The 41119-nt window shown below is 47.7% G+C and carries 42 protein-coding genes; 33 read left to right on the top strand and 9 right to left on the bottom strand.

Annotated features, from left to right (window positions below; translation table 11 throughout):
* The 13 genes from KDD36_05570 to KDD36_05510 all read left to right on the top strand — a co-directional run.
* Positions 1-443 (top strand): transposase (locus tag KDD36_05570; GenBank protein ID MCB0396098.1); only part of this gene is annotated, 443 nt, incomplete at its 5' end.
* 71 nt (positions 444-514) lie between these two features.
* The gene (locus KDD36_05565; GenBank protein MCB0396097.1) at positions 515-2707 is read left to right on the top strand and encodes a bifunctional (p)ppGpp synthetase/guanosine-3',5'-bis(diphosphate) 3'-pyrophosphohydrolase; all 2193 of its coding nucleotides are present in this window, start codon (positions 515-517) and stop codon (positions 2705-2707) included.
* A gap of 81 nt (positions 2708-2788) precedes the next feature.
* Positions 2789-3253: a transcriptional repressor gene (locus tag KDD36_05560; GenBank protein MCB0396096.1), complete on the top strand. Its 465-nt coding sequence runs from the start codon at positions 2789-2791 to the stop codon at positions 3251-3253.
* A gap of 17 nt (positions 3254-3270) precedes the next feature.
* The gene (locus tag KDD36_05555; protein ID MCB0396095.1) at positions 3271-3633 is read left to right on the top strand and encodes an STAS domain-containing protein; all 363 of its coding nucleotides are present in this window, start codon (positions 3271-3273) and stop codon (positions 3631-3633) included.
* Between the two features lie 6 nt (positions 3634-3639).
* Positions 3640-4920: an adenylosuccinate synthase gene (locus KDD36_05550; protein ID MCB0396094.1), complete on the top strand. Its 1281-nt coding sequence runs from the start codon at positions 3640-3642 to the stop codon at positions 4918-4920.
* Positions 4921-4931: 11 nt separating this feature from the next.
* Positions 4932-5303, top strand: a complete 372-nt coding sequence (locus tag KDD36_05545; GenBank protein MCB0396093.1) for a VOC family protein — start codon at positions 4932-4934, stop codon at positions 5301-5303.
* A 22-nt stretch (positions 5304-5325) separates the two neighbouring features.
* On the top strand, positions 5326-6111 hold the full coding sequence (locus KDD36_05540; GenBank protein ID MCB0396092.1) for an alpha/beta fold hydrolase: 786 nt from the start codon (positions 5326-5328) through the stop codon (positions 6109-6111).
* A gap of 105 nt (positions 6112-6216) precedes the next feature.
* Positions 6217-6453 (top strand): hypothetical protein, encoded by a 237-nt coding sequence (locus tag KDD36_05535; protein ID MCB0396091.1) that lies wholly within the window; start codon positions 6217-6219, stop codon positions 6451-6453.
* Positions 6446-6751 (top strand): type II toxin-antitoxin system RelE/ParE family toxin, encoded by a 306-nt coding sequence (locus tag KDD36_05530; protein ID MCB0396090.1) that lies wholly within the window; start codon positions 6446-6448, stop codon positions 6749-6751. Before KDD36_05535 ends, KDD36_05530 begins: the two co-directional genes overlap by 8 nt.
* An 82-nt stretch (positions 6752-6833) precedes the next feature.
* Positions 6834-8375, top strand: coding sequence for a hypothetical protein (locus tag KDD36_05525; protein ID MCB0396089.1), 1542 nt, complete (start codon positions 6834-6836; stop codon positions 8373-8375).
* The gene (locus KDD36_05520) at positions 8357-8884 is read left to right on the top strand and encodes a DUF1572 family protein (GenBank protein MCB0396088.1); all 528 of its coding nucleotides are present in this window, start codon (positions 8357-8359) and stop codon (positions 8882-8884) included. Before KDD36_05525 ends, KDD36_05520 begins: the two co-directional genes overlap by 19 nt.
* A complete protein-coding gene (locus KDD36_05515) occupies positions 8877-9128 on the top strand; it encodes a hypothetical protein (GenBank protein ID MCB0396087.1) in 252 nt (83 codons plus the stop codon). Before KDD36_05520 ends, KDD36_05515 begins: the two co-directional genes overlap by 8 nt.
* 68 nt (positions 9129-9196) lie before the next feature.
* Positions 9197-10717, top strand: a complete 1521-nt coding sequence (locus KDD36_05510) for a serine hydrolase (protein MCB0396086.1) — start codon at positions 9197-9199, stop codon at positions 10715-10717.
* A gap of 24 nt (positions 10718-10741) precedes the next feature.
* On the opposite strand, the gene KDD36_05505 is transcribed toward KDD36_05510, so the two are convergent.
* From KDD36_05505 to KDD36_05480, 6 genes are all read right to left on the bottom strand, one after another.
* Positions 10742-12250 (bottom strand): NAD(P)H-hydrate dehydratase, encoded by a 1509-nt coding sequence (locus tag KDD36_05505; protein MCB0396085.1) that lies wholly within the window; start codon positions 12248-12250, stop codon positions 10742-10744.
* Entirely contained in the window at positions 12213-12815 is a 603-nt protein-coding gene (gene coaE / locus KDD36_05500) for a dephospho-CoA kinase (protein MCB0396084.1), read from the bottom strand. Before coaE ends, KDD36_05505 begins: the two co-directional genes overlap by 38 nt.
* A complete protein-coding gene (locus KDD36_05495) occupies positions 12815-13813 on the bottom strand; it encodes a hypothetical protein (GenBank protein ID MCB0396083.1) in 999 nt (332 codons plus the stop codon). Before KDD36_05495 ends, coaE begins: the two co-directional genes overlap by 1 nt.
* A 12-nt stretch (positions 13814-13825) precedes the next feature.
* Positions 13826-14152 (bottom strand): preprotein translocase subunit YajC, encoded by a 327-nt coding sequence (yajC, locus tag KDD36_05490; GenBank protein MCB0396082.1) that lies wholly within the window; start codon positions 14150-14152, stop codon positions 13826-13828.
* Positions 14153-14218: 66 nt separating this feature from the next.
* Positions 14219-14683 carry a DUF1573 domain-containing protein gene (locus tag KDD36_05485; GenBank protein ID MCB0396081.1) on the bottom strand — a complete coding sequence of 155 codons (465 nt, stop codon included), beginning with the start codon at positions 14681-14683 and terminating at the stop codon, positions 14219-14221.
* Between the two features lie 44 nt (positions 14684-14727).
* The gene (locus tag KDD36_05480) at positions 14728-15672 is read right to left on the bottom strand and encodes a transcription antitermination protein NusB (GenBank protein MCB0396080.1); all 945 of its coding nucleotides are present in this window, start codon (positions 15670-15672) and stop codon (positions 14728-14730) included.
* Positions 15673-15825: 153 nt separating this feature from the next.
* Between KDD36_05480 and KDD36_05475 the strand changes: the two genes are divergently transcribed.
* The 14 genes from KDD36_05475 (at position 15826) to KDD36_05410 (ending at position 28959) form a co-directional block, all read left to right on the top strand.
* A complete protein-coding gene (locus KDD36_05475; GenBank protein ID MCB0396079.1) occupies positions 15826-17625 on the top strand; it encodes an ABC transporter ATP-binding protein in 1800 nt (599 codons plus the stop codon).
* A 385-nt stretch (positions 17626-18010) separates the two neighbouring features.
* Positions 18011-18409 carry a DUF3276 family protein gene (locus KDD36_05470; GenBank protein ID MCB0396078.1) on the top strand — a complete coding sequence of 133 codons (399 nt, stop codon included), beginning with the start codon at positions 18011-18013 and terminating at the stop codon, positions 18407-18409.
* A 228-nt stretch (positions 18410-18637) separates the two neighbouring features.
* Positions 18638-19318, top strand: coding sequence for a metal-dependent hydrolase (locus tag KDD36_05465; protein MCB0396077.1), 681 nt, complete (start codon positions 18638-18640; stop codon positions 19316-19318).
* 11 nt (positions 19319-19329) lie between these two features.
* Positions 19330-20148: a ParA family protein gene (locus KDD36_05460; GenBank protein ID MCB0396076.1), complete on the top strand. Its 819-nt coding sequence runs from the start codon at positions 19330-19332 to the stop codon at positions 20146-20148.
* Positions 20135-21022 (top strand): ParB/RepB/Spo0J family partition protein, encoded by an 888-nt coding sequence (locus KDD36_05455; GenBank protein MCB0396075.1) that lies wholly within the window; start codon positions 20135-20137, stop codon positions 21020-21022. Before KDD36_05460 ends, KDD36_05455 begins: the two co-directional genes overlap by 14 nt.
* Positions 21023-21029: 7 nt before the next feature.
* Positions 21030-21599: a hypothetical protein gene (locus KDD36_05450; GenBank protein MCB0396074.1), complete on the top strand. Its 570-nt coding sequence runs from the start codon at positions 21030-21032 to the stop codon at positions 21597-21599.
* 62 nt (positions 21600-21661) lie between these two features.
* Positions 21662-22384, top strand: a complete 723-nt coding sequence (gene dapB, locus KDD36_05445; GenBank protein ID MCB0396073.1) for a 4-hydroxy-tetrahydrodipicolinate reductase — start codon at positions 21662-21664, stop codon at positions 22382-22384.
* The gene (gene lepB / locus KDD36_05440) at positions 22384-23934 is read left to right on the top strand and encodes a signal peptidase I (protein MCB0396072.1); all 1551 of its coding nucleotides are present in this window, start codon (positions 22384-22386) and stop codon (positions 23932-23934) included. The genes dapB and lepB overlap by 1 nt, the downstream gene beginning before the upstream one ends.
* Before the next feature lie 3 nt (positions 23935-23937).
* Complete coding sequence (locus tag KDD36_05435) at positions 23938-24567, top strand: WbqC family protein (protein ID MCB0396071.1); 630 nt, start codon at positions 23938-23940, stop codon at positions 24565-24567.
* Positions 24568-24615: 48 nt separating this feature from the next.
* A complete protein-coding gene (locus tag KDD36_05430; GenBank protein ID MCB0396070.1) occupies positions 24616-24969 on the top strand; it encodes a TfoX/Sxy family protein in 354 nt (117 codons plus the stop codon).
* A gap of 89 nt (positions 24970-25058) precedes the next feature.
* A complete protein-coding gene (locus KDD36_05425) occupies positions 25059-26687 on the top strand; it encodes an acyl-CoA carboxylase subunit beta (protein MCB0396069.1) in 1629 nt (542 codons plus the stop codon).
* 33 nt (positions 26688-26720) lie between these two features.
* Positions 26721-27185 carry a DinB family protein gene (locus KDD36_05420; protein MCB0396068.1) on the top strand — a complete coding sequence of 155 codons (465 nt, stop codon included), beginning with the start codon at positions 26721-26723 and terminating at the stop codon, positions 27183-27185.
* A gap of 59 nt (positions 27186-27244) precedes the next feature.
* On the top strand, positions 27245-28333 hold the full coding sequence (locus tag KDD36_05415; GenBank protein ID MCB0396067.1) for a ketoacyl-ACP synthase III: 1089 nt from the start codon (positions 27245-27247) through the stop codon (positions 28331-28333).
* Positions 28334-28338: 5 nt separating this feature from the next.
* Complete coding sequence (locus KDD36_05410) at positions 28339-28959, top strand: hypothetical protein (GenBank protein ID MCB0396066.1); 621 nt, start codon at positions 28339-28341, stop codon at positions 28957-28959.
* Here KDD36_05410 and KDD36_05405 read toward each other — a convergent pair.
* From KDD36_05405 to bcp, 3 genes are read right to left on the bottom strand one after another with little or no spacing between them, the layout of a single operon-like run.
* On the bottom strand, positions 28956-29966 hold the full coding sequence (locus KDD36_05405; protein ID MCB0396065.1) for a tetratricopeptide repeat protein: 1011 nt from the start codon (positions 29964-29966) through the stop codon (positions 28956-28958). The genes KDD36_05410 and KDD36_05405 overlap by 4 nt on opposite strands.
* Positions 29967-30010: 44 nt before the next feature.
* Positions 30011-31024 carry a recombinase RecA gene (gene recA / locus KDD36_05400; GenBank protein MCB0396064.1) on the bottom strand — a complete coding sequence of 338 codons (1014 nt, stop codon included), beginning with the start codon at positions 31022-31024 and terminating at the stop codon, positions 30011-30013.
* Between the two features lie 59 nt (positions 31025-31083).
* Complete coding sequence (gene bcp / locus KDD36_05395; GenBank protein ID MCB0396063.1) at positions 31084-31539, bottom strand: thioredoxin-dependent thiol peroxidase; 456 nt, start codon at positions 31537-31539, stop codon at positions 31084-31086.
* A 403-nt stretch (positions 31540-31942) separates the two neighbouring features.
* On the opposite strand from bcp, the gene KDD36_05390 reads away from it, so the two are divergent.
* The 6 genes from KDD36_05390 to KDD36_05365 all read left to right on the top strand — a co-directional run.
* Positions 31943-33385: an aminotransferase class V-fold PLP-dependent enzyme gene (locus tag KDD36_05390; GenBank protein ID MCB0396062.1), complete on the top strand. Its 1443-nt coding sequence runs from the start codon at positions 31943-31945 to the stop codon at positions 33383-33385.
* Positions 33386-33424: 39 nt separating this feature from the next.
* Positions 33425-34051, top strand: coding sequence for a recombination protein RecR (gene recR / locus KDD36_05385; protein ID MCB0396061.1), 627 nt, complete (start codon positions 33425-33427; stop codon positions 34049-34051).
* Positions 34052-34059: 8 nt separating this feature from the next.
* Positions 34060-36018, top strand: coding sequence for a glycosyltransferase (locus KDD36_05380; GenBank protein MCB0396060.1), 1959 nt, complete (start codon positions 34060-34062; stop codon positions 36016-36018).
* Positions 36019-36700: 682 nt separating this feature from the next.
* Entirely contained in the window at positions 36701-38056 is a 1356-nt protein-coding gene (locus KDD36_05375; GenBank protein ID MCB0396059.1) for a 2-oxo acid dehydrogenase subunit E2, read from the top strand.
* Between the two features lie 49 nt (positions 38057-38105).
* Positions 38106-40160 carry a PD40 domain-containing protein gene (locus KDD36_05370; GenBank protein MCB0396058.1) on the top strand — a complete coding sequence of 685 codons (2055 nt, stop codon included), beginning with the start codon at positions 38106-38108 and terminating at the stop codon, positions 40158-40160.
* A 50-nt stretch (positions 40161-40210) separates the two neighbouring features.
* A partial coding sequence (locus KDD36_05365) for a PD40 domain-containing protein (GenBank protein ID MCB0396057.1) occupies positions 40211-41119 on the top strand: 909 nt, incomplete at its 3' end.

The raw sequence follows: 41119 nt of genomic DNA, 5'->3' as shown, positions 1-41119 counted from the left end.
TCCAGTTGGTTACTTCCATCGATGGAGTGTACAAGTCAATGGAATTGACCAAGGCGAGCATACATGATGTGCATTACCTGGAGGAATTCAAATATATGGAAGACATGGAAGGCAGTACTGTTCTGGCTGACAGGGGGTATCTCTCAGCACCTAAACAACTGGAATTGTTTGAAGAAAACAAGATATTGATGGCCACACCCATGCGAAGGGGGCAACGTAATTATACCACCTATCCCAAAATCTTTAAAAGCAAGCGCAAACGAATTGAAACACTATTCTCACAACTTTGTGATCAGATGATGTTGAAAAGAAATTACGCTAAATCATTTAACGGTATAAGAGCCAGAATAATCTCTAAGATAGCTGCCGTAGCAGCACTACAAATGATCAATTGCCAGAATAATAGACCTGTCAATCACTTAAAACATGCTTTGGCTGACTAAGTGGTCAACGCGTTAACTACTAACTACTATCGACTATCGACTATCGACTAACTTCTTACCTTTGGTAGACTATGCAAGTGATAGACAGGGAACAGGAAAAGAAGGAAATCCTTAACAAGTACCGGGCACTGCTCAGGGACTGTCGCCGCAGTGTGACACGCCACGACAAGCAGCAGATCAGAAAAGCCTTCAACACGGCGATGGAAGCGCATATGGACATGCGCCGAAAATCGGGAGAGCCATACATCTTCCATCCACTTGCCGTTGCACGGATTGCCGCAGGTGAGATCGGCCTGGGTACAACGTCTGTTGTAGCAGCATTGCTTCATGACGTTGTAGAGGATACAGAGATCACGCTGGATGACATCCGGCGTTTGTTCAGCGGAAAGGTGGCCAGGATCATCGATGGACTCACAAAAATATCCGGCGTTACCGGCAACAGCTCTTCCATGCAGGCGGAGAATTTCCGGAAGATGTTGCTTACCCTGTCCGACGACGTTCGGGTCATCCTTATAAAACTTGCAGACCGGCTGCACAATATGCGTACGCTGGAATCTCTGGACAGAAAAAAGCAACTCAAGATCGCCTCAGAAACGCTTTACCTTTATGCTCCACTGGCACACCGCCTGGGACTGAATGCGATCAAAACCGAGCTTGAGGACCTCGGCCTCAAATACACCGAACCCGAAGTCTACAACTCCATCGAACAAAAGCTCATCGAGACACAAAAGGAACGGAACCGTTTCATCAATCGCTTCATTACCAAACTCAAGAAGCCACTCGACGAGCAACAACTGAAGTACAGCATCAAGGGAAGACCCAAATCCGTATTCTCTATCTGGAGTAAGATGAAGAAGAAGGGGATCCCGTTCGAAGAAGTATATGATATTTTCGCCATCCGAATCATCCTGGATTCGCAGGAAGATCAGGAAAAGGCCGACTGCTGGCGTGCTTATTCAGTGGTTACGGACTACTATCACCCTAACCCGGACAGGCTGCGTGACTGGATATCCACACCAAAGGCCAACGGGTATGAGTCACTCCATACAACCGTGATGGGTCCCGAAGGAAAATGGGTTGAGGTACAGATACGGACCGTACGAATGGATGAGATTGCGGAGAAAGGTTATGCCGCCCATTGGAAATACAAGGATAGCGTTTCGGAACATGCCCTGGAAGAATGGATCAGAAAAATCAGGGAGATGCTCGAAAATCCGGAACCCAATGCACTGGACTTCATCGACGACTTCAAACTTAACCTGTTTGCCGACGAAATATTCGTTTTCACACCGCGCGGAGAACTCAAAACGTTGCCATCCGGAGCCACCGCCCTGGACTTTGCCTTTGATATCCACACCGATGTGGGCTCTGCCTGCCTGGGCGCCAAGGTTAACCATAAACTTGTCCCGTTAAGCCATACACTGCGCAGTGGGGATCAGGTAGAGATCATCACCTCATCCAAACAAAAGCCCAAGGATGAATGGCTCAATTATGTGGTCACCGCCAAAGCCAAGTCCAAGATCAAAAACGTTCTCAAGGAAGAAAAGAGAAAGGTCGCAGAGGAAGGAAAGACACAGCTAAGAAAGAAGCTGGAAAGTATGGGACTGGAACCCAGCACCGGAAACATCAGCGAACTGCAACACCACTTCCGGGTCACCAGCAGTCTGGAGCTGTATTACCGCATCGCCATGAATGCGATCAACCTGAAAGACCTGAAGAAGTTCAAGGTGATGAATGGTCAGCTGCATTCACCAAGCAAATCTGGAAAAGGAACAAAAACGCTTGAAGAGATCGTAGCAGAAGCACGCGGCAAATCAGGGATGCTGGTGATTGGCGATCAGATGGACAAGATCGAATACAAATTGTCTCCATGCTGTAACCCGATCCCGGGTGACGACGTGTTTGGTTTTGTGACCATCAACGAAGGAATAAAAATACACCGGACCAATTGCCCCAACGCCATCGAGCTCATGTCGAACTATGCGTACCGCATTGTAAAGGCACGATGGATGGGTCAGGAATCCATTGCCTTCCTGGCAGGCATACGGATCACCGGAATTGACGAGGTGGGATTGGTGAACAACCTCACCCGGGTCATCTCCGATCAACATAACGTAAACATGCGTTCCATCAGTTTTGATACCATGGATGGCACTTTTGAGGGCACGGTGATGGTGTATGTGCACGATACGGACCATCTTACAAGTCTTATCAACCAGCTAAAGAAAGTACATGGCGTGCATTCCGTGGATCGGATCAGCTGAAGATGACAACACCATTACATTACCATTGAACACCCATTTTTTCGTACCTTCATGGCATTGATACAGCAATTTCCGAACGCGATGGGTTCAGAGGAAAAACAGATTCAGGAAACCGTTAAAAGTATATTTTCTGCTTTCCTGGAAAAGCATAGCCACAGAAAAACACCGGAGCGGTTTGCCATCCTGCACGAAATTTACACCCGGGAAGGCCACTTCGACATCGAATCGCTGTATGTTAAAATGAAGAATAAGAATTACCGGGTAAGCCGGGCCACACTCTACAATACCATCGAGTTACTGCTGGCCTGCAACCTGGTCAGGAAACACTTGTTTAAAAAGAACATTGCACAGTTTGAAAGCGCTTACAAATCAAAGCAACACGACCATCTGGTGTGTACCGAGTGCCATCAGGTCATCGAATTCTGTGACCCACGCATTCAAAACATCATGAACACCGTTGAAAAGATCACCGGCTTTCAGGTATTGCATCATGCACTGAACATGTACGGACTTTGTAAATCATGCGCCCAAACCAAGAATAATTAAACACCCCTTCACTTCCCATGACATTAAATTACAATATGACAGATGAAGGCGCTTTCGGCCTCATCACCATTCACGGAAAATTACTGGAACCACACGATGGAAAGGATCTCCTGGATGAACTGGCTGCCCAGATTGAAGAAGGCAAGACCCGTTTCATTGTGGACATGTCCGATGTTCCTCAGATGAACAGCTCGGGACTGAACCTCATGATACGCATGCTTACTAAAACACGGAACAACGGTGGTGAACTGATCGTTGTACACCTGTCTGACAAAGTGAAGGAACTTTACCTGACCACCAAGCTGAACGCCATATTCACGATCTGTGACACCCTTGAGGAGGCCAAAGACCTGTTCCAAAAACAAACTGAAAATATTTGAATGAAGATGAAAGCAGATGTATTACTCGGACTGCAGTGGGGAGATGAAGGCAAAGGAAAGATCGTAGATGTTCTGACCCCACATTACAACGTAGTAGCACGTTTCCAGGGCGGTCCCAACGCAGGCCACACCCTCGAATTCGATGCCTTCAAGCATGTACTACACACGATTCCTTCCGGCATATTTCATCCCGACGCAGTGAATATCGTTGGCAATGGTGTGGTCATTGATCCCGTCATTCTGTTAAAGGAAATCGAAAAGATCAGCGAACACGGTCACCCGGTATATGAACGTCTTTGCATCTCCCGTAAAGCACATCTCATCCTGCCCACACATAAGTTGCTGGATGCCGCTTCCGAAAAAGCCAAAGGGAAGGATAAGATCGGCTCCACATTGAAAGGCATCGGCCCAACCTATATGGACAAGACGGGTCGTAATGGTATCCGCGTGGGTGATCTGGCCAGTCCTTCTTTCAGGAAACGGTATGATGACCTGGTGGAAAAACACAGACAACTGCTGGCCTTCTTCGGCATAGATGACGACCTGGACAAGTTGGAAAAAGAGTGGTTCGAGGCCATTAAAATCTTTGATAAACTTAAACTTGTAGACAGTGAGCATGTCGTGAATGATCACCTGGACCGCGGCAAGAAAGTGCTGGCAGAAGGCGCCCAGGGCTCACTGCTTGACATTGAATTCGGCTCGTACCCGTTCGTAACCTCAAGCAATACGCTGGCTGCAGGTGCATGCACCGGTCTGGGTATCCCCCCATCACGTATCGGTGATGTTTACGGAATATTCAAGGCCTACTGTACCCGTGTGGGCAGTGGCCCCTTCCCCACCGAGCTGCTTGATGAAACCGGCGAGGAACTTCGGCAGACCGGTCACGAATTCGGTGCCACCACCGGCAGACCCAGACGTTGCGGCTGGCTGGATCTGGTGGCCCTGAAGTATACCATTATGCTGAATGGTGTCACCCATCTCATCATGACCAAAGCAGATGTACTGAGCAACTTCGACACGATCAAGGTATGCACGCAATACAAAGTCAACGGTGAACTGACCGACCGCTTCCCATACGACATCTGCAATGCGGAAATAGAACCTGTTTACCAGGATCTGCCCGGTTGGAAAACAGACCTCACCAAACTGACAGACCCCGGACAGTTACCCGGTGCCCTTCAGGGTTATGTGGAGTATCTGGAAGAGGCGCTTCAACTCCCGATCTCTATTGTATCGGTAGGCCCGGATAGAAGTCAGACGTTGATAAGACAGAGAATTCCGGCATAAAACATAAGGACATGAATCCAGGCGTATTTTCGCTCAGTCTTACCGTCAAGGACCTTCAGGCATCCAGGACTTTTTACGAAAACCTCGGATTCACAGTCTTTGCCGGTGATATGGAGAAGAACTACCTCATCATGAAGCATGGCCATGCCATCATCGGATTGTTCCAGGGTATGTTCGAAAAAAACATCCTGACCTTCAATCCGGGATGGGATGAAAATGCCAATAAGGTGGAGCCTTTCGATGATGTCCGGGACATCCAGAAGCAATTAAAAGCCAAAGGGATCAAACTGGAATCGGAGGTTGATGAGAGCACCACAGGTCCTGCGAGTTTTATTGTGCTGGATCCGGATGGGAACCCGGTGTTGGTGGACCAGCATGTTTAAGTGAACTTCGTTGAAGAAAGTTCTGTTCATAGTAACAACCGTCATCTTAGTCATCTGCTTCTCGCTGTTTTTAGCGATCTACTCCTTTCAGGAGAAACTTATCTTTTTTCCTCAGAAGTTAACGGAAGATCACCAGTTTCAATTTGAACAGCCGTTCGAAGAGTTAAGCATAAAAACAACCGATGGCACCGTACTAAACGGACTTCTGTTCAAGGCGAACACACCCAAAGGACTTATCATATACCTGCACGGAAACGCAGGTGCATTGGACACCTGGGGTAACGTTGCACAAACCTATACCGATCTTGGCTATGACCTTTTTATATTTGACTACCGGGGATATGGTAAGAGTCAGGGTCATATCACCAGCCAGGATCAGTTGTTTGAAGACAACCGAACGGTTTACAATGAACTGAAAAAGCGGTATCACGAAAAGGACATCATCGTGCTCGGATACTCCATTGGAACAGGAATGGCTGCCAAATTAGCTTCTGATAACAACCCACGGTTGTTAATCCTCCAGGCACCTTACTACAGCTTGACCGACCTGATGAATCACATGTTCCCGGTCATTCCAGCATTCATCCTGAAATATAAGCTTGAGACCAACAAATACCTCAAAGGTTGTGAGATGCCCGTCGTTGTTTTTCATGGGAACCAGGATGAGGTCATATACTACGGGGCTTCGTTAAAACTTCAGGAAGAGTTTAAGGCGCAGGATACACTTATCACTTTATATGGAATGGGGCACAACGGAATGACAGATAATAAATCATATCAGCATACCTTAAAAACCTTGCTGGATTAACCTGATACATCAAAGCACCGATAAATAATTCTTAAGTTTATCATTGGCACCTTGAATTTTTATGCACATATTAATTCCTTATATTTGATTCTCACCTGCCAACGCATGTCTACAAGCGAAATAAACCAATTGAAGCTTAATCTGATCGCTTGGATTAACCAACTTTCCGATGTCCGTATGCTTGCTTTTCTGGAAGGATTGAAAACTTCAAGATCAAAGGACGATTGGTGGGATCAGTTATCCACTGAACAACAGAACATAGTTCTGAGAGGAATAAAAGATGCAGATGAGAAAAATACCATTTCATCAGAGCAATTTTGGAAGCATTTGAAGGATGACTGAAAACACCAGAAGTACAGTTATCTGGACCAAAGCTTCCATGAACCATGCAATAAACATCAGAAGATATCTTAAAGAAAACTTCTCCGACACAGAAGTGAACAGCTTCTTCGAACTTCTTAACGCTTTTGAAGAAGCCATTTCCTACTTCCCTAAATTATACCCTACCTCCAGACAAAAGACAAGAATTCGGCGCGCAGTTATAAGTCGTGAGCTATCCGCCTTTTACCGGATTCGAAAGAATCAAATTGAAGTATTGGCTCTCATCGACAATCGCTGTGATCTTGCAAAGTGGTTGTGACACAATTATAAACCACGCGTCAGAATTCGAACACAACAAAAATTTGGTATAATTTTAGCACACGGTTCATCGAAATCGGGCTATGAATAAAACAAACCCTCATCGCAGTCTTTTCTTAAAAGGCATTGTCCTGATCATCATGGTATGCGTCTCACTGGTTGGTTTTGCACAAAAGCCAAAGGAGGTGCGCATCAAGCAGGCCGATGATCTACTCTTCGACCGCCAGCAAATAGGAAATGTACAACGGCTTGTGGGCAACGTAATCCTGGAACATGAAGGCGCCCTGCTCTCCTGTGATAGCGCCTGGCTGTATAGCGGCGCCAACCGGTTTCAGGCTTTCGGCCATGTGGTCATCAACCATAATGATACCCTTACGATCTCAGGAGATTCTCTGCTCTATGAAGGAAATACGCGCACAGCAAATCTTTATCACAACATCCGCCTGCAAACCCCCTCCTCCAGTCTTACCACCAACCGCATGATCTATCATACAGACAGCAAGCAGGCACTATATACCGGCGGTGGTGAGATCATTGATAAAGACAACCGCCTAAGGAGCCGCAGTGGTACCTATGACGCTAATTCCTCTACGTATTTCTTCAAAGACAGCGTAAAACTTTTCAGCAAACAATACGAGATCTCAACCGACACTTTGAAATACAACACCATCACCCACCGGTCCACCTTTCTGGGACCTACCTACATCGAAGGTGAAGGCAACACGGTGTACTGTGAGAACGGCTGGTACAATACACGCACCGATCAGCTTGAATACAACACCAATGTTTCCATCGCATCAGGAAATCAGCGCCTGAAAGGTGACAGCATCGTTTTCGACAAGAATACGGGGATAGGGAAAATATTCCGTCAGGTGGAGATCCTGGATACCGCACAGCATACACTGGTCAGAGGCGACTATGCAGAATACATGCAAAAGATGGACAGCAGTTTTGTGACCGGCCATGTTCTCCTGATCATGGTGATGGACAGCGATTCGTTATACCTGCATGCGGATACACTCCGAACCCGGGAAGACTCCGTCTCTCACAACAAAACCTTGTATGCCTATAACAAGGTCAGGTTCTACAAAAGCGACATGCAGGGCCAATGCGACTCCCTCATATACCGGGAAGCGGATTCAACCATTACGATGTATGGGAAGCCGGTCCTGTGGTCTGAAGAAAACCAGATGACCTCCGGCATTATCCGGCTTCGGCTTTGGGATGGAAAAGTTCAAAAGCTGTTAATGAATGAAGAAGCCATGATCATATCCCAGGAAGACAGCAGCCGGTTCAACCAGATCAAAGGCCGTGACATGACCGGCTTTTTTAATAAGAATCGCTTACACAAGATCAACGTGGTAGGCAATGGCCAAACCATTTACTTCGCCAAAAACGACAAGGAGGAGATGATCGGCGTGAACAAAGCCGAATGCAGCGACATGATGATCTTCATGAAGGAGAACAAGGTGAAGTCCATTACGTTTATCACACAACCTGATGCGACCCTGTTTCCCATCAACGATATCCCCCCGTCCGAACTTCGTCTGAAGAAATTCCGCTGGATGGAAAATGTCCGTCCTGCCAATCAAAATGATATCTTTCAATGGCCGGCGACCCTTTAAACAAAGCGCTGTCGGAATTCCGGGACCAATGCATTTTCAGGATAAATGAAAACCCCGGGAGACTGGAAAACTGTCTGGCACGGATTTCCGAAGACCAGCTTTGGCAGCGTCTCAACAACGTTACAAACTCCATAGGCAACCTGGTTCTACACCTTTGCGGCAATGCCCGTCAATACATCATCTCAGCCCTGGGAAACCAACCGGACATGCGTGAACGGGATAGCGAATTCAATACTGAAGCCGGTCCGCAAAAGAAGGTGCTGGTTGCCACATTCAACAAAACACTGGAAGAGGTGGTCGATGTCATCCAAAGTGCCTCAGAAAAAGACCTGTTAAAAACATACTCCGTGCAAGGCTTCACCATGAGTGGCATGGCCATGGTCATTCATGTCACCGAACATTTGTCATACCACATGGGGCAGATTGCGCTGCTTACGAAACTACTCACGGGAGAGGATCTGGGCTTTTATGCCAACATTGATCTCAACCAAAAGAACAAGCATGACTGACCCCCTCACCATCTTTCCGGTGTACAGATGTTATTCCAATCACAAACATTGGTTCCGGATCAGGTCGGAAACACAGTTTGATGAGATCACCATTACGGGAGACAAGCATACCCTATCCACCTTTACTGCAAGGACCTACCCGGACAGGGTTTTGATACAAGACCTGATTCATAATACCCACCACAATTGCCTGGAGGTTTCAGAAGCATCTTTCAATGAGCTGATGTCAAAGATCAAAAACTAAACATGTCCGATAATTGAAAGCAGGCATCCTGCCAGGATATGTATATTTGCCCGCAAACCATTCGTCCCATGAAAAAGATTCTGCTTCTCCTTTGCCTGACATTATCCACAATTTTACACGGTCAGGACCTCAAAGCCCTTGATAAATATATCGAACAGGTCCGCAAGGACTGGAACGTCCCGGGACTTTCCGTGGCCATCGTCAAAGATGGTAAAGTGGTGCTCGCCAAAGGATATGGCGTAAGAGAAGCAGGCAAACCCGAACCGGCAGACGAGCATACCTTATATGCCATTGCTTCGAATTCCAAGGCATTCACATCTGCTTGTATCGCGAAACTTGTTGATGAAGGCAAACTAAAATGGGACGATAAAGTAACAGACCACCTGCCCTGGTTCAAATTACACGATCCCTGGATCACAGCACACATCACCATACGTGACCTGCTCTGTCACAGGGTAGGCTTCAGAACATTTTCCGGAGACTTGCTCTGGAACTCAACCACCTATTCCAGAAAAGAGATCGTACAACGCGCCAGGTACCTGAAACCCACCTATGATTTCCGTGCCGGTTATGGCTACTCCAACATTATGTTCATCACCGCCGGAGAAGTGATCGAAGCGGTTACCGGTAAAAGCTGGGAAGCCTATGTCAGAGAAAATTTCTTCGGGCCGCTGAACATGAACGAGAGCGTCATGTCCACCAATGACCTGAAAGACAGGAAAGATGTAGCTGCCCCGCATGTAAACGAGAAAGGCGTACAAAAACCCATTGCATGGGAGAACTGGGACAATATGGGACCTGCGGGAGGGATCATCGCCAGCGTCAATGATCTTTCATCCTGGCTGAAAATGCAACTGAACCACGGCACCCTTAACGACCATAAGTTTTTCAGCGAAGAAACGCAGCAAACCATGTGGGAAGCACATAATGCTTTGCCTGTTTCAGGACGAAGCAAGGCGATGTATCCCAGCATTCATTTCCGCGCTGCTGCCCTGGGTTGGTTCACATTCGACTACAAAGGCGCCAAGGTGGTAAACCATGGCGGAGGATACATCGGCATGCTCTCACAAGTGGTCATGGTACCGGAAAAAAATCTTGGTTTTGTGATCCTTACCAATGCCATGGAAGGAGCACTCCAACCCATCATCTACAAAATTCTTGATAGCTATCTGGGCGGCGAGCAAACCGACTGGAATGCAAAAGCCCTGGAGCGTAAGAAGGAATACGAGGAAAGACTGGCTGACCAGGAAGAAGCCGAGCCCATCGAAACGCTACACAGTCTTCCCTTGCAGGCATATACCGGTACATACACAGGCGACCTTTACGGTGACGCCACCGTTACGTTAAAGGACGGGAAATTACACCTTCAAATGGAACCAACACCGGCCTTCCATGCACCGCTTACCCACAAACACTACGACACTTTCAATGTGTATTTTGCTGACTTCCCCTATTTACCCGAAGGTACGGTAACCTTCATCCTGAATGCCGATGGGCTGGTTGAAGAAATGAAGATATTCGTTCCCAACAACGACTTCTGGTTTGAAGAACTTGAGTTCAAAAAGAAACCGGCGGAAAAGTCCAAATAGATTGCTGCAAGGGGAAAATATGAATCAGGCCAACGTTTGAAAGGCCTGTCCAAACCAGTCACACAGATCCCCGGACAACAGTGATTCCTGGCTTTGACGCTGCAGAGCCAGGTCACCAGCCAGGCCATGTATGTAAACGCCCAGGAGGCAAGCCTCAAATTCAGAATAGCCCTGGGCAAGCAAACCCAGCAATACCCCGGTCAGGACATCACCGCTGCCCGCGGTGGCCATTCCCGGATTACCTGTAGAGTTAAAGAAGCAACGACCATCCGGACCAGCAGTGGCTGTTATACCTCCTTTGAGAATGACGAAAATCTGGTATTTGGCGGCAAATGATTTCAGACGTTGATAACGATCATGGTCACCGGATGAAACACCTGCCAATCGCTCAAATTCTCCCGGATGGGGCGTGAGGATCGTACCCGGCGGCAGGAACGACAGCCAGGTAGGATGCTCGGCCAGAATATTCAGTGCATCCGCATCCAGCACCAGCGGCACTTTGCATTCCTGGATCAGTACTTTCAGCACATTAGCCGTTTGGGTTTCCGTACCTATACCCGGTCCCATTGCGATGGCGCGATAGTGTGCCAGTGGCGGACATTGGGTCAGGAAATGCTCGTCTTCATCCGTTATTACCATGGCTTCCGGAACAACGGATTGCAAAATATCATATCCACACCGGGGAATGGCAGAAGTAAGCAATCCCGTTCCACTCCTCAACGCGGCCCTGGATGCAAGGACGGCCGCCCCGATCTTACCGTAGCTTCCGGCCAGTAAAAGGCTATGTCCATAGGTACCTTTATGTCCGAATCGCGCTCTCTGCCTGTAAAAGCCCCTCACTTCTCCTGCTTCAATGAAATGATCCTTCACAGCCACATCAGCCAGAAACGTGCGATCCAGGCCAATGTCCAGCACATGCCAGTCACCTGTGAAGTGCACACTGGATGAAAACATAAAAGCCAGTTTAGGCTGTTGAAAAGTAAGGGTATGACTTGCCCTGATGATATGCGCATCCTTCCGTTCGTCATTGTCATCACAGTACAAACCCGAAGGCAGGTCAATGGAAATAACCATCGCATCGAGGCTATTTATTTTATTGATCACCTCACCGGATACTCCGGAAATATCCCTATTGATGCCGGATCCAAATAACGCATCAACAATAACAGTACCGGGCTCAAGTGCAGGAAAATCATCGATACTCCGAATCTCTGCCAGGCCTATCTGTTTCATCGCCTCCACCCTGCCTTTGTTGACCACAAATTCCTCTGAACCGTTTTCAGAATGGCACAACACGAAAATGTCGATGTCCATATGCTCATCAGCCAGGATACGTCCCAGGGCCAGTCCATCGCCACCGTTGTTACCCATACCGCAAAAGATGGCGAATCTGGTTTTTTTAGGAAAATGACCTGTCACCCACTCAGCACACACATTGGCAGCGCGCTCCATCAGGTCGATGGAGGCGATGGGTTCATGTGAGATCGTATAGGCGTCAGCCTCTCTGATCTGCTGTGGACTTAATATTTTCATGAATTTGTAATACCTGCGGGATCACCAATTGGTGATCATTGTTACGAATAACATACTGGCTGCGTTGTTCCCGTTCCTCATCGGTCAGCTGATTTGCCAATCGGGAGCGAACCTCTTTTTCCATTGTTCCATCACGCTTCATCACGCGCTGAATCCTCAGAGACTCTGGTGCAGAAACGGTAATCATCACATCCATTTCCTTATGCGCACCGCTTTCAAAATGGATGGCAGCTTCCCGTATAACGTAAGATACATCATGGCGGGCTTCCAACCATTGCTTAAAATCAACGGCGACAGCAGGGTGCACCAGCATATTTAATTTCTGCAGCAATGCTGGATCTTTGAACACTTTCCCAGCCACCCATTTCCGGTTCATCAAACCATCGGGACCATAGGATTGTTCACCCAGAAGGGCTATGATCGATTGCTTCAGATCAGGATCGGTATCTGTCAATTTTCTGGCGGCATCATCAGAAAAATACACGGGCACACCCAGGGTCAGGAATATTTTTGACACCAGGCTTTTGCCGCTCCCTATCCCTCCGGTAAGACCTACTTTCAGCATTACTTACGAATCAGGAATTCAACCCTTGCCGGTTGAATGCGCACCGATCGGATAAAATCAGGGCTCTTCTCAAGGGTTACTTTCAGGGTTTTGTTTTCAGTCAACGCCTGTGTACCGAGGTCCACAATCGCCTCAAAATCTTCAGAACGAATCTCATCCATGTGACTGAGTCCTACAAGGTAGGTTACCCTAATTGAATCAGGGAATAACCTCAGGTTCACCGAATCCGCTTTTTGCTGCGACCTCACAGCCACCATACGACTGTCTTCTGTGAATGACTCAACGGGAATCTCTACCTTGACCTGACGCTGAGACACTTCATATGTTCCATTTACACTATCCACGTGAACGGATAGGACATGGCTATACGTTTCATGGACGTCATCAAGCATCAGTTTCTCCGTGAGCATTTCCGTAATACCTGCAATCACCACATTGGGTCCTGAAATGACTATGCTATCCGGTTGGATAATCAATTCATCTTTCAATTGAAACTGCTTTCTAAAGCGGATGTTTCCGTTGAACCGGATCGGAACTTTTTTTGAAATCCTGACATCATATCTTAGCCTGAGGGAATCGGGCTTCACATCTGAGACCCTTACCTGATCTCCCAGCAAATAGGAGAAATATGTAAGGTTTGCATTTGTAAGTATGTACATGTGGCCACGCTCATCTCTTCCGGCACGCATCCTCCCCAGATCAATATTCATCTTCAACAGGGAACCGCGCATCACCATGCCCAGCAGGTCAAAACCATTACCGTATACCTCCATCTCTGCACGATCCGGAAGTTTGTTCACCAACACCTTGTCTTCAGGCAACCCTTCATAGGTCAAACCCACCGTTAGCCGGGTAGTGAAATTATTGGAAAGTGTGATAAGGAGCCAGAAAAGCGCCGACAAAAGCAGGCAGGAAACAAACACATACATCTGCCGGTTCAGACGTCCTTTCTTCGCCGGTGGTTTATTTGACTTTCCCTTATTATCCCTGGCATTCATCTGACAACGGGCTTATCCGCCCTGCTTCATGCGTTCCGCGTCTTTTGCAAAATCAGCAGAGATGGCGCTACGTTCGATTTTCAGCCTGTTACCGCCTTCAACCTCAATCACCACTACCGTTTCTTTGATATCATTGATTTTTCCATGGATACCTCCGATGGTGATCACCTTGTCACCCACCTTCAGCGATTCACGGAACTTCTTTTGTTCTTTTGCCTTCTTCATCTGAGGCCGGATCATGAAAAAATAAAATACGACAAAGATCAATCCGAACATCAGAAGCATTTGAGAACCGCCACCCTCAGGCTTAGGAGCTTCCTGGAGAAAAAATACAAGCATTGAGTTATTCATAGTAACAAGTCTTATTTAAGAAGGTGCCCATTCATTAGATCACCCAAAAGGTTTTTACTGTTGTTCAGGCGCATTCACCTCGCCATAGATTTTGATAGTAGACCGGTTCGGCTGGGTATTGGCCATGACGGTCACGGTTTTTTCCTGGTGACCACTTTTGCCTTCACTGTTGAACACCACTTCAATTACACCGGTTTCTCCTGGCTTAATCGGAGCTGAAGGCCAGGTGGGAACCGTACAACCACAACTGCCTGTTGCATTTGAAATAATAAGGTCCGACTTACCAGTGTTTTTGAATGTAAATGATTTTTCTACTTTTTCTCCCTGGGAGATCGTTCCGAAATCATATTCCGGTTCATCCAGGGTCAGTGTTGGCAAAGAGGTCGGATCGCTTTCTTCTCCGGAGAGAGGGTTATTGACCAGGTCTGTAGACAGGTCCTGACTTTGATCACCACTTTCACCTGAATTGCAAGCGTAAACCATTCCGATAGCAAGGAATGCCAAAACGATTCTTTTCATAGTAATAGTAAATGAGGGTTAGTTAATTTCAAAGATACATTTCATTATTCTACCAATCCACGTCCGGTCTTCACGATCAGTTTCTGCATGCGTAACTCCCCGAGGATCTTATCCAGCACGCCGTTGACAAAGACCTTGCTCTTGGGCGTACTGTAGTACTTTGAGATGTCGATATATTCATTGAGGGATACCTTGACGGGTATGGTAGGAAACTTAGTGAATTCACATAAGGCCATTTTCATCAGCAACATATCCATCATGGCGATGCGATCTGCATCCCAGTTGCTGGTTTTATCACCGATCAGTTTTGAGAAATAGGCATTCCCTTCGATCGTTTCCCTGAAAAGGGACAGTACAAACTCCTTCTCCTCTTTGTCCAGCTCAAACCATCCTTCGTGGGGCAATTTATCTTCCGACGATTCCAGATCCTGGATTACTTTGATCACCTGAGCACAGGCAAAATCAAAATCATCCACCCAGAAAATACTGTCATCCTCAAACTGCTGCATAACACTTTCGGAAGGAGCGATCACCCCATTAATTAAGAAAACCGCCATGCGTTGGTCATCGGCATAGGTTACCTCACTGGCAGTCATATACTCTTTGAATCGGGAACTTTCCTTGAGGGTACTATACAGGCGTTTCACCACATTTTCATCTGCATTCCATCGTATGCGCCTTGTTGCCGGAAGTTCGGTGACTTCTTTCGCATTGCGGATCTGATTGATCACACGGTTTTGAACAAAACGCAAATTGGGATTTAGATCTTCGGCTGTAGGCAGGTATTTCAGGTGGGCATCGGTGAGTTGCTTTTCAGCATAATCGGCGATATCCAACATGAGGCGAAGTAGATTCAGATACAGATCCCAGGTCTTCTCTATGTTGGTCATCAGTTCCTTTTCACCAGCACGGGAATCCCGGCCGTCCGATTGCAAAAATGCATACAGGGATTGCATGACTTTCACCCTGAGATGTCTACGGTTTAACATACCTGCAAAGAACAAATCATTTTCGAATACTCAGATAATAGCTAATTTTGGCAATGCTGATCAGATATTTATCTTCTCAGGAAGCAACAAAAGTAAGGTATTTTTTAACACAAGCGGAGGGAGATTTCACAGGCGCTTCGGCAATCCGGTAACATGCGGTCATTACGCTATCTCAATAAGTATCTGGTAAAGTACAAAGTGCGCTTGCTGTTTGGCGCCTTCTTCGTTGCCATATCCAACGCCTTTGCCATTTTTCCGGCACAGATCATCCGTCATGCATTTGACCTGGTGGCCGAAACGATCCATACCTATCGCTTGTTTTCCGGTTTTGACCTGGCACAGGACCTTTATGGACATCTGGCTGCAGTCCTTCTTTTGTTTGGCGGGCTCATTGTAGGCATGGCCTTATCAAAGGGACTATTTATGTTTTTTATGAGACAAACGCTCATTGTTATGTCCAGGCTTATTGAGTTTGATCTGAAGAATGAGATTTTTGCTCACTACCAGAAACTCGACCTCGCTTTTTACAAACTCAACAATACGGGCGACCTCATGAACAGGATCAGTGAGGACGTTTCCCGGGTGCGCATGTACATTGGTCCGGCCATCATGTATACCATTAATCTCCTCTGTGTATTTGTTTTTGTGGTCAGCACCATGCTGTCTGTGAATGCAAGGCTCACGTTTTACGTGTTGCTTCCCCTCCCCATCCTTTCAGTGGTCATATACATGGTAAGCAGTCTTATCAATAAACGCAGCGAAGTGGTCCAACGCAAACTCTCCGGCATCTCCACATTTGTGCAGGAAGCGTTCTCCGGTATCAGGGTGCTTAAAGCCTATGTTCGGGAAGATGCATGGGAAAATAAATTCCGGACACACACCCAGGGATATATGGATGCCTCCCTGAGGCTGGTAACCATCAATGCGGCTTTTTTACCTGCCATGACATTACTGATCGGGATAAGCACATTACTTACCATATATATAGGTGGCCGGGAAGCGATCGCAGGAAATATTTCCCTTGGCAATATCGCCGAGTTCGTAATCTATGTGAATTTGCTCACATGGCCGTTCACCGCCGTTGGTTGGGTCACATCAATTATCCAGAGGGCAGCAGCCTCGCAGGAAAGGATCAATGAATTTCTAAAAAGCGAACCACAGGTGATAAATACCGGGACATTGGTTCCTGAAAAATTCGACATTGAGTTCAGAAATGTCAGCTTTACCTACCCTGACTCAGGAATCAAGGCGATAGACAACCTGAGCTTCAAAGTCAGAGAGGGTGGGTCACTGGCTATCACAGGAAAGACCGGATCGGGAAAATCCACCCTTGCCCAACTGATCTGTAGAATGTATGACACCAATGAAGGTGAGATACGAATCGGAGATATTCCTATCCGGGAGCTTGAGACAGGTTCATTACGCAAATCCATGGGCATGGTCCCTCAGGATGTTTTTCTGTTTTCAGATACCATTGCCAACAACGTCCGGTTTGGTTTAGATGAACCATATGAAGGAGATGTGGATCAGGCCATAGCTTCAGCCACCCGTACAGCCGGTGTGTATGACAACATCATGGAGTTCCCAAAAAAATTCGAAACCATCATCGGGGAACGGGGTATCACCCTTTCGGGTGGACAGAAACAACGGCTTTCGATTGCCAGGGCCATCATTCGAAATCCTAATATCCTGGTCTTTGATGATTGCTTATCTGCTGTGGATACTCAAACAGAGGAACATATTTTGCAAAACCTCCGCGAGGTTATCAAGAAACGAACCACTCTGATCATAAGCCACCGGGTCTCCTCTCTAAAAAATGCCGACCGTATCATTGTGATGGATCAAGGCCATATCATAGAACAGGGAAGCCATGATGAATTAATTGCACAAAAAGGGGCCTATGAACAATTGTATCAAAAGCAATTGAAAGAAGAGCGAAGCGTAGAAAAATAATGTGGACATAGAATCCGTTGCATAGGAGTTGGGCATTGGTCAATAGTTAATTGACATTAGACAACGGACATTTGATAATCGACCATAGAAATAAGGCCTTGAAAAAACTCCCGAACCCAGGTATTTTGTTGTCGGCGCCTCCAAAAAACATGTTAAAATTTAATCGCTTTGTCTATTTTGACAGGCAACGGCAGGCTTTCCAATTATTTCCAGTCGACCTTTCCGGCACATTCCGGTGTTCGTCCATTTTTGCCCCACCAATGAATATTTTTTCCAGATAAACATGGTTTTATAGAAAATAATATTTAAGTTTGCTCATCAAGTTTAACGAACACTACAGAATTGTTAACCAATTGTGAGAAAGATGGAAGATTTTGAAAACGACATGAAGCAGAATCAGGATGAGATTTTTTCTAAGGTAGTACGTGCAGGCAAGCGCACGTATTTTTTCGACGTCAAATCAACCAGGTCAAATGACTACTACCTGACGATCACAGAAAGTAAGAGACGGTTTAGCAATGAAGAAAACAAGTTCTTTTACGAAAAGCACAAATTGTTCCTTTACAAGGAAGATTTCGATAAGTTCAGTGATGGTCTCTCAGAAACGATCGGTAAGATTGTGGAATTACAATCCAGTCAGCCGGTAACACAGGAATCAAAGCCAAGGGAAGAAAAGCACGTTGAAAAAAGCAGCAACACGCCATTTTCCGATGTAAGCTTCGAAGATCTTGGTTCTGAAAAGGAAGAAGGCATATTGGCTGAAGAAACCGTAGATCGTAACTGATCTATCATCCGTAGATACTTCATCAAGAAAACCCATCCCGACATGTACGGGATGGGTTTTTATTTGCTTGCCGGTTAAAACCTGTGGAAATCAAAGGCAGCAGAGGCCGACTTATTAACAATTGTGCATAAAAATCCACCGGCAACATCACAGAATGTCTTAATTTTAACCTTCGGAGGAAAGTCTGCTTATCTCCGAAAATGAACTGGTTAAAACCACCAATCAACAATGAATATCACTTATTACGGTCATTCCTGTTTTTTGGTAGAGATCAGGGACATCAAGCTTTTGTTTGATCCCTTTATTACTCCGAATCCATTGGCCAAACATATCAACATTGATCAAATTGAGGCACATTACATCCTGGTGTCTCATGGACATGAAGATCATGTGGCCGATGCGTTATCCATTGCCAAGCGAACCGGTGCCACTGTGGTTTCGAATTTTGAGATCGCCACCTGGTTTTCCAGCCAAGGCATCACGGCATATCATCCGATGAACTTCGGTGGAAGAAAGACGTTTGATTTCGGCACAGTGCAGTATGTTGCTGCGATACACTCTTCCGTATTGCCGGATGGCACGTATGGAGGTAACCCCGGTGGCTTTGTCGTGGAAACCGGTGGAGACGACTTTTACTATTCAGGTGATACCGCACTGACCATGGACATGAAATTATACGGTGAAGGCAGGACACTCAAAACAACATTTCTTCCTATCGGTGATAATTTTACCATGGGCATCGATGACGCTTTAAGATGTGCTGAGTTCGTTGGCTGTTCCTCGATCGTAGGACTTCATTACGACACCTTCCCCTATATCGTGATCGATAAAGAAGTGGCGCAAAAGAAGGCAAAGGCCAAACAAATTGACCTGCATCTCCCTGGCATCGGAGACACCATCAAACTGTAAGAAAGGATTATATGGGAAAGATCATAGCAATAGCCAATCAAAAAGGAGGCGTAGGAAAAACAACCACCGCCATTAACCTGGCCGCGGGGCTGGCTGTGCTGGAACGCAAAACATTGGTCGTGGATGCGGATCCGCAAGCCAATGCGACATCAGGAATGGGACTTGACCCAAGAGAACAAAAAGCAAGTATTTACGAGTGCATCATCAACAATGCCAACCCTCAGGATGTCATCGTAAAGACAGAGACCCCTTACCTCGACCTGATCCCGGCGCACATCGACCTGGTCGGAGCAGAGATTGAAATGATCAACATGCCCCGGCGGGAGTATATGATGAAGGAGGTACTCACCCCCCTAAAGGATCAATACGATTTTATCATCATCGATTGCTCACCATCACTCGGACTGGTTACCATCAACGCACTTACCTGCGCAGACTCCGTGATCATCCCCATCCAATGTGAGTATTTTGCACTGGAAGGACTTGGCAAATTATTGCACACGGTGAAGATCGTTCAACAACGCCTGAACCCCGAACTCGCCATTGAGGGACTGCTTCTCACCATGTACGACGTTCGCCTGCGCCTGTCTAACCAGGTCGTAGAAGAGGTAAAAACCCATTTCCAGCAAATGGTATTTGACACCATCATTCAACGGAACACCAAACTCGGGGAAGCACCAAGTTTTGGCAAAACCATTATAATGCACGACGCAAGCAGCAAAGGTTCCCTCAATTACCTGAACCTTGCCAGAGAGATTCTGCAGAAAAATGAACTTACACGGATAAAAGAATCCGACAAAATCATAGACATAGCTGATGAGCAACGGTAAAAGAAACGCTTTGGGAAAGGGCCTCAGTGCTCTGCTGGAGAACGCAGGAACAGACATCACCATGGGCCCGGGTGATGCGGAGAAGGTGGTAGGATCGATCACACGGATTCCCCTCGACCAGATAGAAGCCAATCCCTTTCAACCAAGATCGGAGTTTGACCAGGAAAAGCTTGATGAACTGGCGGATTCCATTCGCGAACATGACATCATCCAACCCGTCACTGTTCGCAAGCTGGGTTACGATAAGTTTCAGCTTATTTCCGGTGAACGTCGTTTCCGGGCTGCACACCTGGCAGGCCTTAAGGATATTCCCGCCTACATCAGAGTTGCCAACGATCAGGCAATGCTCGAGATCGCACTGGTGGAAAATGTTCAGCGTGAAGACCTCGATCCCATTGAAGTCGCCATCAGCTGCAAACGCCTGGTAGATGAGTGCAGTCTTACCCAGGAAGAGGTGAGTGAAAAACTCGGAAAGAAACGCTCTACCATCGCCAACTATCTGCGCCTCCTGCATCTTCCCATTGAAATTCAACAGGCCATCCGCGATGGAAAGATATCCATGGGACATGCCCGCGCCATCGCCGGTGTACCCGATGAGGAGCAACAACTGAAACTATTCCAATCCCTGCTGAATCAACAACTATCTGTCAGAGATGCCGAGGCCATGGCCCGCGCCGTTTCCAAATCAAACCGGAGCAAAGCCACACCAAAACCACTCTCTTTCGAGTTACAGAAGGTGAGCGAAGAGCTTCGTCAGAATTTCGGCCCCAAAGCACAAATGACCATGCAGTCGGAAGGCAAGGGCAAGATCACGATCCCCTTCACATCCGAAGAAGAATTTACCGAATTGTTATCCAAACTTGGACTCGCCTGAACATAAATTGAAACCAGGCACATCTGGTAACCGACCTCCCCTGCGACTGATCACCCTGATCCTTATCGCGTGTGCAAGCCTGATCTCATATCCAACCTTTTCTCAGGATTTGAGTACACCGCGCTCCCACTCCCCGAGGAAGGCCGCCATCTTTTCTGCCGTTCTACCCGGTCTTGGACAAGCATATAACAGAAAATACTGGAAAATTCCCATTGTCTATGGTGGCCTGACAGGTATGTATTTTCTTACCCGCTACAATCACTCCCAATACAAATTATACCGGGATGAATACGTGGCACGTGTAAATCAAAACGTGAGCGCACAGGATCCGGAACTCAGCCTTATTCCTGATGACGGCTTGCTCGCCGCACAAGATAACTTCCGCAGATACCGGGACCTTGACATCATTGTCATGGGGCTGATATACGGCCTCAACATCATCGATGCCACTGTTGATGCGCATCTTTATACCTTTGATGTCAGCGATGACCTGAGCCTGAGATGGCAACCTTCATTTATTCCCTCATACGGGAGCGGCTTCAAGCCACTGGGCATGGCATTGACCCTGCGGTTATGATTTTTTCTTTTCTTTGAACCGAATATGAGTACACCAGTTATCAAACCAAGTGCAATTCCGTTATGAAAATCGCCATCATAGGCTATGGAAAAATGGGTAAAGTGATCCATGGGATCGCTGAGCAACGAGGTCATGAAATCGTTGCGACCATTGAAAAGAACAATGTCGATGATATGCAGAAGGACGCATTCAGAAGTGCCGAGGTTGCCATAGAGTTTACCCATCCGGATGCAGCGAAAGACAATATTTTGCAGTGCTTGAAAGTTGGTGTTCCTGTAGTCGTCGGTACCACCGGCTGGCTGAACGCCATGAACGACATTAAACAGGCCTGCACAGAATACGATGGAAGCGTTTTTCATGCCTCCAATTTCAGTATTGGGGTGAATGTCATGTTCCGGGTAAACAAGATGCTCGCACAATTGATGAAATCGCACAAAGATTATGATGTAACCGTAGAGGAAGTCCATCATATCCATAAAGCGGATGCACCCAGTGGTACGGCATTGACCATCGTCAACGGCATCCTTGATCACCTTGATCACAAAAAGGGATGGTGCATGGCCCCCGAAATTAAACGTGATCATCTTCAGGTCGCCGCAATCAGAAGATCTGAAGTACCCGGTACGCATACCGTCGTTTATGAATCTGAGATCGATACCATTGAGTTGAAACACACCGCCAAAGGCCGACAAGGTTTTGCATTGGGCTCGGTGGTTGCAGCAGAATGGCTTCCCGGCAAGAAAGGCGTATTTGGTATGGACGATCTCCTAAACTCCAATCTCTAATGGAATTTCTACTTTCAGGGCAAGGTATCCTTACCCTTTGTTTTACTTTGGGTCTGCACGTTGGGTTGTGGAAATTATTTCAAAAAGCAGGTCGTGCCCCCTGGGAAGCCCTGGTTCCGTTCTACAACATTTTTGTATGGCTGCAGATCATTAAGCGTCCGTGGTGGTGGTTCTTCCTGATCATCATGCCGGTCGTTGGCGTACTCATGATCGCCATCATCATCATTGAATTATTAAATGCCTTCGGAAAGAAAAAGTTTACCGATCACTTCTTCGGAGTCCTTGCGCCATTCATCTACCTACCTCTGGTAGGCTTTTCAAATGCAACCTTTACAAACCCCGGAGACCGGAGCGCACAAAAGAAAACCATTGCTCTGGAGTGGCGTGACGCCATCATCTTTGCCATCATCGCAGCTACGATCATCCGCACATTTATCATCGAAGCCTTTACGATTCCTACCCCTTCCATGGAAAAAACTTTGCTTACCGGAGATTTTCTCTTCGTAAGTAAAGCCAGCTACGGACCCCGGATCCCAAATACGCCGATCGCATTTCCTTTCGCTCACCATACCTTGCCTGTGGTGGATATCCCTGCCTATATCGACTGGAGTCCCATTCCCTACATCCGTATACCGGGCTATACCCGTATCAAGAATAATGATATCGTGGTCTTCAACTACCCCATGGAAACACGACCGGTAGATAAAAAGGAGAACTACATCAAACGCTGTATCGCTATTCCGGGGGACACCCTTCGCATTGACAACCGCCAACTATTCATTAACGGTAAAAAGGTAGACGACCCCAGAAATTCCCAATACACTTATACCGTACTTGCCAAGAAAGGAACACCTATCAACCCGAAAAGTCTGGAAGACCTTGGCGTTACTATCACAAACGGCGACCAGAGCGATGACTTTCACCGGCTGCCGGCTCCCAACCAGCCTGATGTGGATGCCTACGAGATCAATATGACCGAAGCAACCGCGGAAAAGGTGCGGACTTTCAATGGCATTCTGGACGTCAAAGCCCAATGCATGCCCAAAGGTGAGCAATCCGGATCATTCTTTCCCGGATCAATCAGCTTTAACTGGAATCTGGATAACTACGGTCCTCTGACCATACCCAAAAAAGGCGTCACCGTACCCCTGACTTCAGACAACTTCCCGCTATACGCCCGAATCATCCAGGTGTATGAAGGGCATGATCTCCAGGTGAAAGGAGAACATATCACCATTGATGGAAAGGAAGCGAACAGCTATACTTTTGACATGGACTATTACTTCATGATGGGTGATAACCGCCATAATTCGCTTGATTCCCGTTTCTGGGGATTTGTCCCGGAGGATCATATCGTGGGTAAAGCAGTGTTCATCTGGATGTCTATTGATTACCATGCATCCGGGCTTAAAAAAATACGCTTCAACAGGATGTTCAGCTTTATCAGCAGCGAAGGGGTTTCCAAGTCGTACTTCCTGTACTTCCTCGGGTTGGTGATATTGATATGGCTGGGAATGAAGATACGCAAGCGTAAAAAGGGAACGAGCTAGAAAGTGGACCATTCTCAAAAACTGCTGGTTAGCACAGCGTTCTTTCCACCCGTTTCTTATGTACATGCCTTGTTATCCGCTAACGAGATATGGCTGGAAGCCCATGAGCATTATGTGAAGCAGTCCTACCGCAACCGTTGTTATATCTACGGCGCCAACGGCATACTTCGCTTAACGGCACCGGTTGATCACGGCAAAGGCGAGCATATAAAGGTTACGGAAGTAAAGCTGAGCACCCATCATACCTGGAAGAACCAGATTTGGAAATCATTGCAAACCGCTTACCGCACTTCCCCATTCTTTGAATACTACGAGGAGGACCTTGCCGACACCTTCCATGCCGACATCCGCACGTTGTTCGAATGGAACTTCAAGCTGCTTAGCACATGTCTTTCGTTGATAGGTATTGAAAAGAACATACAACATACCACCTCTTATATTCCAGCCTGGCCGGAAGACACCATAGACATTCGTCAACTACACCCTAAATCCAGCCGCGGTATTTCGTTAAGCCCACCAGCAAACAGCTACCACCAGGTATTCGAGGGAAAGCACGGATTCATCCCTAACCTCAGCATTCTGGACCTGATGTTCAATCTGGGACCACGCACCATCAATTACCTCATGCCTTAGTTCAGTTGCAACATTGTATTAAATTGCATCATCTGAAAAACAACGAACATGGCTTACAATGAATTTCTGGCCGACCGCATCCGTCAGGTCTTTAAAGACAAAAAGGTCGGGTTTGAAGAAAAGAAGATGATGGGCGGACTTTGCTTTATGGTGAATGACAAGATGTGTGCGGGTGTCATTCATGATGACCTCATGGGCCGGATTGATCCAGATATCAAAGACGCACTTCTCCAAAAGAAAGGTTGTCGTGAAATGGATTTTACCGGCCGCCCCATGAAAAGCTTCCTCTTCGTTGGACCGGAAGGCACGGATACCGACAAGGACCTTGAAGAATGGATTGATCTTTGCCTTGAATTCAACCCAAAGGCCAAGTCAAGCAAAAGCCGGAAAATCAAAGGGTAAGAAGCATTTTCAACCGCCCACCTTCATCGTTTAACGGAGAATGGCAATGAAAAAAATTCCGTAGGTTTGGCGCCGACAAAGTAGAGACCATGGATTTAACTTTCAACAAAAATGAGGATGCCATGCGCATGCTCATTTCGCGCCTACGCGCAAAGCAAGAAGAGATATACCTCGGCGGGGGCAAGAAGAAAATCGAGAAGCTACATGCCCAGGGTAAACTGACCGCCCGGGAACGCATTGAGAAACTCATCGACCCCGACACATACTTCTTCGAGGTGGGTGCACTGGCTGGTGACGGAATGTACGAAGAACACGGGGGATGCCCCTCCGGAGGGGTCGTCACCGGAATCGGTTATGTGAGCGGCAGACAGTGCATGATCGTTGCCAATGATGCCACCGTTAAGGCAGGAGCCTGGTTCCCCATCACCGGAAAGAAGAACCTGAGAGCACAGGAGATATCCATAGAAAATAAACTCCCCATCATCTACCTGGTAGATAGTGCGGGTGTTTTTCTGCCCATGCAGGATGAGATATTCCCAGACAAAGAGCACTTCGGCCGCATATTCCGGAACAATGCGATCATGTCATCCATGGGCATTCTTCAGATCGCCGCCATCATGGGCAGTTGCGTAGCCGGTGGTGCTTACCTTCCCATCATGTCTGATGAAGCCATGATCGTGGACAAGACCGGAACCATCTTCCTGGCAGGTTCTTATCTGGTGAAAGCCGCTATCGGGGAAGACATAGACAATGAAACACTCGGTGGTGCCACAACACATTGTGAAGTTTCCGGCGTGACAGATTACAAATGCAAAGACGATGAGGACTGTCTGAACCGGATCCGCAACATCATGGATAAGGTGGGTGACTATGAAAAAGCCGGCTTTGACCGCAAGTCTCCCGAACCTCCGGCGAAAGACCCGTCCGAACTTTACGGTATTATGCCGGATAGCCGCGAAAAGCCATATGATGTCAAGGATGTGATCGAGCGATTGGTGGATGGATCTGAATTTGAAGAATACAAGGCCTTATATGGAAAAACCATTGTTTGTGGCCTTGCGAGGATCGACGGTTGGGCGGTTGGTATCGTGGCCAATCAACGCAAGGTGATCAAAAACAAAAAGGGGGAAATGCAGTTCGGTGGAGTGATATACTCGGATTCCGCAGACAAGGCAGCCCGCTTCATCATGAATTGCAATCAGAAAAAGATTCCGCTGGTATTCCTTCAGGATGTCACCGGGTTTATGGTAGGCTCGCGTTCCGAGCAAGGTGGAATCATTAAAGACGGCGCTAAAATGGTCAATGCCATGTCGAACAGTGTCGTTCCCAAATTCACCATTATTCTGGGCAATTCCTACGGTGCAGGAAACTATGCCATGTGCGGGAAGGCATACGATCCCCGACTGATCGCAGCATGGCCCACTGCAAAGATCGCTGTGATGGGTGGCGCCCAGGCTGCCAAAACACTTTTACAGATTCAGGTGAGCACCCTAAAGGCGAAAGGTGAAGAGATCGAGGAAGAAGACCAGAAAAAAATGCTGAAAGAGATCACGGATAAATATGATCGGCAGACCTCCCCATACTACGGCGCATCCAGGTTGTGGGTGGATGCCATCATCGACCCCCTTGAAACCAGGCAGATGATATCCCTGGGCATCGAAATGGCCAACCATGCCCCCATTACCAAACCGTTCAATGCGGGCGTAATTCAAACGTAGGCTACATAACCGGTAAAAATATTTGCCTTGAAGATGAATGAGATGCAACCTTTTTTCGAAAAGATTTACGGATACCATCATCACCTAAGTAAACACTTCATGGCCCTCATTCTGGAAAAGGGAAATGAATTCCCTCAAAAAGGATATGATCTGTTTTGCCATATGATCAACGCCCAACGTATCTGGAACAAAAGAATAGCCGGAGATGTCATCACCAAGCCGTTCGAAGTACATACACCGGAGGTTCTGGATGGATTGATCAATGAGGTAAACGCACAAAGTCTTCATATTATCCGGCACGACGACATGCACCGGATCATCCATTACAGCAACACCATGGGAGAGACATTCGCGAATTCTGTGGAAGATATCTTATACCACGTGGCCAATCATCACAGCCACCACCGGGGACAGATCACTGCATTACTGCGAAATCAGGGATGGGATCCACCCGTTACGGATTACATCTTTTATCGCCGTGACAAGGATCGCAATTGACCGTCTTTCAGGTTTATCCAAGATTTTTAACCACCTTTGTGCTTCGTTAAAAACACCGAATGGCTGAAAAAACAAACGTAGTCATCGCTGCCAGCGGGCACTTTCTGCCGGATAACATCATCCCCAACGAAGCATTTCTTAACAACAGCTTCTATTACGCCACTGGCGAAAGGATGACCAAGTCCAACAAGGAGATCATTACCAAGTTTTACGAGATCACCGAGATCGAGGAGAGAAGATATGCTGACGATACGATGGTCGCCTCAGATATGGGGTTCATTGCGGCGGAAAGAGCGCTTTCATCTTCCGGCACCGACCCTGAAAGCCTGGATGCCATTATTGTTGCCCATAACTTCGGAGATGTTGTCCATCGCTCCAACCGCTCGGACATGGTACCCAGTCTGGCAGCCAGGATCAAATTGAAACTGGGCATCGAAAACCCATTCTGTGTAGCTTATGACATTCCATTCGGGTGCCCCGGCTGGCTTCAGGCCATGATCCAGGGAAGTCAGATGATCAGCAACGGACAGGCCAAAAAAGTGATGGTGATCGGAACAGAGACCCTTTCCAGGGTCAGTGATCCTCACGATATTGACAGCATGTTGTATTCCGATGGTGCAGGTGCTGTTATTCTGAATGGAGTTCGCGCATCTGAAGACGAAAACTTCGGCGTCCTGAATTACAAGGTAAGGTCTGATACAAAGCAGCATTGTGAACTGTTGAAGTTGGACCGGTCCTACAACCAGGACCACGACCCGGGCAATATTTACCTGAAGATGAACGGCCGAAAGCTATATGAGTATGCACTAAACAATGTCCCCAACCTGGTAATGGAGTGCATGGAGATGTCGGGGATTGCATTGAAAGATGTAAAGAAGGTGCTGATGCATCAGGCCAATGCAAAAATGAACAAAGCCATTCTACTCAGACTTTTTCAACTATACGGACAGGATACATCCGATGAATCGGTCATGCCACTTACCATCAGCAAGCTCGGAAATAACAGTGTAGCCACCCTCCCTATCCTGTGGGACTTGCTTCAGAACAACCAAATGGAAGACACACCTTTGGTCAGTGGCGACATTTGTGTGATATCGTCCGTTGGTGCAGGCATGAACATCAATGCATTGACGTACCGAATGCCCTGATAATCATGACCACCCATCCGACCTTTCCATCACTCAGGAATACGGATGTTCTGTTGCTATCTGATCAAGAGATCATCTTTCAGAAGAATCGTGCCTTTGCCGCACTGCAAGATGACCTGACAATTATCCGCGCAGAACTGGAAACGCTTTTCAACGCCAGGTCCTGGAAGCTACCTGACGGACAGCCCATACCATTGACCGGTCGCATTCACAAGGGAGAAAAACACCACGGACTTCCCTGGATGGTACTGGATATGCCGGGAATATTCAACCGTGAGAGCACCTTTGCGTTTCGCATCCTCTTCTTATGGGGACAAGGCATTACCTGCAACCTCCAACTATCCGGATCGTGGATGGATGCTTGCAGGGAACGTTTACTGAATAATCAGGAAGATATTACCGATGACAAGCTTTACCTGGCTACGGGTAAAACACCATGGGATCACCAGGTTGTCGAAGACAAATACGTGGTCACTACAAAATGGGAACGGGAGAAAATACGAAGGTACCTTGAGCAAACAGAATGGATCAAACTAACGACCCTTCTGAACATGAAAGACTATGGAGAACTGGAGGAGTTTGTATTGGGATGGGCTGACCGTTTGTTCTCTGCGGCATTGGATTAAAAACCCAGTCGGCGCATACCCTGTGTCGCCAGATCAAAGTCAGGATCTTTTTGCAGCACCCATGTATAATCTTCTGCGGCAAGGTCATCAAAGCCCATCATCTCCTGGCAGTAGCCCAGCATATACCTGGCCTTGACATATGAAGAATCCGCCTTGAATGCATTCCTGAAGAAATCCACCGCCAGCGGATATTTCTTGAAATTCATGGCATAGATATACCCAAGGTTATACTGGGTGGAAATATGGTCGGGCTTAATTCCGAGGATGATATTGTACACTTCCAGCGCCTTATTCACATCTCCTGAATTCTGAAAGAATATTGCCTTGCCATACAATGCCTCCACACTTACCGGATCGACATTCAGGGCATTGTCATAATAAGCCACTGCCAACGGATCATTCTGCGCTGCACTCAGCAAACCAAGTTGCATATACGCATCGTAATACTCAGGATCCTGCTCCACTGCCGTCTGAAAACTGGAGAGGGCCTTTACGGTATCTCCCATTTCCTTAAAGTTCAACCCTTTCATCATATAGGCCTTTGCCAGATGCTTGTCTACCTGCAGTGCCTGATCCAGGTATTCAATGGATTTCTTATTTCCATTGACATATAAATACAGCTCCGCAAGTTTTAGCAAAGCCTCCACATGTTGCGGATTAAGCTTTACACACTTCTCAAAAGCATCCCGGGATTGGCGGGTTTGGTTTACCCTGAAATAAGCTTCTCCGGAGGTAAAGTGATAGTCGGCTACTGTTGAATCCAGTTTAACGGCCCGTTCCAGATCCTTGATGGCAGACTCATAGAAACCTTTATCCATTTGCTGTTTGGCACGTTGGTGGTATAGCGCTGCGTTGTTGGGGTCGCTCCTGATCTGCTTATTCAGATCTTCGATCGTTGCAAATTCCGAATCTTCGGATGACGCATCCTGGTCACTGTTGCCACACGATGATACGAGGCAGGCCCCGAATATCAGTGCACAAAAAAGAGAAAGCCTGATCTTTTGCATGGGGGCAAAAGTAATGAATGTATGGATATGGGTAAGATTGAAAGCTATGCTCCGTTCTCCTGGGCTTTGATGGCTTCTTTGATCTTGTTCTCGATCTCTTCGGCCAACTCAGGATTGTCGCTCAGCAATTGCTTTACGGCATCCCTTCCTTGTCCCAGCTTGGTGCTGTCGTAGCTGAACCATGATCCGCTTTTCTGGATGATATTCTTTTCCGTTCCGAGATCGATCAGCTCACCGGTCTTGGAAATACCGGCGCCATACATGATGTCAAACTCGGCGGTTCTGAATGGCGGCGCAACTTTATTTTTCACCACCTTCACCTTTGCGCGGTTACCGGATGCATTTTCTCCATCCTTCAGCTGACCGGTACGGCGAATATCCAGGCGAATGGATGCGTAAAACTTAAGGGCATTACCACCGGTGGTTGTCTCAGGGTTTCCGAACATCACACCGATCTTTTGTCTGAGCTGATTGATGAAGATGCAGCAACAATGCGTCTTGCTGATGGTTGCTGTCAGCTTCCGCAGCGCCTGCGACATCAGTCTGGCCTGCAAGCCCATCTGAGAATCCCCCATTTCACCTTCGATCTCACTACGGGGTGTCAGGGCCGCTACCGAATCGATCACAAGGATATCGATGGCTCCGGAACGGATCAGATTATCTGCGATTTCCAATGCCTGTTCACCGTTATCCGGTTGTGATATCAACAGGTTTTCTATATCCACACCCAGCTTTTGGGCATAGAAGCGGTCGAAGGCATGCTCCGCATCGATGATCGCGGCGATGCCACCTTTACGCTGTGCTTCTGCAATGGCATGAATGGCGAGGGTGGTCTTACCTGAAGATTCGGGACCATATATCTCTATGATACGACCTTTGGGGAACCCACCTACACCGAGGGCAAGGTCAAGGGTAAGTGAGCCGGTAGGGATCACCTCCATTTCTTCCACGGCGGCATCTCCAAGTCTCATGATGGCACCTTTGCCATAGGTCTTCTCCAATTTATCCAGGGTAAGCTGCAGTGCTTTTTGCTTGTTGTTATCTACCGCGGTTGCCATAAAATTTGAATTAGGTGAACGTATTGATACGGTTGGCCGTCAGTCGGCCGCCCAGCTATTTACTGTTGATTTTCAAGAATCTGGTTGGCGTGATCTTTTGTATTCACATCCGAATACACTTCCTCGATCACTCCCTGCTCATTGATCACAAAGGTTGTTCTCAGGATTCCGTCGTACTCCCGGCCCATGAACTTTTTGGGTCCCCACACACCGAAAGCATCGATCACTTCCCTGTTGGTATCCGCCAGTAGCGAAAAAGGAAGTTTGTACTTCTTAATGAACTTCCGGTGGCTTTTCGCTGTATCCGCACTCACCCCTAAAATAGCGTAGCCTTTGTCAAGCATGGTGCTATAATTATCCCGGAGACTGCATGATTCCGCAGTACACCCGGGGGTATCATCTTTCGGGTAGAAATACAGGATCAGCTTCCTTCCTGAAAAATCTTCCAGGGAGATGGGATTCTCATCCTGATCAATCCCCTTGAATTGAGGTGCCTTATCCCCTTCTTTAAGCATAAATGTTTCCCTTTTTTAGCACATCCGGCTCCCCTTCACGGGAACTACAAAGAAGCGGAAAACGTCGTCAATTATCAACCTGTATAAAGGGAAGTTTTCAACAATGACCACGAGGCCGTATTCATTCTGGCACAAGCTAACCGACAAAAAACCGAACAAACGACATTAACCCCAAATCATGCAATAGAAAAGAACTATTGCATGACGCATAAGAAAATCATAAGATACCGATTGTTTGCTCGGAATAAATTCTTGATTTTCTAATGCGGGATAACCCCAGCTAATACATATAGTTCAGCGCGAAAGGTGCTTCCTAATGCATAATCTGGGTTAACCGGCATTTTCTTAATTTTGACTTCCTCACCCGATAAATTCTTTGCCATTGAATACATACTCCGAACGCCTGAAAGTCCTGGAAGCGGCATGCGAAGTTCTGGAACCTGATGCGGACCAGCGCGCCCGGGTCAGAGACCAGGTCATCCGATATTCAGAAAAGTTTCTGGAAGAAATTGATACCAAAAAAGCATACGTGACCGATCCAGACAAAGGTGCTGGCCTTCTTGACAGCCCTTTACAGGAAGATGGATGTGATATCTCGGAGGCATTGGAACTGATCGGGAAGCATGTAGACACACCCGGCCTGAACCCCGCGTCGGGTGGACACCTCGGCTATGTACCCGGGGGCGGAATCTACTTTTCCGCACTTGGCGATTACCTGGCAGACGTTTCCAACCGGTATGCCGGAATTTTCTTTGCCAGTCCGGGAGCGGTCCGGATGGAAAACCAACTGATCGAATGGATGGCGGGCATGGTAGGATACCCGTCCGACTGTGCCGGAAACCTCGCTTCAGGAGGCAGCATCGCCAACCTCATCGCCCTGGTGACCGCCAGGGACGCCAAACAGATCGAAGCTTCGAATATCACCAAATCCGTCATCTACCTGAGTCCGCAGGTACACCATTGTCTGTTTAAGGCCATCCGGATCGCCGGGCTTCGGGAATGCATTGTGAGACATATCGACCTGGACCCGAATCACCGGATCAACACCGGTCATCTTGAAGGACTGATCAGGCAAGACCTGGCCGACGGACTTCACCCCTGGCTTGTGATAGCCTCCGCAGGAACCACGGACACCGGGGCTGTAGACCCGTTGGACAGCATCGGTGATCTGGCCAATCGGTATGACCTCTGGTATCACGTGGATGCCGCCTACGGTGGATTCTTCGCCCTGTGCGAGGAAGGTAAACGTAAGCTCAAAGGCATGGAACAATCCGATTCTATCGTGATTGATCCCCACAAGGGCATGTTCCTGCCATACGGACTCGGTGCTGTGCTTATCAAGGACCGGGAGAAAATGTTTGCCTCACACCACTACCAGGCAAACTACATGCAGGACGCCAATCGCAATGCGGAAATCGCCTCTCCCGCCGACCTCTCACCGGAACTGACCAAACACTTCCGCGGTCTGCGAATGTGGCTGCCGCTAAAATTACACGGAGCCAAACCCTTCAGGGCAGCCGCAGAAGAGAAACTGCTACTGGCAAACTACTTTTATGACGGACTTAAAGAAATAAGCGGCTTTGAGGTGGGTGCGCCACCCGACCTCTCAGTAGTGCTCTTCCGCTACGTTCCCGCCAATGGTGATGTGAATGCATTCAACCAGCGCATCGTGGACAAAGTCATTGAAGATGGAAGGTTCTTCTTTTCTTCTACCACCGTAAATGGAAAGTTCATGCTCAGGGTATGCATCCTGGCCTTCCGGACACACAAGCAGATGATCGATCTCGCGTTATCCATTCTCAAGGATACCGTGAATGCTCTTGAATCAGACCACGCCATTGTGTAGGTTAACCAATCGTCGTACTTTTGCACTGAACCGTAAACCATGAATCCCCAGTCTCACTCCTCCGGTGTTTTTGAAGAAGCCGTGCTGGCCTTTAGCAAACTGCCCGGCATTGGCAAAAAGACAGCCGTGCGCATGGTGCTTCATATGCTCAGGCAGGACAGTGCGGAACTTGAGCGTTTCGGTCACGCTGTTCTGAACCTCAAGGATAAGATCAGGTATTGCAAATCGTGCCACAACATTGCGGACGAAGAATTATGTCACATCTGCAACAATACCTCCCGCGACCATGAAATGATTTGTGTGGTTGAAAACATCCGCGACGTCATGGCCATAGAAAACACACGGCTGTATAAAGGCATTTATCATATTCTGGGCGGGATCATCTCCCCGATGGACGGAATAGGTCCTTCTGAATTGAATATAGAATCACTCGTGGAAAAAGCACGCAACAATGCAATCACCGAAGTGATCATGGCCCTCAGCACCACTATGGAGGGTGATACGACCAACTTTTATCTCTACAAACGCCTTAAGGAATTCAACGTGAAAGTGTCCACCCTTGCAAGGGGTGTGGCCATGGGAGATGACCTTGAGTATGCTGATGAACTCACCCTGGGTCGCTCCCTCACCCACCGGATTCCTTATGAAGAATTGACCAGCAGGTAAAGCCAGTGATGAAACTCACTATCGTCATCGTCAACTACAACGTCAAGTTCTTCCTGGAACAATGTCTGCTATCCGTACAGCAGGCCACCAAGGGAATGGATGCCGAAGTTTTTGTGGTGGATAACAACAGCGTAGACGGTTCGGTGGCCATGGTACGTGAACGGTTCCCTCAGGTAAAAGTGATCGCTAATACAGAGAACGTTGGTTTTTCCAAAGCAAACAACCAGGCCGTCCGGGAATCATCCGGTGAATATGTTCTGCTACTGAACCCGGACACGGTGCTGGAAGAAGACACCCTCAGTCAAACAGTGGCCTTTATGGACACTCACCCGGATGCAGGGGGACTCGGTGTAAAAATGGTCGATGGGAACGGCCGCTTCCTGCGGGAATCAAAACGAAGCCTGCCCACTCCTTCGGTGGCCTTTTTCAAAATCTTCGGATTATCCTCACTCTTTCCCCGGTCAAAAGTATTTTCAAGATATCACCTCGGACACCTGGACAATAACCAGGTGCACTCCGTTGAAGTTCTTGCAGGCGCCTTCATGCTTTTGCGTAAAGAGGCATTGGACAAGACGGGGCTGCTGGATGAAACATTTTTCATGTACGGGGAAGACATCGACCTTTCGTACCGTCTGACCAAGGCCGGCTATAAAAATTACTATTACCCCCACACCAGGATCATCCATTACAAAGGCGAAAGCACGAAGAAAAGCAGTGTGAATTACGTGCTCGTATTTTATAAGGCCATGGTGATCTTTGCCAGAAAGCACTTCTCACACAAGAACGCACGGCTTTTCAGTCTGTTGATACACGCAGCCATCTACCTCCGCGCGGGGGTGGCCATTCTTCATCGCTTCGTCGTTTCCCTGGCCCGTCCGTTGCTGGATGGCGCCCTGATCCTTGGCGGACTCTGGGGACTTGCAGCTTTGTATGAACACTACGTTAAATTTCCGGGAGGTGGACAATACCCTGATTTCTTTGCGAACATCATGCTTCCGGCATACGCGCTGACCTGGGTTTTATCCATGGCCATCGGTGGGGTATACCGCAGTCAGTATAAACTTTCCAGATTGATAAGACCCGTGTTGACGGGAACCGTTCTGATCCTGGCTGTTTACGCTTTGCTGGACAAGTCCTATCAGGTGTCCAGAGCCATGATCCTCATTGGAGCTGTGTGGACCTTTGCGGTGACTTTCCTTTCCAGGCTGATCGGGCAGCAACTGACGCCGGGCAGCCATTCGGCCGGTTCCGCCAAAGCGAGAAACATCCTGATTGTAGGTGCACAGAAGGAAGCTGCGAGGGTCGAAGCTTTGTTAAGGCAAAATACAGGTAACATCAATATCCTGGGCTGGGTGAGTCCAGACGCGGGAAGACCTGAGGATGCCATCGGTCATATGGGACAGCTGAAAGAACTGGTGATCGTTTATCGTGCGGATGAGGTCATATTCTGTTCCGAAGACATCCCGGCACATAACATCATCGACACCATGGCACAATTCGGACACCTCGACATTAACTTCCGGATCGCACCGCCGGAAGCGCTATTCATCATTGGTAGTCAATCCATTGAAGCACCCAGGGACCTTTATGTGATCGATGTGAATTCCATCGGAAAATCATTTAACAGAAGAAACAAAAGACTGGCGGATATCATCTCCTCTCTTGTCCTTTTGGCACTAACTCCGGTTGGACTGCTGGTTGTCAAAGGCAAAAGCGGATACCTCAGAAATATCTTTCAGGTATTGACCGGCAAAAAAACCTGGGTGGGTTATCATCCTTTGGAACAAGGCATGGAACATCTCCCTAAACTTAAACCCGGCGTCCTTTCCCCTTCCGATGGTCTCCACAACCAACCCAGGGTCCCTGAAACCCTGATGGAACTGAATATGCTTTACGCCAAAGACTACAGCATCGAACACGACCTGAACATTATGGTGAAAGGGTTCTCGGAGCTGGGGAGGGTTTGATAGTAGGCAGGAGGTAGTAGGTAGTAGGCAGTACGTAACGCGTTGGGTTACAGGGGAAAGTTTTACCTATGGGTACGCGGGGGGTATGATGTGTGATGTATGATTTGGTGATGTGGTGATGTGGTGATGTGGTGGCCTGCCAGCCTACGCTTGGCCATTGCAGGGGAGGCTGGTTTGGTGTTGTAAGACGTAATCGGGTCCATGGTCCATTTACCAACAAGTTGACCTGATAAATAGTCACTTGATGTAATAGGTTTGTAGATTCCTCGCTACGCTTCGGGATGACAGGATTCGTGAGGCTAACGGAAAGATAAAGCTGCGCAACTGAATCTTTAAAATACCAAAATGTCGGTTGCGCAGCTTTATCTTTCTTCCAAAAAAAACAAAACAGTCTTGTCATCCCGTAGCGAGGGATCTATAAACAGCTTATTGGTCATTGGCATATAGCTATCATCCATTGATTGTGGAAGGTCTATGGCCTGATGTCTAATATCTATTATCTGTCAATACCCCTGCGTGCACACGTATAAACCTCATTCCCGGAACCCAGCTACATCCTGCCTCCTGCCTCCTGCCAACTGCCAACTGCCAACTGCCTCCAACCTCCCGCCTACTCAAGTCAATTGGTTTTCCCAAATAATCGGTTATTTTTGCACATAGCTAAAAATCAACGAATTCAGTTATGCTAGATGTAGAAGTACTCATGCCCAAAATGGGCGAAAGTGTTGCTGAGGCGACCATCACCAAATGGTTGAAGGAAGAAGGGGAAACTGTAGAGCTGGATGAACCGCTTCTGGAGATCGCCACAGATAAAGTAGATTCTGAAATTCCATCTCCTTACGAAGGCGTCCTGTCTAAAAAGTTATATAAAGAAGGAGATGTCGTTCAGGTAGGCAAGCCTATTGCGATGATCGGTTCGGACAGCGCTGTTGCCCAGCCATCTCCCGCCGCACCAGCTGCCCCGTCCCAACCGGAACCGCAAGCCCCGCGCCCAGCCATCGTATCACACGCCCCAAGCGAGGTAGCGGTGGCGGAATATCCTGTTCAGACCAAATCCGGCGACCGCTTTTACTCACCACTTGTCCGCAATATCGCCAGAATGGAAGGCATTTCCCTGGATGAACTGGACAACATCGCCGGAACCGGAAACAATGGCCGTCTTACCAAGAAAGACCTGCTGGCCTATATTTCCACACGAAGCCGGAACACATCCGCCAATGGCATGGCAACCGCCAAAACAGAAGCACCTGCACCGGAAGCACCGGTGGCTTCTCCGGAAAAGCAGGAAGCACCTGCGCCGGTTTCCGCACCAGCGGCTTCCGTAAGCGGTCAGGATGAGGTTATTGAAATGGATCGCATGCGGAAGCTGATCGCCGAACACATGGTGATGTCCAAACATACCTCTCCACACGTCACATCCTGTGTGGAAGCGGATGTTACGAACCTGGTCCTCTGGAGGGATAAAGTGAAAAATGCCTTTGAAAAACGTGAGGGAGAGAAACTGACCTTCACGCCCCTGTTCATCGAAGCCATCGTGAAAGCCATCAAAGATTTTCCGATGATCAACGTTTCGGTGGATGGCAGCAAGATCATTCTGAAAAAGAACATCAACATCGGAATGGCGGCCGCATTGCCAAGCGGTAACCTCATCGTTCCTGTGCTGCGTAATGCAGATCGCATGAATCTCCTTGGCCTGACCAAGACCGTGAATGACCTCGCCAACCGTGCACGCAACAACAAACTTCAACCGGATGAAATCCAGGGAGGCACCTACACCGTTACCAACGTTGGTACCTTCGGGAATGTATTTGGCACACCGATCATCAATCAGCCACAGGTAGCCATCATGGCCACAGGGATCATTAAAAAGAAACCTGTAGTGATTGAAACACCGGCAGGTGACACGATCGGCATACGGCATATGATGTTTTTGTCACATTCATATGACCACCGTGTGGTTGATGGTGCATTGGGCGGTAAGTTTGTGAGAAGGGTGGCCGATTACCTGGAACAGTTCGACGTAAACCGGGACATTTAATTTTTGTACCTTGGTGGAGATTTAGGCGCACTGAAAGTCAGTTTCAATAATGAATAAAACAGGTATGGCATCTCCCTACAAACCAGCCCTGGCAATTTTGGTGCTGGTGGCCATGGTGTCATGTACCTTCGCCCAAACTGATGAGGGACAAGCGCGTGAATGGTTTGACAAGGCTGAAGCCTTTATCGAGTACGGAGACTACCAGCAAGCCCTTCCCCTGTATGAAAAGGTTCTTGAAACGGACCCTGAGAATGCCAACTTCAACTATCTGGTTGGAATGTGTTATCTCATGTCTCCCTCGGATCAGGATAAGTCTATCCCCCATTTCAGAAAAGCTGTTCAGAGTACCACATCGCGATACAAGGTGGGGTCATTCAAAGAGGGTCGTGCACCGGACGATGCCTATTACTATATGGCATATTCCCTGCACCTCGGATATGAACTGGACAGTGCATTGTTCTATTACGAGAAATTCAAACCGCTGATTGAGGAGCTGGTACCCGACCTTTTACCTGAAGTGGATCGCCAGGAAAAGATGTGTCGAAATGCCAAGAGATTACTGGAGGATCCTATCAAGATCCAGATCAAGAACCTCGGATCTACCATCAACACTTCCTATCCCGAATATGGTCCGGTTATCTCCGCCGATGAAGAGGTGATGATATTTACCTCCCTTAGAGAAGGCAGTACCGGAGGTTTGCTGACCAATGATGGTTATTTTTATGAAGATATCTACGTGTCAAGGAAAGAGAACGGAACCTGGTCCGCACCAATCGGAATCGGAGCGCCGATAAACACTTCCGGACATGAAGCCACCCTAAGTATTTCAGCAGATGGCCAGCGACTGTATATTTATAAAGGTGATTATGAAGATGGCAACATCTACGTCAGCCAATTAACTGGAGAAAACTGGTCGGCACCTGAGAAACTTGGCCCTACCGTGAGCACACCATATACCGAAACACATGCCAGTCTTTCTCCGGATGGCAGCAGGCTGTACTTCACAAGTGACAGACCAGGAGGTTACGGCGGACTGGATATTTACATGGTAAAGAAACTCCCCAACGGTCAATGGGGCATGGCACAAAACCTCGGACCACTTGTCAATTCCAAGTATGACGAAGATGGTCCTTCCATTCACGCTGATGGGACTACCCTTTACTTCAGCTCCAACAGTGAACGATCCATGGGTGGTTTTGATGTATTCTACACAACCTTGAACGAAGATGAAACCTGGTCAGAACCTGTAAACATGGGTTATCCGCTGAACACAACCAACGACGACCTCTTTTTTGTGATGATGCCCAGCGGAAAACGCGCCTATTATTCATCCGCCGCAGAGGACAGCTACGGAGACAGGGATATCTACATGATCAACTTTGCAGAGAATGAGGAAGTGGGGCTCACAGTGATGAAAGGCACACTGCAAATCGGCGAAAACGGCGAGGTGCCTGAAGACGCAAAGATCACGGTAAAAGATCATGTGACCGGTGAAGTACTGGGCATCTATAAGCCAAACAAGAAAACCGGAAAGTACCTGTTCATCCTCCCTCCCGGAAACAACTACACCATCACGTTTGAGGCACAAGGCTATCTTACCCATGCCGAAAACCTATTCGTACCGCCCAACAGCACCTACAAAGAGGTTAATAAACCTATCCGTCTCAGCAACATGGAGATCAAGGATAAGATTGAATTGAAGAACCTCTACTTTGAATACAACAGCGCCAAGCTCACCAAGGATTCTGAAAAAGAGTTAAACAAGCTTTACCGCTTCCTGAAAAAAAATCCAACACTCGTCATTTCGGTGCAAGGACATACGGACAACAAAGGTTCCGATGCTGCTAACATGACGTTGTCTCAGAAAAGAACCGAATCTGTAAAGAAATACCTGGAGGAGAAAGGTATCCTTGGCGCACGTATCAGGGCCCAGGGATATGGCTCCACCCGACCCATCGCCATTAATAACAATCCGGATGGCACCGATAATCCGGATGGCCGAGCACTCAACCGAAGGATCGAGATCATCATCATCGGCGGTGAGTCGGAATTCAACGTTGTTAAAATAGATGAAGTTCCTGAAAACCTGAAGATCAAGAGATAAGAATTAAGAGTATAGAATTAAGAAATAAGAGAGAACCAATGCACACATCCATGACCACCCCGCGCCTGAAACTACCTGTGATCGTATTGATCGTTGGTTTGATGACCGCCTCAGGTCTGTTTCTTCCACGGCCCGTGCAGGCCCGCACAAGCCCTCCGGATAACAAGAAACTTTTTACGGATGCAAATAACCTCTTAAGTGAGGAGAAATATGGAATGGCGCTTCCAATCTTCCTGGATATCCTTGAATCCGAACCGGACAATGCCAACATTCACTACAAAGCAGGTATCTGCTATTTGTATGGCTACACCGAAAAGGCAAAAGCAGTTCCGCATCTCCGCATTGCCAATGCCCATACCAGCCAGACGTACAAAGAAGACACTTACAAAGAGACAAATGCACCGGAAGATGCAACATATCACCTGGCCCATGCATTTCACCTGACCAACCAGATTGACAGTGCGATCTTCTATTTCATGAAGTTCAATGAAATCGTATCGGAAGACAATACCGATCTCAAGAAAGACATTGGCAGACAACTCCAGATGTGTGAAGAAGCCAAGGTGCTGATGAAGAAACCACAAAACATCACGATCACCTCACTGGGAACCCTGATCAATACACCCTTTCCGGAATATGCACCTGTGATCTCGGCCGATGAAACCACCCTCATCTTCACCTCTCGCCGTGACAACAGTACCGGCGGGAACCTCACGGAAACGGGTGAATATTTTGAAGACATCATGATCTCTTTCAAAGAGAACGGTGAATGGTCCAGACCTCTCAGCATCGGCTCCAATATCAACACGGATGGACATGAAGCCACGATCGGCCTGTCTGTTGATGGACAAACACTCTTCATTTATAAAGATGATCTCGGGGATGGCAACATCTATATCAGTCACCTGGAAGGGGATGTGTGGACCGCCCCGGAAAAGATGGGCCCCACCATTAACTCC

It is taken from the genome of Flavobacteriales bacterium (genome assembly GCA_020435415.1).
GTDB lineage: Bacteria > Bacteroidota > Bacteroidia > JACJYZ01 > JACJYZ01 > JACJYZ01.
This window is presented reverse-complemented; position numbering and strand designations above follow the sequence as displayed.

Bases quoted from the DNA above. Each gene is read 5' to 3' on its own strand.
- KDD36_05565 (MCB0396097.1), top strand. From the start codon at position 515: ATGCAAGTGATAGACAGGGAACAGGAAAAGAAGGAAATCCTTAACAAG.
- KDD36_05560 (MCB0396096.1), top strand. From the start codon at position 2,789: ATGGGTTCAGAGGAAAAACAGATTCAGGAAACCGTTAAAAGTATATTT.
- KDD36_05555 (MCB0396095.1), top strand. From the start codon at position 3,271: ATGACATTAAATTACAATATGACAGATGAAGGCGCTTTCGGCCTCATC.
- KDD36_05550 (MCB0396094.1), top strand. From the start codon at position 3,640: ATGAAAGCAGATGTATTACTCGGACTGCAGTGGGGAGATGAAGGCAAA.
- KDD36_05545 (MCB0396093.1), top strand. From the start codon at position 4,932: ATGAATCCAGGCGTATTTTCGCTCAGTCTTACCGTCAAGGACCTTCAG.
- KDD36_05535 (MCB0396091.1), top strand. From the start codon at position 6,217: ATGTCTACAAGCGAAATAAACCAATTGAAGCTTAATCTGATCGCTTGG.
- KDD36_05530 (MCB0396090.1), top strand. From the start codon at position 6,446: ATGACTGAAAACACCAGAAGTACAGTTATCTGGACCAAAGCTTCCATG.
- KDD36_05525 (MCB0396089.1), top strand. From the start codon at position 6,834: ATGAATAAAACAAACCCTCATCGCAGTCTTTTCTTAAAAGGCATTGTC.
- KDD36_05520 (MCB0396088.1), top strand. From the start codon at position 8,357: ATGGCCGGCGACCCTTTAAACAAAGCGCTGTCGGAATTCCGGGACCAA.
- KDD36_05515 (MCB0396087.1), top strand. From the start codon at position 8,877: ATGACTGACCCCCTCACCATCTTTCCGGTGTACAGATGTTATTCCAAT.
- KDD36_05510 (MCB0396086.1), top strand. From the start codon at position 9,197: ATGAAAAAGATTCTGCTTCTCCTTTGCCTGACATTATCCACAATTTTA.
- KDD36_05505 (MCB0396085.1), bottom strand. From the start codon at position 12,250: ATGAAAATATTAAGTCCACAGCAGATCAGAGAGGCTGACGCCTATACG.
- coaE (MCB0396084.1), bottom strand. From the start codon at position 12,815: ATGCTGAAAGTAGGTCTTACCGGAGGGATAGGGAGCGGCAAAAGCCTG.
- KDD36_05495 (MCB0396083.1), bottom strand. From the start codon at position 13,813: ATGAATGCCAGGGATAATAAGGGAAAGTCAAATAAACCACCGGCGAAG.
- yajC (MCB0396082.1), bottom strand. From the start codon at position 14,152: ATGCTTGTATTTTTTCTCCAGGAAGCTCCTAAGCCTGAGGGTGGCGGT.
- KDD36_05485 (MCB0396081.1), bottom strand. From the start codon at position 14,683: ATGAAAAGAATCGTTTTGGCATTCCTTGCTATCGGAATGGTTTACGCT.
- KDD36_05480 (MCB0396080.1), bottom strand. From the start codon at position 15,672: ATGTTAAACCGTAGACATCTCAGGGTGAAAGTCATGCAATCCCTGTAT.
- KDD36_05475 (MCB0396079.1), top strand. From the start codon at position 15,826: ATGCGGTCATTACGCTATCTCAATAAGTATCTGGTAAAGTACAAAGTG.
- KDD36_05470 (MCB0396078.1), top strand. From the start codon at position 18,011: ATGAAGCAGAATCAGGATGAGATTTTTTCTAAGGTAGTACGTGCAGGC.
- KDD36_05465 (MCB0396077.1), top strand. From the start codon at position 18,638: ATGAATATCACTTATTACGGTCATTCCTGTTTTTTGGTAGAGATCAGG.
- KDD36_05460 (MCB0396076.1), top strand. From the start codon at position 19,330: ATGGGAAAGATCATAGCAATAGCCAATCAAAAAGGAGGCGTAGGAAAA.
- KDD36_05455 (MCB0396075.1), top strand. From the start codon at position 20,135: ATGAGCAACGGTAAAAGAAACGCTTTGGGAAAGGGCCTCAGTGCTCTG.
- dapB (MCB0396073.1), top strand. From the start codon at position 21,662: ATGAAAATCGCCATCATAGGCTATGGAAAAATGGGTAAAGTGATCCAT.
- lepB (MCB0396072.1), top strand. From the start codon at position 22,384: ATGGAATTTCTACTTTCAGGGCAAGGTATCCTTACCCTTTGTTTTACT.
- KDD36_05430 (MCB0396070.1), top strand. From the start codon at position 24,616: ATGGCTTACAATGAATTTCTGGCCGACCGCATCCGTCAGGTCTTTAAA.
- KDD36_05425 (MCB0396069.1), top strand. From the start codon at position 25,059: ATGGATTTAACTTTCAACAAAAATGAGGATGCCATGCGCATGCTCATT.
- KDD36_05420 (MCB0396068.1), top strand. From the start codon at position 26,721: ATGAATGAGATGCAACCTTTTTTCGAAAAGATTTACGGATACCATCAT.
- KDD36_05415 (MCB0396067.1), top strand. From the start codon at position 27,245: ATGGCTGAAAAAACAAACGTAGTCATCGCTGCCAGCGGGCACTTTCTG.
- KDD36_05410 (MCB0396066.1), top strand. From the start codon at position 28,339: ATGACCACCCATCCGACCTTTCCATCACTCAGGAATACGGATGTTCTG.
- KDD36_05405 (MCB0396065.1), bottom strand. From the start codon at position 29,966: ATGCAAAAGATCAGGCTTTCTCTTTTTTGTGCACTGATATTCGGGGCC.
- recA (MCB0396064.1), bottom strand. From the start codon at position 31,024: ATGGCAACCGCGGTAGATAACAACAAGCAAAAAGCACTGCAGCTTACC.
- bcp (MCB0396063.1), bottom strand. From the start codon at position 31,539: ATGCTTAAAGAAGGGGATAAGGCACCTCAATTCAAGGGGATTGATCAG.
- recR (MCB0396061.1), top strand. From the start codon at position 33,425: ATGAATCCCCAGTCTCACTCCTCCGGTGTTTTTGAAGAAGCCGTGCTG.
- KDD36_05380 (MCB0396060.1), top strand. From the start codon at position 34,060: ATGAAACTCACTATCGTCATCGTCAACTACAACGTCAAGTTCTTCCTG.
- KDD36_05375 (MCB0396059.1), top strand. From the start codon at position 36,701: ATGCTAGATGTAGAAGTACTCATGCCCAAAATGGGCGAAAGTGTTGCT.
- KDD36_05370 (MCB0396058.1), top strand. From the start codon at position 38,106: ATGAATAAAACAGGTATGGCATCTCCCTACAAACCAGCCCTGGCAATT.